Origin of the sequence: Micromonospora sp. NPDC049903 (genome assembly GCF_044460945.1) — a bacterium.
GTDB lineage: Bacteria > Actinomycetota > Actinomycetes > Mycobacteriales > Micromonosporaceae > Micromonospora.
In genome coordinates, this window is record NZ_JBITKL010000037.1 from 1 (window position 1) to 44,186 (window position 44,186).

Here is a 44,186-nt window from a genome sequence, read left to right on the forward strand (position 1 = left end):
ACGGGGGGCCCTTCCTTTCACGGGGTGAGCCGCTGGCGGGCCACCTCGCGCAGGGTGCCGTCGCTGGTGGTGCCCTCGATCACCACTTCCGACCCACGGCCGGCGTTGGTCAGCGTCGACACCGCGTTGCCGAAGTACGGCCCGGCCAGCTTGCGCCACTTGATGAAGGAGCGGCGTACCCCGGCCGTACGGGCCATCGCGCGCGCCGCCCCGGCCGGGCCGCGCGCCCAACCCAGCCGCATCACCGGTCGCATCCCGGCCGGCACCTGGTTGTGGATCGGCGAGCAGGTCAACTGGTGGACGGGCGTGTGGACGTCCGGGTCGGCGAAGCGGACCCGGGCCACGTACGAGTGGTGCACGTCGCCGGAGAGCACGCTGATCGACGCCGGAGGCGGGTACGCCGGCCCGGCGCCCTTGCGCTCGTCGGGCCCGCCCGGTGCGCCGGTGCCGAGGCGGGCGAACAGCTCGGCGAGGCCCTCGAAGGAGCGCCGGAACGCGCCCCAGTGCTCCAGGTCGAGCGCGCGGCGCAACTTCTCGGCCAGCCCGGCGACCCACGGGCGGTTCGAGTCGGCCAGCTTCTCGTTCCACGCCTCGACGTGGTGGATGCCGGGCGGCAGCAGCCAGGGCAGCGAGGTGCCGACGACCAGGTGGTCGTAGCTGCCGTGCGCCTGGTCGACGAACCAGGCCCACTCGGCGGCCGGCAGCATCGTCCGGCGGCCGGGCACCAGCACCCGGCTGCACCGGCTGTCCAGCATCACCAGCCGGGTTCGGCCCAGGTCGAGCGCGTAGCTCCACTGGTACTGCACGGCGCTCCACCGGTCGGTGTCGTGCGACAGGTCGGCCTCGGTGTCGACCCGCGCGCCGAACTCGCGCAGCACCTCGGTGGCGTCCTCGGACGCGCGGACCTTGGCGAAGACCGGGTCGGCGTCGATCTCGTCCGGGGAGAGGTTGCCCAGGTGCTGGTAGACCCAGTACGACGCCAGTCCGCTGGCGATCCGCTCGGCCCACCAGGGCTGCTCGCGCATGTCCGCCCGCCAGGACGCCGAGGTGTTCCAGTCGTCGATGACCTCGTGGTCGTCGAAGATCATCACGCTCGGCACGGTGGAGAAGAGCCAGCGGATCTCCGGGTCGCTCCACGACTCCAGATAGAGCTTGGTGTACTCGTCGAAGCTGACCACCTGGTCGCTGGGGGCGTCCTTGGGACGCCGCCGCCGACGCCGCAGCAGCCGCTTGATGGTGGGCGAGGTCTCGTCGGCATAGACCTGGTCGCCGAGGAGCACCACCAGGTCGGGCAGGGCCGCCGGGTCGGGGTCGTCCAGGATCCGCCGGGTGTACGCGTCCAGCGCGTCCGGCGGGAGTTTACGGGTGGTGGCGTGCTGGGTGGTCTCCCGGCAGGACCCGAAGAGCAGCCGCACCGGCTGGTCCCGGTCGTCCTGGGCGCGGGTGCGGATCACGCTGGGCGGGAAGCGGCTCTCCGGCGCCGGCCAGGCCACCTCGTCGTCGATCAGCACCTCGTAGGTGGTGGCGCTGTCCGGGGTGAGGCCCTCCACGACCACCAACGCGTAGTGGTGCTCGTACGCGGAGAAGGTGGCGGCCGTGCCGGCGGCGCCGCCCGCCGTGCGGACGGTGACCGTCGCGGGGGCCGTGGTCTCGACCCACACGGTGGCCCGGGTGCCGACGACCCGCCGGAGAAGCGGACCGATGAGCAGTCGGGCGGTGGGCATGGCGAACCTCCGAGGTGAGGGGGAAACCTCTTCTTATTACCCCGCCGGCGGCCGTGGCATTGCTGGCTGGGCGAGCCTACCGCTCCTGGGGTGGACGACCGGGGGAGCGGTGGATGAGACGCCGTCGCGAGCATCTGACAGGATTTCGGCATGATGGATTACCTCCTCGTCGCACTCGCCCTGCTCGGCGTGCTGATCCTCGCCGGAGTCGGGCTGGTCGTGCCGCGGCTGCGCCGACGGCCGGAGCCGCCGCTGCCGCGTACGGAGGTCGACACCCGGGCCGAGGAGGACCTGGCCGGACCACCGGTCGAGGCCCCGGAGTCCGATCTGTCCACCGGCGTCCTGGTGGAGCCGCCGGTCATCGAGGCGCCGCCGACCGTCGAGGTGCCCGAGCCGACCGCCGGGCGGCTGGTCCGGCTACGCTCCCGGCTGTCGCGCTCGCAGAACGTCTTCGGCAAGGGCCTGCTCGGCCTGCTCAGCCGTGACCGGCTGGACGAGGACGTCTGGGAGGAGATCGAGGACAGCCTGATCACCGCCGACGTGGGCGTCGACGCCACCCGGGAGATCGTCGACCGGCTGCGGGAGCGGACCCGGGTGCTGGGCACCCGGTCGGTCGCCGAGCTGCGGACCCTGCTCGCCACCGAGCTGGTCAACGCGCTCGACCCGGCGCTGGACCGGTCCCTGCACACCACGCCCGCCGACGGCGTGCCGGCGGTGCTGCTCGTGGTCGGCGTCAACGGCGCGGGCAAGACCACCACCTGCGGCAAGATCGCCCGGGTGCTGATCGCCGACGGGCGTACCGTGCTGCTCGGCGCGGCCGACACGTTCCGGGCCGCCGCCGCCGACCAGCTGGAGACCTGGGCCGGTCGGGTCGGTGCGGAGACCGTACGCGGCCCGGAGGGGGCCGACCCGGCCAGCGTCGCCTTCGACGCCGTCAAGCGCGGCATCGACACCGGCGTGGACACCGTGCTGGTGGACACCGCCGGTCGCCTCCAGAACAAGATCGGCCTGATGGACGAGCTGGGCAAGGTCAAGCGGGTGGTGGAGAAGCACGGGCCGATCGACGAGACACTGCTGGTGCTCGACGCCACCACCGGCCAGAACGGCCTGGAGCAGGCTCGCGTCTTCACCGAGGTGGTCAACGTCACCGGCGTCGTGCTGACCAAGCTCGACGGCACCGCCAAGGGCGGCATCGTGATCGCGGTACAGCGCAAGCTCGGCATCCCGGTCAAGCTGGTCGGGCTCGGCGAGGGACCGGACGATCTCGCGCCGTTCGACCCGGCGCAGTTCGTCGACGCGTTGCTGGGTGCCGAATCCTCCGGTCCGACCGCGTAACCTCGGGTGACCAGAGACGATCGCGCGTACGCGGGCTGGCGCGACCCGAGCCACCCGTCGCAGCGCCTCGGGAGACCGTACGTGACTTCGCAGGAGATCCCGCTGCACGGCGGGAACGTGAGCACCGTGGTGCGGGTGGGCGACACCGTCCGGCGCAACGCCGGGCCGTGGACACCGGCCGTGCACGCCCTGCTGCGTCACCTGGAGTACGTCGGGTTCACCGGCGCACCCCGCGCCCTCGGCATGGACGAGCGCAACCGCGAGGTCCTGTCGTACCTGGAGGGGGAGTGCGGGGAGTACCCGCTGGCCCCGCACTGGGTCACCGACGAGGCACTGGTCACCGTCGCCACCATGCTGCGGATGTTCCACGACGCGCAGTACGGCTTCGCCCCGCCCCCGCAGGCGGTGTGGCGCTCGTTCGGCCCGCCCCCGCCGGACACCGAGGTCATCTGCCACCACGACGCCGCACCGCACAACGTGATCTGGCGGCCGGACGGCACCCTCGGGCTGATCGACTTCGACCTCGCCTCGCCCGGCGCGCGGATCTACGACGTGGCGTACGCGGCCTGGACCTGGGTGCCGATCTTCTCCGACCGGGACTCGATCACGCTCGGCTGGAAGCACCCGGACCGCCCGCGCCGACTGCGGCTGTTCGCCGACGCGTACGGGTTGATCCCGCGTGACCGGCACCGGCTGATCCGGACCATCCGCAAGCGGATCGTGGACCACGTGGAGGGCATCCGCCGGATGGCCGCCGCCGGGGAACCGGCCTTCGTGCGGATCGTGCACAAGGGGCACCTGCGTCGGCCGATGCGGGACCTGCGGCTGCTCGACTACGAACGGCACGCCCTCGAGTACGCCCTGCGCTGATCCATCGGGGGAACGGGGTACGCCGGACGGCTGACCCGCCCCCCGCCGTGTCACCGAGGCGTCCGACGTTCTTCACACGTACGAAACAAGCCGTCACGGTTCGGAAACCACTCGGGGACCCTGGGTGAAACAGCCGACAATCAGGCTTCCGCGCAACCGGCGTACGGGCGATGCTGCGCGATGCCGGGAGGGAGGGAATACAACCCGAGAGGAGGCAGCGTGCCGGAGCTAGATTCTGGTGCCACCGCCTGGATTTTGACTTCTGCCGCGCTGGTGTTGCTCATGACGCCCGGCCTGGCGCTGTTCTACGGCGGCATGACGCGATCCAAGTCCGTGCTCAACATGATGATGATGAGCTTCGGGGCGATCGGCCTGGTCAGCCTGTTGTGGGTGTTCTACGGCTACAGCATCGCATTCGGCGACGACATTGGCGGGATCACCGGTGATCTCTCCTACCTGGGTCTTCGCGGCATGTTGGAGAGCGGCACCGAGGGCGGTATTCCCGACCTTCTGTTCGCCGGTTTCCAGTTGATGTTCGCGGTGATCACCGTCGCCCTGATCAGCGGCGCGATCGCCGACCGGGCCAAGTTCGGCCCGTGGCTGCTCTTCGCCGGCCTGTGGGCCACCCTGGTCTACTTCCCGGTCGCGCACTGGGTGTGGGGCGGCGGCTGGATCGGCGAGCTGGGCGTGCTCGACTTCGCCGGTGGCACCGCGGTGCACATCAACGCCGGTGCCGCGGCCCTGGCCCTGGCGCTCGTGCTCGGCCGACGGGTCGGCTGGCCCAAGGACAAGTTCAAGCCGCACAACCTGCCGATGGTGCTGCTCGGTGCGGCGCTGCTCTGGTTCGGTTGGTTCGGCTTCAACGCCGGCTCGGCGGGTGCCGCCGACGGCGCCGCCGCCGTCTCGCTGATCAACACGCAGGTCGCCACTGCTGCGGCGGTGCTCGGCTGGATCGTGGTGGAGTGGCTCCGCGACGGCAAGCCGACCACGCTCGGCGCGGCCTCCGGTGCGATCGCCGGCCTGGTCGGCATCACCCCCGCCTGCGCGTTCCTGGAGCCGCTGGGCGCGATCGCCCTCGGCCTCATCGCCGGTGCGGTCTGCGCGCTCGCCGTCGGCCTGAAGTACAAGCTCAAGTACGACGACTCGCTCGACGTGGTGGCCGTGCACATGGTCGGCGGCATCATCGGCTCGCTGCTGATCGGCTTCCTGGCCATCGAGGTGCTGGCCGGCGAGGGCAACGCGGGTCTGCTCTACGGCGGCGGCATCAAGCTGCTCGGCCTGCAGACGATCGGTGTGGTCGCGGTGCTGGCGTACTCGTTCGTGGTCGCGTACATCATCGGCTTCGCGATCGAGAAGACCATCGGCTTCCGGCTCAGCCCCGAGGCCGAGGTCGAGGGCATCGACAACGCCGAGCACGCGGAGAGCGCGTACGAGTTCAGCTCCACCGGCGGTGGTGGCGGCGGAGCGTTCGCCGCCGCGGGCCTCACCCCCTCGGCGAAGCCGAAGAGTGAGCCCACCGAAGCGGTAAGCGAAAAGGTCGCCGGCTAACGTTCTCGGAATGGAGGGGTTGGACATGAAGCTGGTGACCGCGGTCATCAAGCCGCACCAGTTGGACGCCGTCAAGGAAGCCCTGCACACGCTGGGCGTGGCCGGGTTGACCGTGAGCGAGGTCCAGGGCTACGGACGGCAGAAGGGCCACACCGAGGTCTACCGGGGTGCCGAGTACACGGTCGAGTTCCTGCCCAAGATCCGGGTCGAGGTGCTGACCGACGAGATCGACGTCGACAAGATCGTCGACGCGGTGGTCGGTGCCGCCCGGACGGGCAAGATCGGTGACGGCAAGGTCTGGGTGACCGGAGTCGAGGAGGTCGTCCGGGTCCGCACCGGTGAGCGCGGCCTGGACGCCCTGTAGGACACCGTCGATGACCTCGTTGACCGGGAGGGCGGCCGTGGAGAGTGACGGCGGAACGACACCTCCGGTCGACGAGGTCGTCGGCGTACCGGCCGGGATCGGCGCCGCCGCGCGCCGGGCCCGGGCCGACGCGTACGACGCCTGGCTGGCCCGGCTGCTGCCGGACCGGCCGGGCGTCGCGCTGCTCGCGGTCGGCGGACTGGGTCGACGGCAGTGTGCCCCGCACGGCGACCTCGACCTGGTGCTGGTGCACGCCGGGGTGCCCGGCGTCGACGAACTGGCCGCCTCGCTCTGGTATCCGATCTGGGACGCCGGGCTGCGGCTGGACCACTCGGTACGCACCGTGGCCGAGGCGCTGTCGGTCGCCCAGGACGACGTGAAGGTGGCCCTGGGCCTGCTCGACGCCCGCCTGGTCGCCGGTGACCCGGAACTCGCCGACACACTGGTCACCAGCGCCGTCGACCACTGGCGGCGCACCGCCGTACGCCAACTGGCTCCGCTGCGGCAGAGCGCGGCGACCCGCTGGCAGGCCCACGGCGAGCTGGCGTTCCTGCTCGAAGGCGACCTCAAGGAGGCGGCCGGCGGCCTGCGGGACGTCGGCATCCTCAAGGCCATTGCGCTCGCCGGCATCACCGACGCGCTACGGCCCGCCGTCCACGCCGCGCACCTGCGTCTGCTGGACACCCGCGACGCCCTGCACCACCAGCTCGGTCGGCGGGTCGACCGGCTGCTCGCCCAGGAACGCGCCGGGGTGGCCGCGCTGCTCGGACTCCGGCAGGGGCCGGCCGAGAGCGAGGCGCGCCCGACTCCGCCCGGAGGTGCGGCGTACCCGGGTCCGCCCGATCGCGGGCCGGACCGGCGGGCGCAGGCCGAGGAGGGCGACGGTGACGCCCTGCTGCGCCGGGTGGCCGGCGACGCGCGCACCGTCAGCCACGCTCTCGACGACGCGTTGCGCGCCGCCGACCGGCTGCGTTCCGGTCGCCGTCGGGGTGCCGACGGTCGCCCGGTACGCCGTCCGGTCGCTCGGGACGTGGTCGAGCACGACGGGGAACTGGTGCTGGCCCGCACTGCCATCGGCGCCCGCCCCGACGCCAGTCTCTCGCTGCGGGTGGCCGCCGCGGCGGCGGTCACCGGGCTGCCGATCGCCCGGGCCACCTGCGAGTGGCTGGCCGCGTACTGCCCGCCGTTGCCGACGCCCTGGCCGGTCGAGGCGCGGGCCGCGCTGACGACGCTGCTGGGTGCGGGCGCGGGCCTGCTGCCGGCCTGGGAGACCTGCGACCGGTACGGCCTGATCGACGGCTGGCTGCCGGAGTGGACCCGGCTGCGCAGCCTGCCCCAGCACAACCCGGTGCACCGGTTCACCCTGGACCGGCACCTGGTGCAGACCGCGTACGAGGCCAGCCGGCACACCCGCGACGTGGACCGGCCGGACCTGCTGCTGCTCGGCGCGTTCCTGCACGACATCGGCAAGGGTCTGCCGGGCGATCACTCGACCGTGGGGGCGCCGATCGCCGAGGCGATGGCCGCCCGGATCGGCCTGCCCGAGGCCGAGGCGGCGCTGATGGGAACGCTGGTCCGGCTGCACCTGGTGCTGCCTGAGGTGGCCACCCGGCGGGACCTCGCCGACCCGGTCACCATCTCCCGGGTGGCCGAGGCGGTCGGCGACGTGGCCACCCTCGACCTGCTGTACGCGCTGGTCCGCGCGGACGCCGCCGCCACCGGACCGGGTGCCTGGTCGGACTGGAAGGGGCGGCTGGTCGCCGAGTTGGTGGCCCGGGTCCGCACCACGCTCGACACCGGCGCCGTGCCGCAGCCACCGGCACCCGATCCGGCGCTGGTGGCGGGGCCGCTGCCGGTCGTACACCTGACCGGGGACCGGGTGGCGGTGGCCGCGGCGGACCGGCGGGGCCTGCTCGCGACGGTGGCCGGTTGCCTCGCGCTGCACCGGCTGGAGGTGCTCGCCGCCGACGCGTCGACGGTGGACGGCCGAGCCCTGGTGGAGTGCCGGGTGCAGCCACGGTACGGGTTGGCGCCGGATCCGGTCGCGCTCACCGCCGACCTGCGCCGGGCGGTCGGCGGCGACGTGTCGGTGACGCAGCGCCTGCGCGCTCGGGCCGGGCGGGGCACCGGGGCCGAGCCCCGGGTGGTCTGGCACCGGGACGCGGCCACCGACGCCGTGCTGCTGGAGTTGCGTGCCGCCGACGCGGCGGGCCTGCTCTATCGGGTGACCACCGCGCTGGACGCAGCCGGTGCGCAGGTCCGGGCGGCCCGGATCGCCACCCTCGGCGGGGACGTGGTGGACGTCTTCTATCTCGTCGGCTCGTGGCCCTCCGACGCCGAGCGTGACCGCCTCGAAGCCGCCGTGCTCGCCGCGGTGTAAGGAAGGGCCCCCTACTAACGCCTCGTGTATAGGAGGGGTCCCCTCCTTACATCCAAGGCGGCGTGGAGCGGGGGTTCCGGCGGCCGGATACGCTAACGGTGGTCGGAGCGCTCATTCGGCCCCACTCGTGCTCGCCGGAACCACTGACAAACGGGATGTTCGTGTGTTTGACACCTTGAGTGACCGCCTCTCCGGGATCTTCACCAAGCTCCGCGGCAAGGGACGCCTCACCGACGCCGACATCGACGCGACCGCGCGCGAGATCCGTCTCGCGATGCTGGAGGCCGACGTCGCCCTGCCGGTGGTCAAGGGCTTCATCGCGAACATCAAGGAGCGGGCCCGGGGGGCGGAGGTCTCCCAGGCACTCAACCCGGCGCAGCAGATCATCAAGATCGTCAACGAGGAGCTGGTCGCGGTCCTCGGCGGCGAGGGGCGTCGGCTCCAGTTTGCCAAGCAGCCGCCGACGGTGATCATGCTCGCCGGTCTCCAGGGTTCCGGCAAGACCACCCTCGCCGGCAAGCTGGCCCGCTGGCTGCGGACCCAGGGGCACCAGCCGCTGCTGGTCGCCGCCGACCTTCAGCGCCCCAACGCCGTCGGGCAGCTCCAGGTGCTCGGTGGCCGGGCCGGTGTCGAGGTGTACGCCCCGGAGCCCGGCAACGGCGTCGGTGACCCGGTGCAGGTGGCGAAGGCCTCCATCGAGCATGCTCGGCGGTCGGCGCGAGACGTGGTCATCGTCGACACCGCCGGTCGGCTCGGTATCGACGCGGAGATGATGCAGCAGGCCGCGGACATCCGGGACGCGGTCGAGCCGGACGAGGTCATCTTCGTCATCGACGCGATGGTCGGTCAGGACGCGGTGCGGACCGCCGAGGCGTTCCGCGACGGCGTCGGCATCACCGGCGTGGTGCTGTCCAAGCTCGACGGCGACGCGCGCGGCGGTGCCGCGCTGTCGGTCCGCGAGGTGACCGGGCAGCCGATCCTCTTCGCCTCCACCGGCGAGAAGCTGGAGGACTTCGACGTCTTCCACCCCGACCGGATGGCCAGCCGGATCCTCGGCATGGGCGACGTCCTCACTCTGATCGAGCAGGCCGAGGCGGCCTTCGACACCGATCAGAAGGAGAAGATGACCGCCAAGCTGATGGGCGGCGAGCAGTTCACCCTGGAGGACTTCCTCGACCAGCTCATCGCGGTACGCCGGATGGGCCCGATCGCCAACGTGCTGGCCATGATGCCGGGCATGGGGCAGGTCAAGGACCAGCTCGCCGAGCTGGACGACAAGCACTTCGACCGGATCACCGCCATCATCCGGTCGATGACCCCGGCCGAGCGCACCAACCCGAAGATCATCAACGGGTCCCGGCGGGCCCGGATCGCCAACGGTTCCGGCGTCACCGTGATGGACGTCAACCAGCTGCTCAACCGCTTCACCGACGCGCAGAAGATGATGAAGCAGATGGGCGGCATGATGGGCCTGCCCGGCGGCGGTCGACGCAAGGCGACCAAGAGCCCGAAGAACAAGCGCAAGGGCACCAAGGGCGGCAACCGGCCGCGCACCGGCGCCGGGATGCCCGGTGGCTTCCCGGGCGGCATGCCGCAGCTCCCGCCGGGGATGAACCCGGACGACCTGGCTGCCGGCCAGGGCCTGCCGCCGGGCTTCAAGCTGCCGAAGATCGACTTCAACAAGCTGGGTAAGCGGGACAAGCCCTAGCGCGGTCCGGCCGGGGCGAGACGCCCGGCCACCGGTCGAAGTAGAACGGCAGCCACCGCAGACAGTGCCGCGCGAACGGCGTGGCGGCGGGGCAGACGCGCCTGCTGAACCCGGACAGCAGCACGGTGTCCGGGGAAGCGGTCCCGTGGAACAGGCCCACCGTGGTGCTGAACACGCCGCGCCGGATCGCCGCCTCGACGCCGCTGGTCAGCACACTCGCGTCCAGGGCGTCCTCGTCGGCCGGTCGGCGCAGGAGTTCGCCCGCCACGGCGGGCAGGACGTTGTGACACAGCACGGTGACCAGCTTCGGGTTGGGCGACAGGTCGATCACCGGGGACCGGTAGCCGGTCCGGTTGACGTACGCCTCGGTGAAGGGCAGCAGGACACGCGTCGTCCCCCAGTCGGCGACCAGCCGGGCCGCTGTCGCCGACGATTCGGCGACCAGACGCAGGTGCGTGGCGAGCAGCGCGTACTGGAGGCGGGGCCGGCGGGCCAGCCGCTGTGCCAGGCGCAGTTCCTCGTCGGAGAAGCAGAGCCGACCGAGCATGCAGAGGCGGGCCAGATCCCGGACCTCGGCCTCGGCGAGGCGGGCGTCGGCGTCGGTGTGGTGGGTGTCGGCGTCGGGGCGGTGGGTGTCGGTCGGCTCGGCAGATGGCGGAGTGTCGGGGACGGGCTGCGGCGGACGCCGTCCGAGGCGGCCGGCGGCGAGCGCCTCGTGGAACGTCGCCAGGACGACGCCGACCTCCGGGCGTACGTCCTCGGGGTGCCCGCCCTCGGCTCCCCTGCACTGGGTGACGAGGCCCCGCCAGTGCGTCGAGAGCAGGTGCAGCACCTGCCGGCACGACTCGGCCGGCGACGTACCCGATGCGGTCAGACGATCGATGCTCCGGAGCAGGGGACCGGCGGGCGAGTCGGCCGCGATCGTGTCGCGGGCCCGCGCCGTCGCAGCGGAGGTGCTGCGCTCGGTGGAGACGGTGAAGTAGTCGTCCAACGCGTCGTGGTCCGCCGCCCCGAAGCGCACCGCCATCGGCTTGGCCCGGGTGACCCGCTGCCAGTAGTGCTCCCGCAGCGCCGCCGGGTCGTCCAGGAGCGGGCCGAGATGATCCGGAGCCGGGTCACCGTGCGCCAGAGCACTGCGGACGAGCGACCGTACGAAGCGGTCGTTCTCGGCGACGACCTGAGCCGGGGCGCTGCGCAGCCACACCTCGGAGGCCAGTTTGGCGGTCTGCATCTCCTCGTTGACGTGCCGTAGGTAGCCGTCGAGCCGCCGCCGGTCAGGCCGCATCGGCGTCCCGGCCGCCCGGTCCGGCGTCGGCGCGTTGATCCAGGAACTCCGGTGCCACCAGCGCGGCGTACCGCGCGAACAGCCGTGCCGTGACCTGACGCGTGTCGTCGTCGAGCACGAGCAGGTCAGTGGCGAGCGCGGCGCCGAGCGCACCGAATCCGCTGGCGGTGACCAGCGAGTCCGGGTCGTCGACCCGCCGCGCGGTGCGTTCGAGGTCCAGCACGAAGCGGTGCAGCGAGTCGGTCACCCGGCGGCCGTCGGTCGGCCCCCAGGCCGGATGGACGCGCCCGGACGGCGCGGCCCGCGGTATCGCCGTCTCGAGGACGCCGAGACAGCGGCACAGCTCCGCCACCGCCTCGTCGTGCGATCCCGGGTCGGGTACGGGTGAACCCTGCCGCACCCAGTCGGCCCGCGACCGGGTCAGACAGTCGAGGATCTGCTCCGGTGCCATCTCCCGGATGACGATCCGGGTGCGCTTGCGGACCTCCTCGCTCATGTCCGCGTACAACGGCATGTTCAGGGGGCCCTGGAGGTCGTACCGCATCCGCCGGACCAGGCGCTCGGCGGCGGGTTCGGCGGCGTCGCCGGCCAGGTCGGCCTCGCGGAGCCGGTTCAGCGTGACTCCCGCGCTCTGGCGGTCGTACCAGGTACGCAGTGCCTCACCGGCCAGGAGATGACGGTCGGTGTCGACCACCAGGCCGGGGCGGGCGAGCGACTGCCGCAGCGCGTCGACGATGCGGGTGACCTCGCCCCGGAGCAGGTCCAGGAAGCTCGACCCGGCGGCTCCCGCCAGCAGGAACCGGTCGAGGTCCGAGCCGGCCAGGTCCGGTACGCCGAGCTGGTCGGTGCCGTCGTCCACCCGGTGGAAGGACGCCATGATCGCGCTGCGCGGCGCGCCGGTCGAGGTCCGGTAGCGGTGATGGACCACCCGACTCGCGGCGAAGATCGTGTGACAGGGGGCGGTCAGGTCTTCGAGGTGGACGACGCGTGGCTGCCGGTCGTCGAAGAAACGGGCCTGGGCGGCCAGCGCCTCGTCGACCCGGGCCCGAGTCGGGAAGATGCAACTGTCCTCGTCACTGGAGGCCTCGCCGTCCGCGTCGACGAAGCACTGCCGGAAGAGCCGGTTCGTCCGGGGCAGGTAGGTGAGTCCCTGCCCGGCGGGGCCACGATCCGTGCCCAACGTCCAGGTCACGATCACCTTGAACTCGTCCATGAACGGGTTGTTGTCGATGTGCAGGGTGTTGTCCCGGGCGACCACGTCGACCGGCTGGGTGTCCTTGGCCCGCAGGTCCACGATCTTCACCGGCCCACCGAGGGCGTGGGCGACGAGCGCGACCAGGAGCGGGTGGGCGAACGTCTCCCGGAAGTGCGGATCGCCGAGCAGCAGCGGCGAGTGACTCGCGTTCAGGTAGTTGTGCAGGGTGCCCCGGCTGCCCTTGGCGCTCATCTCCGCGTCGTACGCGGTGCGGGCCGCCTCGAAGCGGGACGTGGGCAGCAGACCGGCGAAGCTGAGCGCGCCCTCACCGCGCAGGTCGCGACTCAGGGCGACGAACGCCGCGGCGAGCCGTACGCCGTCCTCCTCGCTCCGACACGCCTGCCCGACGAGCGCCTCGACGTCGCGACGGAAGTCCTCGGCGGCCTCCGGCCGGCGCAACTGGCGGTACGCCTGCGGGCTCGTCAGCTCGTCGGCCGACACGAGCGGCGAATACCTGGCGCTCACGGCGCGGTCGTCCCGACCGTGAGCGTCGACCGGGTCAGATCGGGATGGCGTTCCAGACGTGTCAGGGCACGGCGGACCTCGTCGCCGGCGCCCTCGTCACCCAGCTCGGTGTAGGCGTTCTCCAACTGTCCGAGGATCGTCTGCACCGACCGCACGTTGCCGAGCGAGTCCTCCACCCGCCACGCCCGCTCCCACCAGGTGCACGCCTGCTCCAGGTCACCGGAGCGCAGACTGACGTCGCCGAGCAGACGCAGCGCCAGGGCCCGACCGTAGGCGTTCTGCGCGTCCTCGCAGATCGACAGGCTGCGTACCCCGAGGGCGTGTGCCCACCAGTGGTGACCCGTCTCGGTGAGCGCGCGGGCAGCGTCGTACAGACCGCGCGCCTCGCGTACCGGCTTGCCCGTCCGGCGAGACTCCCGGGCCGCTCGCAGGCCCCACCGCAACGCCTCGACGTACTCGCCGGAGCGCAGCGCGAGTTCGGCCATGGCGTGCTGGGCGGAGGCCACCCCGCTGTCGTCGTGCTGTGCGGCGTCCAGCGCCATCGAGGCACGCAACTCCGCCTTCGCGGCGTCCAGCCGCCCGACGTCGGCGAGGGCCCGGCCGAGAGCCCGGCGGGACAACGCCTCCATCGCCGGGTCCCCGGCGACCGCCGCGGCGACCGCCGCCTCCTGGACGGCCAGTGTCCTGGTCACGTCCTGCCGCCAGTACAGGAACGTGTTCACCGAGCGGGCGAAGCGGGTGACGAACGTGAAGTCCCCGGCGGCCGTCGCCTCCTCGACGAGGAAGGTCAGCGACGGCGTCAGCGACTCGAACCAGGCCAGGGCCTCGGCCACGTCGAAGGGGGCGGCGTCGGCCAGGTCGGCCGTCTCCCGGTCCAGCGGCGACGGGTGCCGGTTGGGGTCGATGGCCCGGTCGGCGGCGTGGCTGAGCGCCAGGTGGACGACGCGGACGCGGCGGGCGTACGCCTGCTGCTCCTCGTCGTTCATCACCAAGGCGCGCGTCTCGGTCAGGTACGCCTTGATGATGTCGTGCATGCGGTACCGCCCCACCCCGATCTCGTCGACCAGGGAGGCCAGGCAGAGGGACTGGAGCAGACGGTCGCAGTCGCGCCGGGGCAGGTCGAGGACCAACGAGAGGACCGACAGCGAGCAGTCGGTGCTCGGCAGCATCGACGCGACGTACAGGACGCGCTTGGCCGGCGCGTCCAGGTCCTCGACCGACCAGGAGATCACCCGTCCCACCTCGATGCCCAGCCCGGCCCCGTCGAGGAAGCGCAGCGGATTGCGGTCCGACTCGATGCCCAGCAACGCGTCGCGTACCGTCCAACTGCTGTGGATGGCGAGCTTGGCCGAGACGATGGCGAGCGCCAACGGGTGTCCCTCTAGGAGTTCGACGATGCGTCGGGCGCTGCGGTCGCCCCGCTCGACCCGGACGAACCCGACCCGCTCGGCGAGGAGCTCGACCCCCTCGTCCGTGGTCAGCAGCGGAAGCTTGAGCACCCTGGCCTCGTGCCGGACGCTCATCTCCGGGATGGCGCGGCGGCTGGTGACCACCAGCCCCGACCCGTACCCGGGCACCAGGTCGCGCACCTGGTCGTAGGAGCCCACGTTGTCGACGATGACGAGGCACCGCCGACCGGCGGTGGCGGACCGGAACACGCTGCCCCACTCGTCCTCGTCGTCCGGCAGGTCGCCTCGGGTGATCCCGAGCGTGGCCAGGAACGTGCGGACCGCGTCCCGGGCCTCGACCCGTGGCGTGCCGGAGTAGGCCCGCATGTCGACGAAGAACTGACCGTCGGGATAGTTGTCGATGCGCGAGCTCGCCCAGGCCAGGGCGAGGGTGGTCTTTCCCGAGCCGGCCAGCCCCCAGAGCATGCAGGACCGGGATCCGGGTTCGCCCATCGCCTCGTCCATCGCCTGGAGGAGATGGTGCCGACCGACGATTCTTCCGATTCCACCGGGAAGCATGCGTGGAATTTCCGCCGACCACATCGTCGACCGCGATTGCTGGACGTAGATCGCCCCGGACGTCCCCACCTGGAGTACCTGGTTGGCGGTGAGTTCCTTGGCGACGTTGCGCGGCGTGTTCTCGTCAGCGGGGACCATACCTGCGCCCTTTCCGGCAACGGATTCCTGGCGTCGATCGGAGGTTTCCGGCTCGGGTCCGCTGATCACATGGTGACGTCGCCGACGTGCTGGGCCTGGATCAGCTTGCCCACCGTGCTGGAGGTGACCGAGTTGACCGCGCCGGTCGACACCGACACCTGCCGGAGCGCCTCCAGGAGCCGGGGATCCTCGGCCGCGTACGCCGAGAGCACCTCGACCAGTCGCGCGGTGTCCTCGTCGGACGGAACCCGGTGCGCGGTCCGCTCCAGGGCCCCGATGACCTCGTCCGGCTCGTTCCGGCGGAGGAATCGTTGTCGAATGGCGTCGACGATCGCTGCTCCGGAACCTTCGGCGATCTTGAGTAGTGCGGCGGAAACAATTGCCTCGATCATTTCGCGGCTCCTACGGTCGAGGAACGGCCCACCCGTTTGACGCGAGGAAAAGATTACCGACCGACGTGACCACAAGAAAGCCTCGTTCGTGCCGATCCTCGATCGGAGAAACAATTTCCCGGGCTCTCCACCTGCCCTGACAGCCGCGAGCACGGCGTGATCGGGTAGGACTGTCACATGGCTCTGCACGTGCGTGGTGTGCTCCTGCCCGACGACGAGGTACGCGACCTGTGGCTGGTCGGCGACCGGGTCACCTTCGATCCGGTGCCCGGCGCCGAGACGGTGGTCGACGGCGGTTTCGTACTGCCCGGGCTGGTCGACGCACACTGCCACATCGGCATCGCCCGGGGCGGTACGCCGATCGCCTCGCTTGACCACGCCCGCACGTTGGCCCGTACCGACCGGGACGCCGGTGTCCTCGCGATCCGCGACGCCGGTTCGCCCTTCCCGTACCCGGAGCTGGAGGACGAGCCCGACCTGCCGCGACTGGCCCGCGCCGGTCGGCACGTCGCGCCGCCCAAGCGGTACCTGCGGGACATCGGGATGGAGGTCGACGCGGCCGAGGTCACCGCCGCCGTGACGGCGCAGGCCGCCGCCGGCAACGGCTGGGTCAAGCTGGTCGGCGACTGGATCGACCGGGGCGTCGGCGACCTGGCCCCGGCCTGGGACGCGGCGACGATGACCGCCGCGGTGGCCGCCGCGCACGCCGCCGGGGCACGCGCCGCCGTGCACACCTTCAGCGAGTCGGCCGTGGAGATCATGGTGCGGGCCGGGGTGGACTCGGTGGAGCACGGCACCGGGCTGAGCCTGGACCTGATCGACCTGATGGCCCGGCAGGGCACCGCGCTGATCCCCACCATGATCAACATTCGGACCTTCGGCGGCATCGCCGACCAGGCCCGACCCAAGTTCCCCGGGTACGCCGACCACATGATCGCGCTGCGTGACCGCTTCCCGCAGGTGGTGCGCGCCGCGTACGAGGCCGGAGTGCCGATCTACGTGGGCACCGACGCGGGCGGCGGCATCGACCACGGCCTCGCCGTCGAGGAGATGCTGCTGCTGCACGAGCAGGCCGGCATGTCCCGCACGGACGTGCTCGCCGCCGCCTCCTGGGGCGCCCGCGCCTGGCTGGGCTTCCCCGGCCTGGTCGAGGGCGGCCTGGCCGACCTCTCCGTCTATCCGGAAGACCCCCGCCGAGACCTGAACGCCCTCCGCACCCCCACCCGCCTCATCCTGCGCGGCCACATCCTCCGCTGACCCCACCCCACCCACCCCACCCACCCCACCCCCACCCACCCACCCCACCCACCCCACCCGCCCCACCCGGTGGGGGTCGCGGTTGATCAAGAAGTTCGGGTCGGGTTCCGCGCCTGACGGCGACCCGAACCTCTTGATCAACTCGGGATGGTGGGGTGGGAGCGGGGGAGGGGACGAGAGAGGCGCATAGGATGTGCGGTCATGGCGCGTGTGCTGACTCCCCGGGCGGAGGACTTTCCCCGCTGGTACCAGGACCTCATCGCAAAGGCGAAGCTGGCCGACAACGGGCCGGTGCGGGGGACCATGGTGATCCGACCGGCCGGCTATGCCATCTGGGAGCGGATGCAGGCCGAGATGGACGACCGGATCAAGGCGGCCGGGGCGGAGAACGCGTACTTCCCGCTGTTCATCCCGGAGAGCTACCTCAAGCGTGAGGCCGAGCACGTCGAGGGCTTCTCGCCGGAGCTGGCGGTGGTCACCCACGGTGGCGGCAAGCAGTTGGCCGAGCCGGTCGTGGTGCGCCCCACCAGCGAGACGGTGATCGGCGAGTTCATGGCCAAGTGGATCGACTCGTACCGGGACCTGCCGCTGCTGCTCAACCAGTGGGCCAACGTGGTCCGGTGGGAGTTGCGGCCCCGGGTCTTCCTGCGCACCAGCGAGTTCCTCTGGCAGGAGGGACACACCGCGCACGCCACCCGCGCCGACGCCCGCGCGTACGCCCGCCAGATCCTGCACGAGGCGTACGAGGACCTGATGGTGAACGTCCTCGGCATCCCGGTGGTGGTCGGGCTCAAGACGGCCCGCGAGCGCTTCGCCGGGGCCACCGCCACGTACACCTGCGAAGGCATGATGGGCGACGGCAAGGCGCTCCAGCTCGGCACCAGCCACGAGCTCGGGCAGAACTTCGCCAAGGCGTTCGACATCAGCTACTCCTCCGCCGAGGGCGGCCGGGAACACGCCTGGACCACCTCCTGGGGCACCTCCACCCGGATGCTCGGCGGCCTGATCATGTGCCACGGCGACGACAACGGACTGCGGGTGCCGCCGAAGCTGGCGCCGGTGCAGGCGTACGTGATGGTGGTCAAGGACGGCGACGGCGTCGGCGCGGCGGCGACCAAGCTCCGCGACGCGCTGCGCGACGCCGGTGTCCGGGTCACGCTCGACGACCGCACCGACACCCCGTTCGGCCGCCGGGCCGTCGACGCCGAGCTACGCGGCTACCCGGTACGCGTCGAGGTCGGCCCGCGCGACCTGGCCGCCGGGAACGCGGTCGTGGTGCGGCGTACCGACGGTTCGAAGGCGCCGACGCCCGTCGCCGACGTGGTCGGTGCGGTACTCGCCGCCCTGGAGGCCGACCAGCAGTCCCTGCACGACCAGGCGCTGGCCTTCCGCCAGTCGCGCACGGTCGAGGTGGCAACCCTGGACGAGGCGCTGGAGGCGGCGGGCACCGGCTGGGCCCGGGTGCCGTGGTCGGCGGTCGGCGTGGCGGGCGAGGCGAGGGCCAACGGGCAGGGCGTGACCGTCCGCTGCCTGGTCCGCGCCGACGGCTCGGTGCCGGACACCGAGGACGAGCCCGACCTGGTCGCCATCCTGGCCCGCGCGTACTGAGGCGCCGGTCGCGACGGTGAGATTCCAACCGGGCCGCCTGATCGTGCACCGCAACGTCCGGCGAGGCCGGATCGGGTGGGTGCGCCCGATGCGCGTGGTCAGTGACGACGAGCGCGGGCTGCTCCTCTGGCTGGCCCGGGACACGGCGGTGGCCAGCGAGGTCACCGAGGCCGGCGTGGGCATGCGGGGCGTCCCGTTCGCCGAGTGGATCGTGTCGACGTACCAGCTGTCGACCGGTCGGTGGATGGGACCACCGCTGCTGAAGTTCCTACCGACGGGCGCCGCCCACTCGGTCTGGTGGTTCCAGGACGCGCAGGGGTGCTTCGCCCACTGGTACGTGAACCTGGAGGAGCCCGGGGTCCGCTGGGACGACGGCGACCTGGCCGGCGTCGACATCGTGGACCAGGACCTCGACGTGGTGGTGCGTCCCGACCTGAGCTGGGAGTGGAAGGACGAGGACGAGTTCACCGAGCGGCTCGCCTTCCCGGAGCACTACTGGGTGTCGGACGAGGCGGCGGTCCGGGCCGAGGGCAAGCGGGCCATCCGGACCGCCGAGGCGGGCGGATTCCCGTTCGACGGCACCTGGTGCGACTTCGTCCCACCGGCGGAGTGGACCATCCCGCCGGAGCTGCCGTCCGGTTGGGACCGCCCGCCGGCCCGCTGACCGCACGGTCCGGTGTGATCCGGATCACGTTCGAGTGGTGGTCGGTGTCGGAGGCAGGTCCGGTGTGAGGGATCCGGGACCTATCTGGCAGAATGGCTGGCTGGTATCCGGCGCGTGTCCGGCGCCCTCTAACCCGGGCGCGTCGCCAGTCCACCCGAGCGGTCTCCGGCCCAACCCCACTGTGCCGGTCGGCGTTCACCCATGCACACCGCCCATACCGGGCCGGTGATATCGCAACAGGAGCGAAACAACCGTGGCCGTAAAGATCCGGCTCCTGCGGATGGGCAAGATCCGCAACCCGCAGTACCGCATCGTCGTCGCCGACTCGCGCACCAAGCGCGACGGCCGGGCGATCGAGTTCGTCGGGATCTACCAGCCGAAGGAAGACCCTTCGGTGATCGAGGTCAAGTCGGAGCGGGTCCAGTACTGGCTGTCCGTCGGCGCTCAGCCGAGCGAGGCGGTGCAGCGGCTGCTGGAGCTGACCGGTGACTGGCAGAAGTACAAGGGCCTGCCGGCCCCGCCGCCGCTGAAGGTCGCCCCCGAGCGGGCCGACCGCAAGGCGGCGTACGAGGCCGAGGCGAAGGCCGCCGCCGGCCTGGCCGAGGCGCCGGCCAAGCCGGCGAAGAAGGCCGCCAAGGCCGCCGAGGCCGAGGCCCCGAAGGCCGACGCGCCGAAGGCCGAGGAGCCCGCCGCCGCCGAGTCCGGCGAGCAGGCCTGACATGGCACTGCGGCCGGCGTTGGAGCACCTGGTCAAGGGCATCGTCGACCACCCCGAGGACGTGCGCGTCCGGATGGTCGACTCCCGTCGGGGCAAGCGGCTCGAAGTCCGCGTGCACCCCGAGGACCTGGGCACCGTGATCGGGCGGTCCGGCCGGACCGCCAAGGCGCTGCGCCAGGTGATCGGCTCCATCGGTGGGCGCGGCGTGCGCGTCGACATCGTCGACTCGTACTGATGCTGCTCATCGTCGGCAGGATCGGCAAGCCGCACGGCATCCGTGGTGAGGTCACCGTGGAGGTGCGGACGGACGAGCCCGAGACGCGGTTCGCCCCCGGCATGGTGTTGACCACCATGGCGGGGGCGAAGGCCGCGAACGGACGAGGCGCTGCGCCTGCCGCTCCCGGAGTGCCCTTCGAGGTGCCCGACGAGTTGACCGTGGAGTCGGCCCGTTGGCACCAGGGGCGGATGCTCGTCGCCTTCGAAGGGGTGCTGGACCGCGACGTCGCGGAGGTGTTGCGCGGCACGCTGGTCGCGGTGGACAGCGCCGGCGTCGCCCCGCCGGAGGACCCGGAGGAGTTCCTCGACCACCAGCTCGTGGGCCTGGCCGTGGTCACCCCCGACGGCGAGCGCCTCGGCGAGGTGGCCCGGATCGACCACGCTCCCGCCTCCGACCTGCTGGTGCTGCGCCGCCCCGAGGGGGGCACCGCGCTGATCCCGTTCGTCAAGGAGATCGTCCCCGAGGTCGATCTCGCCGGTGGTCGTGTCGTGGTCGACCCGCCCGGCGGCCTGCTCGACCTGTAGACCCGGGAGCACCCCTGATGCGCGTCGACATCGTGTCGATCTTCCCGGAGTACTTCGCCCCGCTGGACCTGTCGCTGGTCGGCCGGGCCCGGTCCAACGGCACGCTGCGGCTGGCCGTACACGACCTGCGGACGTGGACGCACGACGTGCACCGCACCGTCGACGACACCCCGTACGGCGGCGGGCCCGGCATGGTGATGCGGCCCGAGCCCTGGGGCGCGGCGCTGGACGCGCTGGCCCCGCCGGAGGCACCCCCGCCCCGCCTGCTGGTGCCGTCCCCGGCCGGTGTGCCGTTCACCCAGGCGTTGGCGCACGAGCTGGCCGCCGAGCCGCGCCTGCTGTTCGCCTGTGGCCGGTACGAGGGCATCGACCAGCGGGTACTCGACCACGCCGCGACCCGGATGCCGGTCACCGAGGTCAGCCTCGGCGACTACGTGCTCTTCGGTGGCGAGGTCGCGGTGCTGGTGATCCTGGAGGCGGTGACCCGCCTGCTGCCCGGCGTGCTCGGCAACGCCGGCTCGCTGGACGACGAGTCGCACGCGCACGGGCTGCTGGAGGCGCCGATGTACACCAAACCGGCGACCTGGCGGGAGCTGGAGGTGCCGGCGGTCCTCCGCTCCGGCGACCACGGCCGGATCGCCCGCTGGCGTCGGGACGAGGCGCTGGCGCGGACCGGTCGACGTCGTCCGGACATGCTCGCCGCGATCGACCCGGACAGCCTCGACAAGCGGGACGTCGCGGCGCTGGACCGGGCCGGATTTCAGGTGCCCGGGGCGGATGTGGCAAAGTAGGGGGGTTGCCGCAGACGCCTACGCCGTGGGCGGCTGCGAGGATCCCCGACCGGGGTCGGTTCCGGCCGGCCACCACCCGGAGATCAGTATCACCCATCCGCGCGCCGAGTGACGGTGCGCCGTGAGCCTCACGAGGACACCACGATGAACATCCTGGACGCCCTTGACGCCCAGTCGAAGCGCACCGACCTCCCCGACTTCCGTGCCGGTGACACCGTCAAGGTGCACGCCCGCGTCGTCGAGGGCAACCGGTCCCGGGTCCAGATCTTCCAGGGCGTCGTCATCCGCCGCCAGGGCGACGGGCTGCGCGAGACGTTCACCGTCCGCAAGCTCAGCTTCGGTGTGGGTGTCGAGCGGACCTACCCGATCAACAGCCCGGCGATCGACCGGATCGAGGTCATGGTCCGTGGTGACGTCCGCCGGGCCAAGCTCTACTACCTGCGTGAGCTGCGGGGCAAGAAGGCCAAGATCAAGGAGCTGCGCGAGAAGCAGCCGAGCTGACATCGCGCTCCGCCACGCCGCCCGAGCTGCGCGTATGCCGTACCGGCCAGACCGCACTACCCTGGTCGGTACGGGCGCAGCGGGGCGGTGATCCGCCGGACAGGCGGATGGACCCCACTGCCGCCCGGGAGGTCTCGACGAGACTTCCGGGCGGTAGTCGTTTCTGCGGACCGGGGAGTGGGCGTGGTGCAGGCGCTTGACGACAGCGGCGCGGTCGATCCGTGGCGGCGACGCACCCGTCGCACCAAACCGCAGATGCCGCTCTGGCAGGAGCTGCCGCTGCTGCTCGTCGTCGCGTTCTGCCTCGCGGTGCTGATCCGCACCTTCCTGCTCCAGGCGTTCTTCATCCCCTCCGGGTCGATGGAGGACACGCTGCTGGTCAATGACCGGGTGCTGGTCAACAAGGTCGTCTACACCATGCGCGACCCGGAACGCGGCGAGGTGGTCGTCTTCCGCGGCACCGAGGAGTGGGTGCCACAGGTCGACACGCAGCCGCCCACCGGCTTCGCCGACAAGCTCGGCCGCACCATCGGTGACCTGGTCGGCGTCGGCCGGCCCGGCGAGAAGGACTTCATCAAGCGCGTCATCGGGCTGCCCGGCGACCGGGTGAGCTGCTGCGACGACCAGGGTCGGGTGCTGGTCAACGGCACCCCGCTGGATGAGTCGGCCTACGTGCTGCGGGACTCTCCGCTGGACCTGCCGCCGAATCCTGAGGAGTGCCGTTCCCGCCGGTTCGAGGAGATCGTCGTACCGCCCGGGCAGATCTTCGTGCTGGGTGACCATCGCCTGGTCTCGCAGGACGCCCGCTGCCAGGGCCCGGTGCCGATCGACAACGTGGTGGGCCGGGCGTTCGCGGTGGTCTGGCCGTCGGACCGCTGGCACTCGCTGCCGATCCCGGAGACGTTCGCCAGCGTCGCCCCACCCGACGGTGTCGACGGTGCCGCGCCGCCGGTCCGACCCACGCCGGTGGGGGACGTCGTCCTGATCCTCCCGATCGCGGCCACGCTGACCGTTCTCGCGCGTTCCGGACGGTGGTCCTCGACCCGGCAACGTAGGCTCCTTCCGTGATTGACGAGCAGACCGACAAGTCGCGCCACTCGTTCTGGAAGGAACTGCCCATCCTTCTGGGGGTGGCGATCGTGGTCGCGGTACTGGTGCGAGCCTTCGTGCTGCAGACCTTCTTCATCCCCTCGCCGTCGATGGAGAACACTCTCAAGATCGACGATCGGGTGCTGGTCAACAAGCTGGTGTACAACTTCCGGTCACCGCACCGGGGCGAGGTCATCGTCTTCAAGGCGCCGGTGGAGTGGAGCGGCAACCCGGCGGGGGAGGACTTCATCAAGCGCGTGATCGGCGTCGGCGGCGACCGGATCGTCTGCTGCGACGACCAGGACCGGCTGACGATCAACGGCACGCCGCTGGACGAGCCGTACATCTTCTCCTTCGACGGACGGCGCGACAAGCCGGCGGACCAGGAGTTCGACGTGCAGGTGCCGCCGGGCCGGCTCTGGGTGATGGGCGACCACCGGTCCGCCTCCGGCGACTCGCTGGAGCACTACCAGCAGTCCGGGCAGAACATCGACACGGCCACCATCCCCGAGCAGGACGTGGTGGGTCGGGCCTTCACGATCTTCTGGCCGGTCGACCGGGCCACCCTGCTGACCGTGCCCGAGCAGTTCGAGTCGATCCCGCAACCCTGACCCCGGGCGCCCGGCAACGGGTGGCGTGGGAGTTGTCGGCGGGGTCTGGCAGGCTATTGCCGTGACGGTCTATACCCCGAGGCGCGCTGCCCGCGTGCTCCTGGTCGACGCGGCGGGCAGGTTGCTGCTCTTCCGTGGCGTCGACCCGGCCCGACCGGAGCACGGCCGCTGGTGGTTCACCGTCGGCGGTGGCCTCGACCCCGGGGAGACGTACGTCGAGGGCGCCGCCCGTGAGCTGGCCGAGGAGACCGGATTGCGGCTGTCCGTGGCCGAGATCGGCGAGCCGGTGCACGCCGACCTGATCGAGTTCCCCTTCGACGGGGTGTGGTATCGGCAGGAGCAGCAGTTCTTCCTCGTGCGGGTGGCGGCGCACGAGGTCGACACCGCGGGGTTCAACGAGATCGAGCGGGGCAGCGTGGACGGCCACCGATGGTGGTCGGCGGCGGAGCTGGCCGGCACCGACGAGCGGTACTACCCGCAGGACCTGCCGCAGTTGCTGGCCCGGGTGCTCGCCGACGGCCCGGCCCGGACCTCGGGTGCGGCATGCTGACCCCGCCCCGCACCGTGGTACGCCGCGACGCCGGTCTCTATGCGTTGGAACGCGCCCTGCAACGACGGGGCTTCCGACACGTCGCCGGTGCCGACGAGGCCGGTCGGGGCGCCTGTGCCGGGCCGCTGGTGGCCGCCGCCGCGATCCTGCCCGAGGGGCGACGCGGCGAGATCGACGGGCTGGCCGACTCCAAGCTGCTCACCCCGGCCAGTCGGGAGCGGGTGTACGACGAGGTCGTCGCGCGTGCCCTGGCGTACGCGGTGGTGGTCGTGCCGGCCGAGGAGGTCGACGCCCGAGGGCTGCACGTGTGCAACCTGGCCGCCATGCGTCGGGCGCTCGCCTCGCTCACGGTGCGCCCGGAGTACGTGCTGACCGACGGGTTCGGCGTGGACGGACTGGGCGTGCCCGGTCTGGCGGTCTGGAAGGGCGACCGGGTGGCCGCCTGCGTGGCGGCGGCGAGCGTGCTGGCCAAGGTCACCCGGGACCGGATCATGGTGGAGCTGGACGGGGTGCATCCCGGCTACGGCTTCGCCGAGCACAAGGGGTACGTCACCGCGGAGCACAGCGCGGCGTTGCGCGACCGTGGGCCGTGCCCGCAACACCGGTTCTCGTACGTCAACGTGGCCGCCGTCTCGGGGCGGGACGGTAGGCCGCCACGCTCCCGGCGGCCGCTGGGTGCAAGCCCGGACGAGCCGATGGAGCGCTCAGCCGCCGTAGGGGGTACCGTCGGCGTGGCGTTGGGCGAGCAGCCTCGGCCTCCGGCGTCGGTGGGGGAAGATGTGGTCATGGAAGGCGGAGTGCGATGAGCGCGGAAGATCTCGAGAAGTACGAGACCGAGATGGAGCTCCAGCTCTACCGGGAGTACCGCGACATCGTCCGTCAGTTCTCCTACGTGGTGGAGACCGAGCGCCGGTTCTACCTGGCGAACCAGGTCGACCTGCACGTGCGTAACTCCGACGGCGAGGTCTACTTCGAGGTCGAGATGCACGACGCGTGGGTGTGGGACATGTATCGCCCCGCCCGGTTCGTGAAGAACGTTCGAGTGATGACGTTCAAGGACGTCAACGTCGAGGAGCTGGAGAAGCCGGACATCTCCCTCCCCGCCGACTCCGGCTTCGGCGGCTGACCCGCACGTCCCGCCCGGACGGGCATCGCCGGTGACCCCCACCGCCGCGATCCGTCCACCGTGTCCGGTCAGCGGTCGACCTCGTCGGTCGGCCGCCCGGTGAACTCGAACATCGTCACCCCGCTCGGCAGCGGTCGAGGCGTACCGAGAAACCGGTGCACGCCCACCCCCACCCCGTCTGCCGGAGAGCTGACCGCCACCGGGGCGAAGCCTTCCTCGGCGAACCAGTCGCAGATCGCTGGCACCAGGTCCGGTGCCCCTCGGTGCCGGGTCCAGAAGACCGTGCCGTCGGTGGCGCAGAGCGACGCGCAGTGGCCCACCGTGGCCCGGATGTCCGCCTCGGTGATGTTGCCGAAGACGCCGCAGACCAGCACCAGGTCGGCCGGGACCAGTCCGGCGTACGCGTCGGTGCGGGCCGCGTCACCGGGCACCACCTCGACCCCGGACAACCCGGCCCGCGCCACCGCCGCCCGTGCCACCTCGACGTTGCGCGGATCGAGCTCCACCAGCCGGGCGGTCACGTCACCGCCACGCGGGTGCGTCGCCAGCACCGGAATCAGGTCACGTCCCTGACCGGCACAGAGACTGACCGCCCGCAGAGGCCCGGGCCGTGCCGCGTCCAGCGCCGCGCCGACGTGGGTACGCACCGCCGCCAGCCGCCGGGACAGCGGCGAGGCGGGGTCGGTGTACTGGTCGTGCCAGGCGTACCAATCGCGCGTCATCCCGTCGAGCCTAGGCCCGCTGAGCCATAGCAGATCAGCTCCTCCGGCGCGGGTTGTCCACAGGACGTCCCGCTGTCCACAGGCGAGGCGCGCGGGGCAGCCGGCCGGCGTCCGTCCGGTCAGGATCGCCGACATGCCCATCCGGTCACTGATCAGACTCGGTCCTTCCGCTTCGGCGTCGCCTGTCCCGGCGCGGTCTGCCCTGGTGTGGTCCGCCTTGGTGCCGCGTGCCTCGGCGTGGCTCGCCTCGGTGCGGTCCGGCTCGGTGGCTGGTTCGAGCGGGCGGGTGTCGGCGTGGGGTGGCGAGGTTGTGCCATCTCTTGCCGCGCGTGTGCGGCCGACGGTCACCCCGCGTCCCACTGCGTGGCGGTGTGCCGTCGTTTCACCGGCCGGTGCGGCACGCCCGCGTTCGGCGGCCCGGCGCGGCGGCAGGCGGGGTGTCGTGCTCTCCGGTGTCGTCGCGCTGCTGCCGGTACTGGCATCGCCGGCGGTCGCGGTCATGCCGCATGCCGCTCCGGTGCGGACCGGGCTCGCGGCCGTCTCGCCTGGTGGCGCGCCAGTTCCGGGCCTGCCGTCTGCGGCTGCCGCATCGCCCGCGCCAGCCGTTTCGCCTCCGGTCGTGCCGTTCCGGGCTGCTCGGGAACGGCCGGTCGAGACCGGGCGGTTCAGGTGGCCGGTCGACGGTCGGCCGCACCCGGTGCGTCGGTTCGATCCGCCGCCCCGCCCGTGGTTGCCCGGTCATCGCGGGGTCGACCTGCTCGCTCCGGCCGGTGCGACGATCCGGGCTGCCGGCACCGGCACGGTCCTGTTCGCCGGCATGGTCGCCGGCCGCCCGGTGCTCTCCGTGACGCACCCGGACGGCCTGCGTACCACCTACGAGCCGGTCCGGGCGGACGTCACGGTCGGCACGTCGGTGTCGGCGGGAACCGCGCTGGGCACCCTGCTGCCCGGCCATGCCGGCTGCCCCGAGGCGGCGTGCCTGCACTGGGGGCTACGCCGGGGAGACGACTACCTCGATCCGCTGGCGCTGCTTGGTCTCGGTCGATCCCGCCTGCTGCCGCTCGACCCGGACCCGGCCGCCGTCATGTTCCGTGGCGGGCGGATGATCCCCGCGCGACCACCCGGACGGCGGAACGACGGTCAGCGTTGGGCGAGCAGGGTGGGCAGCCGGACGGCGAGCCGCTCGTACTCGTCCGGCGAGTTGTACACCTGCCCGCACAGCCGCAGCAGCCCCCGTCCACCGAAGGTCATGACGGCCACCTGGGTGGCGAGCCGATCGGCGATCCGGGCCTGCAACGCCCGCGCCGCGTCGAGGGTCGTGGCGAGGCCCGCCGGCAACGGGACGATCCGCATGGCGACCGTCGGCCCGCCGGGGTCGAGCAGTTCGGCGGGCGGCACCGCGAGCGCATCCCCGACCACCCGCTGCCCGTACGCGGCCAGTGCGGCGTTGTGCGCGCGTACCCGGTCCACGCCCAGGTTGCGCAGCGTGTAGAGCCCGGCCGGTGCGCTGAGCCAGGCGGTGTAGTCCGCCGTCCCCTGCCACTCCAACCGGCCGGGGAAGCCCGACTCCTGTTCCCAGGAGACCACCAGCGGCTCGATCCGCTCCCGCCACGCCGGTGACACCACGAGCACGGCGGTGCCGCGTGGGGCGTACCCCCACTTGTGCAGGTTGCCGACCCAGAAGTCGGCGCCGATGCTCTGCACCGACGCGGCCAGCATGCCCGGCGCGTGCGCGGCGTCGACCAGCACCGGCACACCCTGCTCCCGGGCGATCCCGACGATCGCGGCGACCGGGAACAGCCGGGCCGTGGCCGAGGTGACCTGGTCCACCACCAGCAGCCGGGTACGCCCCGGACGCAGCCCGGACCGGACGACCTGCAGGATCTCCTCGTCGGTGGCGGCCAGCGGCACCCGCAGCACGCGGTGGGTCACCCCGCTCCGGCGACATTCCCGCTGCACCGACAGGGTGACCGCGCCATAGCCGTGGTCGGTGGTGAGCACCTCGTCGCCTTCGCGCAGCCCGAGCGACTGGAGCACCACCGCCACGCCGGTGGTGGCGTTCGGGGTCAGCGCGGTGCCGTCCGGGTCCGCGCCCAGAAAACCGGCGAGGTGTCGGCGGGTGTGCGCGATCCGGTCGGCCAGTCCCTGCACGAAGAAGCGCAGCGGATCCGACTCCATCTCGTCGCGCAACCGTTGCTGGGTCCGTTGCGCGACGATCGGCACCGCCCCGAACGAACCGTGGTTGAGGTGACTGGTCGCCGGATCGAGGGAGAAGAGCAGACGGGCACCCGCGATCGGCTCGGGCGGCGGCGGGACGCTCACCCGATGATCGTAACCGCTGACCGGCCTCGCCCGGCCCGCTCCGGTCAGGCGCGGGGATGGGCCTGCCGGTACGCGGCGCGCAGCCGCTCCACGGAGACGTGGGTGTAGACCTGGGTGCTGGCCAGCGACGAGTGCCCCAGCAACTCCTGCACCGCTCGCAGGTCCGCGCCACCTTCGAGCAGGTGGGTGGCGGCCGAGTGGCGCAGCGCGTGCGGGCTCGTCCGGGGCAGGTCGGCGGCCTCGGCGTACCCGGCGACGATCCGGCGGGCGGTCGTCGGGTTGAGACGACCACCCCGAGCGCCGAGCAGGAGCGCGTCGCGCGAACCCGGGACCGCCAGCACCGGCCGCCCCCGCCGCAGCCAGTCGTCGAGGGCACGCTGAGCAGGCAGCCCGTACGGCACGCTCCGTTCCCGACCACCCTTGCCGTGGACCCGCACCACGCGTCGGGCGTGGTCGACGTCGGCCACGTCGAGCCCGCACGCCTCGCTGATCCGTACCCCCGTGCCGTAGAGCAGCTCCAACAGCACCCGGTCCCGCAGTAGCACCGCCTCGGCGGCCCGATCCGGCTTCCCGGGGCCGTCACCGGGTGCGCGGTGTCCCCGATCAGTCCGCCCGACGTCCGTGTCGGCGGCCCCCGGCACGGCATCGGTGTCGGTGGCCCTTGGCGCGGCATAGGTGTCGGCGGTCTCCGGCGCGGTGCCGGGGCTGGCGGCCTTCGGCGTGGCGTCGGTGTCGGTGGCCTTCGGCGCGGTGTCGGGGCCGGTGCTGTGGTCGGTGACGCGGGCGGGGGCGGTGACGCGGGTCGGTGCCTCGACGAGCTGGGCGGCCTGGTCGGCACGGAGCACCGTGGGTAGGGTCCGCTGCGCGCGGGGACTGGCCAGGGTGGCGGCCACGTCGGTGGGCAGCAGCCCCTCCCGGTGGGCCCAGGCGCTGAAGGTCCGCGCCGCCGCCGCCCGCCGGGCCATGGAGGTGCGGGCCGCGCCCGTCGTGCGTTGCCGGGCCAGCCAGCTACGGACCGTGTCGAGGGTCAACTCGGCGACCCGGGTACAGCCCATCCGTCGCGCATGCTCCATCAGGGACACCAGATCCGCGACGTAGGCGCGTACGGTGTGGGCCGACCGGTTGCGGACCGAGGCGAGGTGGCGGGCGAAGTCGTCCACCGCGTCGCGCAGCGGCTCCGGCAGCGCCGCGTGCACCGCCCGGGTGCCGCGGACGTCCCGGCCCTGTCCGTCCGTACCCCGCACGGCTGCCAGCCTACGGCCGGTCGGCGCCACCCGCGACCACGCGGCCCGGCCGGGCGCGCTTGCCGGGTGCGGACGCCCGTGTGTCGGGTGCGGACGCCCGTGTCGGGTTCACGGGGACCGGGGCGGATGACCTGCCGGGTCGGCCAGGGCGTACCCGTCCTCGCGTCGCACCACGAGGGACAGTTCCTCGAGCATCGGCAGCGTGCGCAGCACCGTGCGGACGACCAGGCCGGCCCTTGCCGCGATGTCGTCCACGCCGAGGGTGCCGCGCCGGGGCAGCGACTCCAGGATCGACCTCGCGTCGTCGTCGAGCAGGTCGGCGGGGTGCTCCGGACCGCGCGGCACCGGCGCCAGCTCACCGATCGGGCCCACCTCCTCCAACACCTGGGCCAACCCGGTCACCAGCCGTGCCGCCGAATCTGCCCGCAGGATCTCGTGCGCCCCGACCGACATCGCCGAGGTGACCGGACCGGGCACCACCATCGCGCGCTTGTTCAGGGCGAGCGCGCGTCGGGTGGTCTGGGTCGCGCCGCTGCGCGCCGCCGCCTCCACCAGCACGGTGCCCCTGGTGGCCGCCGCGATCACCCGGTTCCGGATGAGGAAGCGTGGACGCAACGGCTCGGCGCCCGGCGGCCACTCGCTCACCAACAGACCGGTCTCGGCGATCCGGTCGAACAGCGCGGTGTTGCCCAGCGGATATGGCCGGTCCACTCCACACGCGAGCACCGCGACGGTCAACCCACCGGCGTTCAGGGCGCCTCGGTGTGCGGCGGCGTCGATGCCGAACGCGCCGCCGGAGACGACCGTCCACTCCCGGTCGGCCAGCCCGTAGGCCAGGTCGGTGGCGACGTGCATGCCGTACGGTGTGGCCGCCCGCGCCCCCACCACCGCTACCGACCGCTCCAACGTCTCGTCCAACCGCCACGAGCCGCGTACCCAGAAGCAGAGCGGGGGATCGGTCTCGATGTCGACCCGACGCTGCTTGCCGGGCAGGTCGAGCCGGAGGTGGCGCAACTGCTCGACCGTCGTCGGCCACTCGTCGTCGTCGGGCGTGACGAGGCGGGCACCGAGCCGGTCGGTGCGGCGTAGCGCCTCGGCGGCGACCGCCCGGGGATCACCGGCCCGGGTGCGCGCGGCCACGGTGTTGCGCAGGTCCTCCTGCGGCGCCCCGCCGTCGAGCAGCAGGTCCAGTGCGGCCACCGGCCCGATCTCGGCGACCAACCGGTAGACCGAGCGGGTGCCCGGCTCGGCCAGCCAGGTCAGCGCCACCCGCGCCAGCCGCGACTCCTCGTGCGTGCTCACGTACCCTCTCCCGTCCTGAGTGTGATGGCCTCGGCGATGTCCTTCTTGTCCGGCTGGGTCCGTCCGTCCAGGTCGGCGATCGTCCAGGCCAGCCGGATGACCCGGTCGAAGCCCCGGGCGGACAGCGACCCGGAGTCCAGCCGGGCCCGCAGGTCGGCGGTGACCGGGTTGGGCAGCCGCCACGGTGCCCGGCGCAGATTCGGCCCGGGTATCTCGGAGTTGAGCCGGCGTCCCAGCGCCGCCCACCGCTCGGCGGCGGCCTCCCGTGCGGCGGCGACCCGCACGGCGACGACCGCCGAGGACTCGTGGGCCGCCGGTTCCATCAGCTCGGCCGCCCGCATCGGTTGCAGGCGGACCTGGAGGTCGATCCGGTCGAGCAGCGGACCGGAGAGCCGGGCGAGGTAGCGGCGGCGGGCCGCCGGAGCGCACTCGCACCGGTCGTCGCCCGCCGGGTTCGCACACGGGCACGGATTGGCGGCCAGCACCAGTTGGGCCCGGGCCGGGTATTCGGCGCCGCCCCGGCTGCGGGTCAGCAGCACCCGACCGTGCTCCAACGGCTGGCGTAGCGCCTCCAGCGCCGGCTTGCTGAACTCGGGGGCCTCGTCGAGAAAGAGCACTCCACGGTGTGCGAGGGAGATCGCGCCCGGCCGGGCCAGCCCCGCGCCGCCGCCGACGATGGAGGGCACGGTGGCGGTGTGGTGCGGGGCCTGGAACGGTGGCCGCCGGATCAGCCGACCGCCGGCCGGCAGCAGACCCGCGACCGAGTGCAGTGCGGTCACCTCCAGCGCCGCGGCGTCGTCCAGCGTCGGCAGGATCGACGGCAGACGTTCGGCCAGCATGGTCTTGCCGGCGCCGGGCGGCCCGATCAACGCCAGATGGTGTCCACCGGCGGCGGCGACCTCCAGCGCCCGTCGGCCGAGCCCCTGCCCGGCGACGTCGGCGAGATCCGGTCCGGTGACCGCCTCCGGCGCGTCGTCGACCGGCGGTTCGATCAGCGGTCGGCCGTCGCGGACGAAGCAGACCAGCCGATGCAGGCTGTCCACGCCCCGCACCCGCAGGCCGGGCACGACGGCGGCCTCGGCGGCGTTGCCCACCGGCACGATCACCCGGTCGATGCCGGCCCGAGCCGCCGCGGCCACCATCGGCAGGACGCCCCGGACCGGGCGTACCGCGCCGTCGAGACCCAGCTCGCCGAGGATCGCCACGCCGTCCAGCGGGAGCAGCGGCAGCTCACCCGAGCCGCCGAGCAACGCCACCGCGATCGCCAGGTCGAACGTCGACCCGAACTTGGGCAGGGTGGCCGGCAGCAGGTTGAGGGTGATCCGCCGGTTGGGCCAGCGCTGGCCGGAGTTCACCACGGCGGCGCGGACCCGGTCGCGGGCCTCGTGCAGCGCCGTGTCGGGCAACCCGGAGATGACCACTCCGGGCAGGCCCGGTGCGAGATCCGCCTCCACCTCCACCAGGTGTCCCTCCACCCCGACCAGGCCGACGCAGAGCACCCGGGCATAGCTCATCGCGGACCCACCGGACACTCGTACGGCGACACGACCCCGCCGGTCGACGGGCGCACCTCGATGCCGCGTGACGGGCGTGCTCGACCGCCGGTCGACGGGTGTGTCCCACCGCCGGTCGGTGGCGGCGCGCTTCGTCCGGCGTCGCGGGGCATCAGAAGGCACCCTTGAGGTGTTCGACCCGGGCCCGGCCGGCTGCGGGCAGCAGGACCGAGAGGACGTCGAAGCGGATCTCGTCGGCAGTGGTGCCGGTGCTCGCGAGCCAGGCGGCGGCGAGCCGGCGCAGGCGGCGCGCCTTCCGGGCCACCACGGCCTCGGCGGGACTGCCGAAGCGGGTGGTGCGACGCGTCTTCACCTCGCAGAAGGCGAGCACCGGCCCGTCCCAGGCGATGATGTCGATCTCTCCGGAGGGGCAGCGCCAGTTCCGCTCCACCGGCCGCAGGCCCGTCTCGATCAGGTGTCGGACGGCGCACCGTTCCCCGTAGCCGCCGACCGCCTGGTTCCGCTTGGTCATGCCGGCACCCTGCGCCCGTACGTGGTGCCGGGGCGACCCCGCCGACGCGACCTGTGGACAACGGCAGGGGCTGTGGACGAACAGACGATCATGCCTTTCGTGTGCTAGGCGTGCGCTAATCCACGAATCCGGCCGTTACTCTGCGTACCTGGTCGAAAGGGAACCGGGCCTCTGGCCAGGCGCGGGACGGGAATGGCGTACGCCCTGCCCGTCGCATACGGTGCCGACGTGGACGGAAGACGCAGCTTTGCCGATGACCAGGAGTCGCGCTGGTACCCGGGTGAACGCGACCGCGGCTACGGCGACCCGGATTGGCGCAGTGCCTCGGAGGCGCGGTACCGCGACGAGGATCCCCTGACCGCTCCCGAGCAGCGGGCGGACGACGACGACCGGTACGGCTCGCCTCGGCGCTTCGGCACCCCTGATCCGCTCGGTGACGCCCCGGCCGAGACCGAGCGCTACCGGGCGTCGCGCTTCCGGCGGCCGGACGCTGCCATCGATCCGGAGATCTCCGGTGAACTGCCCACCGATCGTCCCGGTCGTCGGGCCGCCCGGGAAGCGGCGCCTACCTCCGGCGGAGCGCTGCCGGTGACCGATCCGACCCGGCCGGCCCCGCTGGGCGGGTACCCGATCGTCGAGGCCAAGCGGTCGACGGAGACGCCGAACCCGTTGGAGATGCCGACCGGCCCGATGCCGCCGGTGGCGCCTCGAACGGACCTGCCGACCGCCGACCACTCGTATCCGGCCGGCGGCGACACCGGGTACCAGGCCGGCAGCGACCCCGAGCCGTCGGCGGCGGGCGCCGTACACCAGTCCGGTGTTGCCGGTACCGGCTTGCCGGCCAGCGGTGCGGGATCCGCGTATCCGGTCGACGCCGCGACCGCCGGCTACCAGGCGCTGGCGACGCAGCCGGGGCTGCCGGCGGGTGACGGTGTCTACCGGTCGCGTCGTCCGGTGCTCGCGGTGCTGTTCGCCGTGCTGGTCGCGATCTTCGAGGTGCCCGCGCTGCTGGTGCTGCTGCACGGCGTCACCGCGGATCCGGTCTCCGCCGCCGACGTGCTGACCGGCATGCTCCTGATGATCGGTCTGCCGATCTTCGCGGCCGGCCTGTACGGGCTGCGGACCACCGGCTTCTCGCTCACCGACGGGGCACGAGGCTGGCTGCGGCCGCCCACCGCGTACCTGACCGTCGGCCTGGCGCTCTTCCTCACTGCCGCGCTGGCCGCCGGCTGAACCACCGGCGGCACCCGCCCGCGTCGTAGCGGCGTCGGGCGGACGTCGGCGTCCCGAGGATGTTAGGAGGGGACCCCTCCTATACCGCAGGCGTTAGTAGGGGGCCCTTCCTTACACCCGGGCGTGGCGGGGTGGGGAGGGCGCGTACACTGGGCGACTGGCGACCGCCTCGCGCGGTCGACCTCGCGTGCCCTCTCCACGAATCGTCGTGGGGCGACGGCCTCCCTGGTCCCGACCCTGTCGGGCCCGTCATGGCCGGCGACCGGGCGCCAGGACGCCCGACCGCCGGTCGGGCGGCACAACCAGGGACCGCAAGGAGTAATCAACCATGGCCGTCGTGACCATGCGTCAGCTGCTGGAGAGTGGTGTTCACTTCGGGCACCAGACCCGGCGCTGGAACCCGAAGATGAAGCGCTTCATCTTCACCGAGCGTAACGGCATCTACATCATCGACCTCCGCCAGACTCTCGACTACATCGAGAAGGCGTACGAGTTCGTGCGCAACACGGTGGCGGAGGGAGGCAGCATCCTCTTCGTCGGCACCAAGAAGCAGGCCCAGGAGGCGATCTCCGAGCAGGCGACGCGGGTCGGTCAGCCGTACGTCAACCACCGCTGGCTCGGTGGCATGCTGACCAACTTCCAGACGGTGTACAAGCGGCTGCAGCGGATGAAGGAGCTGGAGGCCCTCGGTGACCTCAGCGGCACCGCCGCCGGGTACACCAAGAAGGAGACCCTGCAGCTCTCCCGCGAGAAGATCAAGCTGTCCCGCACCCTGGGTGGTCTGCGGGACATGCAGAAGCTTCCGGCCGCGGTCTGGGTGGTCGACACCAAGAAGGAGCACATCGCCGTCGACGAGGCCCGCAAGCTGGGCATCCCGGTGATCGCCGTGCTCGACACCAACTGCGACCCGGACGAGGTCGACTTCCCGATCCCGGGCAACGACGACGCGATCCGCTCGGCTGAGCTGCTGACCAGGGTCGTCGCCGCCGCCGTCGCCGACGGTCTGATCGCCCGCTCCGGCCGTCGCCGGGGCGGCGACGAGAAGCCGGAGGCCGGCGTGGCCACCGACGAGCCGCTGGCCGAGTGGGAGCGCGAGCTGCTCGAGGAGCCGAAGAAGGCCGACGAGCCGCAGCAGCCCGCCGAGCCGCAGGCAGCTGCCGAGCCGCAGAAGGTCGACGAGCCGCAGCAGCCCGCCGAGCAGCCGGCCGCCGTCGCCGGTCAGTGACCGCACCGCCGCCGGCCACCGTCCGTCCCTGACGGCGGTGGCCGGCGGCGGGCAGACCGGGCACGAACCTCTCGGAACCGGGTAATCGTCACCTCAGTCCATTTCACCCGCAGTCCCAACACCGAAGAGAGAGCCATGTCCCAGATCACCGCGGCGGACGTCAAGAAGCTCCGCGACCTGACCGGCGCCGGCATGATGGACAGCAAGAAGGCCCTGACCGAGGCCGAGGGCGACTTCGACAAGGCCGTCGAGATCCTGCGCGTCAAGGGCGCCAAGGACGTCGGCAAGCGGGCCGGTCGGACGGCCGCGAACGGCCTCGTCGCCCACTCCGGTCAGGCGCTGCTGGAGCTCAACTGCGAGACCGACTTCGTCGCCAAGAACGACGCCTTCATCGCGCTCGCCCAGCAGCTGGTCGAGCACGGTGAGCGCTCGGGTGCGAGCAACGCCGAGGAACTGCTGGCCAGCGAGATCGACGGCCGTCCGGTCGCCGACGTGGTCCAGGAGCAGTCCGCCAAGATCGGCGAGAAGCTGGTGCTGAACCGCTTCGCCAAGCTGGACGGCACGGTCGCGGTCTACCTGCACCGCAAGGCCCAGGACCTGCCCCCGGCGGTGGGCGTGCTGGTGCAGTACGCCGGCAAGGCCGACGAGGCCGGCGACGCCGACGCCCGTGGCGCTGCCATGCAGATCGCCGCGATGCGTCCGAAGTACCTCACCCGGGACGAGGTGCCGGCGGAGATCGTCGAGTCCGAGCGGCGGATCGCCGAGCAGACCGCCCGCGAGGAGAACAAGCCCGAGGCCGCTCTGCCGAAGATCGTCGAGGGCCGGGTCAACTCCTTCTTCAAGGACTTCGTGCTGCTGGAGCAGTCGTCGGTCACCGACAACAAGAAGTCGGTGAAGCAGGTGCTGGCCGAGGCCGGCATCGAGATCACCCGCTTCGTGCGGTTCGAGGTCGGCCAGTCCTGACCTTCGGCCGGGCGTACGCGCCCGCGCTGGGCAACGACACGACGAGGAGGCCGCCGGTGTACGCGACACACACCGCGGTCTCCTCGTCCCATAAGGTCGGCAACGGCAGATGTGCGCACCCGGGCGCGGCAGTGGGGGAAGGACGGGCGGATGACGCAGGTTGTGAGTGACCCGACGCTGGCGGTGGACGACCCGACGGCACCACCGCCCGGCCGGGCCCGCCGGGTGGTGCTGAAGCTCTCCGGCGAGGTGTTCGGCGGCGGCGAGATCGGCGTGGACCCGGACGTTGTCCAGGCCATCGCCCGGCAGATCGCCACCGTGGTCCGCCGCGGTGTGCAGGTCTCGGTGGTGGTCGGCGGCGGCAACTTCTTCCGCGGCGCGGAGTTGCAGAAGCGCGGCATGGACCGGGCCCGGGCCGACTACATGGGCATGCTCGGCACCGTGATGAACTGCCTCGCCCTGCAGGACTTCCTGGAGAAGGAGGGCATCGAGACCCGCGTGCAGAGCGCGATCACGATGGCCCAGGTGGCGGAGCCGTACATCCCGTTGCGGGCGATCCGGCACCTGGAGAAGGGCCGGGTCGTCATCTTCGGCGCCGGCGCGGGTATGCCGTACTTCTCCACCGACACCACGGCCGCCCAGCGTGCGCTGGAGATCCACGCGGACGTGGTGCTGATGAGCAAGAACGGCGTGGACGGCGTCTACAGCGCCGACCCCCGGATCGACCCGACCGCCAGCAAGTTCGACTCGATCACCTTCTCCGAGGTGCTGCGCCGCAACCTGCGGGTCGCCGACGCGGCCGCCTTCAGCCTCTGCATGGAGAACGGACTACCGATGCTGGTCTTCGGCGCGCAGGGCGACGACACCATCGTCCGCGCGGTGGGCGGCGACAAGATCGGCACGCTGATCACCACCTGAGCTGACCGTCGACGGTGACCTCGGCGGTCCGTCCCGGTGACCCGACAAGCCCACGACGAGCACAAGAAGGAGGCGAGGAGAGCGGTGATCGATGACACCCTCCTCGAGGCCGAGGAGAAGATGGAGCGTGCGGTCGAGCACGCCAAGGAGGAGTTCGGTGCCATCCGCACCGGTCGCGCCACTCCGGCCATGTTCTCCAAGATCATCATTGACTACTACGGCAGCCCCACGCCGCTGACCCAGATGGCGTCCGTGGGCGTCCCCGAGCCGCGCATGGCCATCATCAAGCCGTACGACAACTCGCAGATCAACGCCATGGAGAAGGCGATCCGCGACTCGGACCTCGGGGTGAACCCGAACAACGAGGGTAACCAGCTGCGCATCCTGCTCCCGCAGATGACCGAGGAGCGCCGCCGCGACATGATCAAGGTCGCCCGGAACAAGGGCGAGGAGGCGAAGATCGCCATCCGCAACATCCGTCGCAAGGGCAAGGAAGAGCTGGACCGGCTCGTCAAGGACGGCGAGGTCGGCGAGGACGACGGCCGTCGCGCGGAGAAGGAACTGGACGACGTGACCCAGCGCTACGTGGCGCACGTCGACGAGTTGGTCAAGCACAAGGAAGCCGAGCTGCTGGAGGTCTGATCCGCCGCCACCCTCGCCACGTACGCCCGCCTCGTCGATCATGACGTTGTCGTCCTCCGGCTCTCCGGCCGGTACGGCAAGCTCATGATCGACGAGGCGGGCGGTGGGTACTGGTGCGTCCTGCGGAGCCTCCGGGTGCAGTAGGCTCGGCACGATTCCCGGCGACCCGGGGGTGAACGGTGGAGATCAACCGGCTTACCGGCCGGCGAATCAGACGGAGCGCCTCGCGCGGGTAGGGGATGGTAGTGGCTGTGCGTCAAGTGGTTGATCTCGTACCGCTGTCGTCCGGTGCGTGATGTCCCACCTCGACCCCTACGGTGGCGCCGAGGCCCGCGGCTGGGACCGCCCGGATCGGCCGACCTCGTTGCCCTGGCCAGACCCGGACCTCGAACCCGGCCCGTGGTCGCGCGGCCCGCACCCCGGCGCTGAACTCTCCGCCGAGCCGCGTACCCGCCCGCGTCCGCCGGCCGACAACCCGTACGCCCGGCCCGTCGAGGACCGGGGCGACCCGGCGGGACCCGGATTCGGCTCCCGACCCGACCCGTTCGACGACCGTGACGTCCCCGGGCGGTACGACGACTCGGCCGGTCCGTACGACGACCGGAACCAGCCGCGTGACGCCCCCGACGCTGCTCCGCGACGCACCGAGGGCAACGGACATCGCGACCTGGAGCACGAGGACGCGCCGACGGCGCAGTTCGCACCGGTACGCCCCGACGACGGCCGGGACCACGACGACGCGCCGACCACGCAGCTCGCTCCGGTGCCGGCGGACGACGCCCCCGAGCCCGAGCCCGACGCCGACCCGGCCCAGGCCCGACGCCACCGTGGGCGACGGCGGGCCGGTGCCGGTCGTCCGGCGAGTCAGCCGACGCCGAGCCGCGCCGGCCGGAACCTGCCGGCCGCCATCGCCGTCGGGGCCTGCCTCGGCGCCGCCGTCCTGTTGCCGCTGTTCCTGTACACCCCGGCGTTCCTGTTGCTGATCGCGGCGGCCTACGGCGTGGGCATCTGGGAGATGTCCCGGGCGGTACGCCGTGGCGGTGCCCGGGTCCCGCTGGTCCCGCTGATCTCCGGTGGCGTGCTCACCGTGACCCTGGGCTGGTTCGCCGGCCTGGACGCGCTCCTGCTCGGCCTGCTGGTCACCCTCGCGGGCACCCTGGTCTGGCAGCTCGGTGACGGCGTCGCCGGCCTCCGGCGGGACATGACCGCGGCCACCCTCATCGCGGTGTACGTGCCCTTCCTCGGCGGCTTCGCCGCACTGCTCGCCTCCTCGCCCGGTGACGGCCCGCTGCGGGTGCTGGTGACCCTGGTCGCGGTGGTGCTCTCCGACACCGGCGGGTACGCGGCCGGTGCCAACTTCGGCAAGCACCCGATGGCGCCGACGATCAGCCCGAAGAAGTCCTGGGAGGGGCTGGTCGGCTCGCTGGGTGCCGCGGCGCTGGGCAGCGCCGTGCTGCTCTGGCTGCTGTTCGACGTAGCCCCCTGGTGGGGTGCCGTGTTCGGGATGGCGATCTCGGCGGCGGCGGTCATCGGTGACCTCGCCGAGTCCATGATCAAGCGGGATCTGGGCGTGAAGGACATGAGCAACCTGCTGCCCGGGCACGGCGGTCTGATGGACCGGCTCGACTCGGTCCTGTTCGCGGTGCCGACCGCGTACCTGCTGCTGGTGGTCTTCGTGCCGGCGGTGAACTGAGGCATGGACCACGCCGGCGTGCCCGGGTCACGCAGGGGGTCGGAGGGGATGCGCCGCCTCCGGACGGGTGCGTTCCTCGGCGGGCGTGCCAGACTGGACGGGCCATGACGAGTCTGCCCCTGATCCCGGTCGACCCGGACGCGCCCGGCGCGCGTCGGGCGGCGATGCCACCGCAACACCTCGCCGACCTCGACCTGAACGGTCGCAAGGAGTTGGTGACGGAGCTGGGCGAGCCGGCTTTCCGAGCCCGCCAGATCTCCACCCACTACTTCGGTCGCCTGGTGCGTGACCCGGCGCTGATGACCGACCTGCCGGCGGCGTCCCGTGACCGGCTGGCCGACCGGCTACTGCCCCGGCTGCTCAACCCGGTACGCGAGCTGGCCTGCGACGACGGGGCGACCCGGAAGGCGCTCTGGCGGCTGCACGACGGCTCGATGGTGGAGAGCGTGCTGATGGGGTACCCGGACCGGGTCACCGTCTGCATCTCCAGCCAGGCCGGATGTGGCATGGCCTGCCCGTTCTGCGCCACCGGCCAGGCCGGGCTGACCCGCAACCTGTCGACCGCCGAGATCGTCGACCAGGCGGTCTACCTGGCCGGGGTGGCCGCCTCCGGCGCGGTCGCCGGGTCACCGCCGAGGCTCTCGCACGTGGTCTTCATGGGCATGGGGGAGCCGCTGGCGAACTACAACCGGGTGGTCGCGGCGATCCGTCGGCTGGTCACGCCGGCCCCCGAGGGTCTGGGTCTGTCGCAGCGCCACATCACCGTCTCCACGGTCGGCCTGGTGCCCGCCATCAACCGGCTGGCCAGCGAAGACCTGTCGGTGACTCTTGCGTTGTCGCTGCACGCGCCCGATGATGAGCTGCGCGACGAACTCGTGCCGGTCAACCAGCGCTGGAAGGTGTCCGAGGTGCTGGCGGCGGCCTGGGCCTACGCGGCCCGGACAGGGCGTCGCGTGTCGATCGAATACGCGATGATCAAGGACGTGAACGACCAGCCGTGGCGAGCGGACCTGCTCGGGCGGCTGCTGGCCGGCAAGCTGGCCCACGTGAACCTGATTCCGCTCAACCCGACTCCGGGCAGCCGCTGGGACGCCAGCCCGAAGCCGGTCGAGCGGGAGTTCGTCCGGCGGTTGCGCGACGCCGGGGTGTCCACCACGGTGCGGGACACCCGAGGTCGCGAGATCGACGGGGCGTGTGGGCAGCTGGCCGCCGCGGAGGACAGGGGCACCGACCCGGCCGGGGAGATGTCAGCGTGACCGGGCGTGGCGAACGAGACCAGGAGACATAGTGGCGAGTCAGGGTCAGCGTTTCCGGCGTAAGGCGCTCCGCCGGGGCTACAAGGTTGACGAGGTGGACGCTTTCCTGGACCGGGTCGAGGCGACTCTCGCGGGTCAGCCCGTCGGCGCCCCGGTGGTCTCGCAGGAGGTCCACGACGTCGTCTTCCGGGTCCGCTTCAACGGCTACGACGAGTGGCAGGTCGACCTGCACCTCGACCGGGTCGAGCGGCAGCTGGCCGAGGTGGAGGAACGCGGCGGTACGGGTGGCGTCCGGGGCAGCGACTCCGGGATGGGCTCGTCGGACCGGATGGCGCCCCCGGACCGGATGGGTCCGCCCGATCGCATGGGTCCGCCGGACCGGATGGGACCCCCGGACCGCATGGGTCCGCCGGGGCGCGATGAGCGGGGCATGGCCCCGGTGCCGCAGCCGCCGATGCCGCCCCGGTCGATGCCGGCACAGGCCGGCCCCTACGGCCGCTATGACGAACCGACGGGAGCCTTCGCCGGCGGGTACGACTCCCCGCGCGGCGGGTACGACGGACCGCGCGGTGGCGGTCCGATGGGGCCCGGTGGCCAGATGGGGCCGCCCGGCGCACAGATGGGTCACGGCGGCCCGCCGCCGCGCGGCCTGCCCGCCGGTCCCGGCGGCTACGGCCCGCCGGACGGGCCGGGCGGGTACGGCCCGCCGGAGGGTCGGGGTGGCTACGGCTCGCAGGACGGCCCGGGCGGGTACGGCCCGCCGGAAGGCCGAGGTGGCTACGGTCCGCAGGACGGCCCCGGTGGGTACGGCTCGCCGGACTACGGTCCGCCGGACGGGCCGGGCGGGTACGGCCCGCCGGAGGGTCGGGGCGGCTACGGTCCGCCGGACGAGCAGCGGTTCGACGGCTTCGAGGCGGGACGCCACGGCCGGACCGACATGACCGCGGAGATCCGGATGCCGGACCGTGAGCAGCGGCGTGGCCCGCAGGGGAGCCCGCCCGGGCTGCCGCAACAGGCGATCGGCGGTCCGTCGATGGGCGTGCCCTCGCTGGGTGGCCCGCCGGCCATGGCCGGCCCGCCGATGGCCGGGCCGCCCGGCAGCGACCTCTACCGGGTGGACGAGATCCGGCGCAGCTTTCAGGTGCGTCGCTTCGGCAGCGGGTACGACCCCGACCAGGTGGACCGGTTCTTCGACACCCTGCTCGGTGGGATGGCTGGCCGGAACCCGATGCCGGTCAACCCGAAGGACCTGGACACGCTCCGGTTCGGGCTGGTGCAGGGCGGCTACTTCGAGGCCGAGGTCGACGCCGCGCTGAAGAACGTGCAGGACATCCTCTTCGGCCGCTGAGCCACCACGACGAGAGCCGCCCCGCCCGGCGGCGCGACGAGGGCCCGCCCCTTCCGGGACGGGCCCTCGTCGTACGTAGTGTCGTCTGCTCGGCTCAGGAACGCAGGCCGTTGCGCCGCAGCACCGTGTCGCCGATCACGATGAGCAGCAGGAGCGCGGCGACCCCGACCAGCCAGAGGTCCTCGACCCTGCCCTCGTGGTTGCCACAGAGCATGGCCAGCATCGCGAACGCGGTGAGGACCGCGCCGATCCGCCCGGCCTTGCGGTGCCCGGGCTTGTGCTGGTCTGGCGACGTTACCGGCTCGCTTCCCGCCACTGTCGGTCCTTCCTCGCGTTCGGATCTCCGGTTAGTCTGGCACGCCACCCGGGAGGGGACCTGCGGTGGGGCGGATACGCGGGGCCGACGCCTGCTGCGCCGACCTCGGGACCTTCGGCCCGGCCGGGTGGGCCGGGCGACTATGGCGGCGTCGCGGGGCGCAGACCAGACTGCCTCCGGTAGCGTTCTGACGTACACCTTGATTGTCTTTTTTGAGGGGGAACTGCGGTGCGAGTGACCGGTACCGGGCACGCCAGCATGCGGATCGACACGGCTGCGGGCAGCATCCTGTGCGACCCGTGGGTCAACCCGGCCTACTTCGCCTCCTGGTTCCCGTTCCCGGACAACTCGTTGCTCGACTGGGAGACCCTCGGCGACGTCGACTACCTGTACGTCTCGCATCTGCACCGGGACCACTTCGACGCGGCCCACCTCAAGCGGTACGTGTCGAAGAAGGCCACCGTGCTGCTGCCGGAGTTCCCCACCTCCGAGATGGAGGACGAGTTCCGGGCGCTGGGCTTCACGAAGTTCCTGAAGACCCGCAACGAGGAGGTGTACGAGCTGGACGGTGGCCTGAAGATCATGATCCAGGCGCTGACCAGCCCGACCGACGGTCCGATCGGTGACTCCTCGCTCTGGGTGGAGTACGACGGTGTCCGGCTGCTGAACCAGAACGACGCCCGCCCCACCGACCTGACCACCTTCGCCGAACTGGGTCACGTGCACGCGCACCTGCTCCAGTTCTCCGGCGCGATCTGGTACCCGATGGTGTACGAGCTGCCGCAGTCGGCGAAGACCGCGTTCGGCAAGCAGAAGCGGGACCGGCAGTTCGACCGCACCTGGCGCTACATCGACGACCTCAAGGCCGACCACGTCTTCCCGATCGCCGGCCCGCCGTGCTTCCTCGACGACGAGCTGTGGCAGTTCAACGACATCTTCGGTGACGAGGGCAACATCTTCCCCGACCAGTCGGTCTTCCTGAGCGAGTACGCCAAGGTCGGCGGCACCAACGGCATCGTGCTGCTGCCCGGCAGCGTCTCCGAGGTGACCACCGAGGGGGCGACCACCACCCACCCGGTGCCAATCGAGGAGTTCTTCGCCAACAAGGCCGCTCACCTGGAGGAGATGCGCGAACGCAAGCGGCCGGTGATCGAGGCGGAGAAGGCGTCCTGGCGGCACCCCGAGGTGGACGTGCTCAAGGAGATGAAGCGGCGGATCGAGCCGTTGCTGGACGAGTCGATCTATCTCGCCAAGGGCGTCGGCGGCCCGGTCCGCTTCGACCTGGTGGGCTACGACGGCGAGAGCATCGAGTCGATCGTGGTCGACTTCCCCGGCAAGCAGGTCCGGCCGTACGCGGACGAAAAGGTGCGCTACCGGTTCCGCACCGAGCGGGCGCTGGTCGAGCACCTGCTGCACATCGGTGAGGTGGACTGGGTCAACTCGCTCTTCCTCTCCTGCCGCTTCTCGGCCGCCCGGATCGGCCAGTACAACGAGTTCGTGTACGCCTTCTTCAAGTGCCTCTCCACCGAGCGCCTCCAGTACGCCGAGGGCTGGTACGACGAGCACGAGCGGGCGGTGGACGCCGAGGACATCACCCTGGGCGACTGGGTGGTGCAGCGGCGCTGCCCGCACCTGAAGGCGGACCTGAGCCGGTTCGGCATCGTCGAGGGCGACCAGCTCACCTGCCAACTGCACGGGTGGCGTTTCGACCTGCCCAGCGGCCGCTGTCTGACCAGTGTCGGGCACAAGGTCCGCGCCCACCGGGTCGGCGAGGAGGCCCCGGAGAGCCCGCAGCCCGCGAGCTGACTGTTGTAAGGAGGGGTCCCCTGC

The 44,186-nt window shown here is 72.1% G+C and carries 39 protein-coding genes and 2 pseudogenes; 29 read left to right on the forward strand and 12 right to left on the reverse strand.

Features of this window, described 5'->3' with window-relative positions; translation table 11 throughout:
* Positions 1-17: 17 nt before the first annotated feature.
* Positions 18-1,724, reverse strand: coding sequence for an alkaline phosphatase D family protein (locus ACIBO1_RS30080; RefSeq protein WP_396752369.1), 1,707 nt, complete (start codon positions 1,722-1,724; stop codon positions 18-20).
* A 150-nt stretch (positions 1,725-1,874) separates the two neighbouring features.
* On the opposite strand from ACIBO1_RS30080, the gene ftsY reads away from it, so the two are divergent.
* From ftsY to ffh, 6 genes are all read left to right on the forward strand, one after another.
* Positions 1,875-3,059, forward strand: coding sequence for a signal recognition particle-docking protein FtsY (ftsY, locus tag ACIBO1_RS30085; RefSeq protein WP_396752371.1), 1,185 nt, complete (start codon positions 1,875-1,877; stop codon positions 3,057-3,059).
* Positions 3,060-3,065: 6 nt separating this feature from the next.
* Positions 3,066-3,929 (forward strand): aminoglycoside phosphotransferase family protein, encoded by an 864-nt coding sequence (locus ACIBO1_RS30090; RefSeq protein ID WP_176092960.1) that lies wholly within the window; start codon positions 3,066-3,068, stop codon positions 3,927-3,929.
* A gap of 180 nt (positions 3,930-4,109) precedes the next feature.
* A complete protein-coding gene (locus ACIBO1_RS30095) occupies positions 4,110-5,477 on the forward strand; it encodes an ammonium transporter (RefSeq protein ID WP_396752373.1) in 1,368 nt (455 codons plus the stop codon).
* A 25-nt stretch (positions 5,478-5,502) separates the two neighbouring features.
* Entirely contained in the window at positions 5,503-5,841 is a 339-nt protein-coding gene (locus ACIBO1_RS30100; protein WP_176092961.1) for a P-II family nitrogen regulator, read from the forward strand.
* Positions 5,842-5,878: 37 nt separating this feature from the next.
* A complete protein-coding gene (locus tag ACIBO1_RS30105; protein ID WP_396752375.1) occupies positions 5,879-8,221 on the forward strand; it encodes a [protein-PII] uridylyltransferase in 2,343 nt (780 codons plus the stop codon).
* A gap of 163 nt (positions 8,222-8,384) precedes the next feature.
* On the forward strand, positions 8,385-9,929 hold the full coding sequence (ffh, locus tag ACIBO1_RS30110; RefSeq protein WP_350693655.1) for a signal recognition particle protein: 1,545 nt from the start codon (positions 8,385-8,387) through the stop codon (positions 9,927-9,929).
* On the opposite strand, the gene ACIBO1_RS30115 is transcribed toward ffh, so the two are convergent.
* The 4 genes from ACIBO1_RS30115 to ACIBO1_RS30130 all read right to left on the reverse strand — a co-directional run bounded on the left by ACIBO1_RS30115 (position 9,898) and on the right by ACIBO1_RS30130 (position 15,431).
* Complete coding sequence (locus ACIBO1_RS30115; RefSeq protein ID WP_396752378.1) at positions 9,898-11,214, reverse strand: hypothetical protein; 1,317 nt, start codon at positions 11,212-11,214, stop codon at positions 9,898-9,900. The genes ffh and ACIBO1_RS30115 overlap by 32 nt on opposite strands.
* A complete protein-coding gene (locus tag ACIBO1_RS30120; RefSeq protein ID WP_396752380.1) occupies positions 11,204-12,934 on the reverse strand; it encodes a hypothetical protein in 1,731 nt (576 codons plus the stop codon). Before ACIBO1_RS30120 ends, ACIBO1_RS30115 begins: the two co-directional genes overlap by 11 nt.
* Positions 12,931-15,039 (reverse strand): NB-ARC domain-containing protein, encoded by a 2,109-nt coding sequence (locus ACIBO1_RS30125; protein ID WP_396752382.1) that lies wholly within the window; start codon positions 15,037-15,039, stop codon positions 12,931-12,933. Before ACIBO1_RS30125 ends, ACIBO1_RS30120 begins: the two co-directional genes overlap by 4 nt.
* Before the next feature lie 65 nt (positions 15,040-15,104).
* Positions 15,105-15,431, reverse strand: a complete 327-nt coding sequence (locus ACIBO1_RS30130; protein ID WP_350693663.1) for a hypothetical protein — start codon at positions 15,429-15,431, stop codon at positions 15,105-15,107.
* Between the two features lie 177 nt (positions 15,432-15,608).
* Between ACIBO1_RS30130 and ACIBO1_RS30135 the strand changes: the two genes are divergently transcribed.
* The 13 genes and pseudogenes from ACIBO1_RS30135 (at position 15,609) to ACIBO1_RS30195 (ending at position 25,147) form a co-directional block, all read left to right on the forward strand.
* The gene (locus ACIBO1_RS30135) at positions 15,609-16,688 is read left to right on the forward strand and encodes an amidohydrolase family protein (RefSeq protein ID WP_396752384.1); all 1,080 of its coding nucleotides are present in this window, start codon (positions 15,609-15,611) and stop codon (positions 16,686-16,688) included.
* A gap of 201 nt (positions 16,689-16,889) precedes the next feature.
* Complete coding sequence (proS, locus tag ACIBO1_RS30140; protein WP_396752386.1) at positions 16,890-18,296, forward strand: proline--tRNA ligase; 1,407 nt, start codon at positions 16,890-16,892, stop codon at positions 18,294-18,296.
* 16 nt (positions 18,297-18,312) lie between these two features.
* Positions 18,313-18,960 carry a DUF402 domain-containing protein gene (locus ACIBO1_RS30145; protein ID WP_396752388.1) on the forward strand — a complete coding sequence of 216 codons (648 nt, stop codon included), beginning with the start codon at positions 18,313-18,315 and terminating at the stop codon, positions 18,958-18,960.
* 253 nt (positions 18,961-19,213) lie between these two features.
* The gene (gene rpsP, locus ACIBO1_RS30150) at positions 19,214-19,678 is read left to right on the forward strand and encodes a 30S ribosomal protein S16 (protein ID WP_396752390.1); all 465 of its coding nucleotides are present in this window, start codon (positions 19,214-19,216) and stop codon (positions 19,676-19,678) included.
* Position 19,679: 1 nt separating this feature from the next.
* Entirely contained in the window at positions 19,680-19,913 is a 234-nt protein-coding gene (locus ACIBO1_RS30155) for an RNA-binding protein (RefSeq protein WP_117226727.1), read from the forward strand.
* Between the two features lie 2 nt (positions 19,914-19,915).
* Entirely contained in the window at positions 19,916-20,479 is a 564-nt protein-coding gene (gene rimM, locus ACIBO1_RS30160) for a ribosome maturation factor RimM (protein ID WP_396752424.1), read from the forward strand.
* 17 nt (positions 20,480-20,496) lie between these two features.
* On the forward strand, positions 20,497-21,270 hold the full coding sequence (gene trmD / locus ACIBO1_RS30165; RefSeq protein ID WP_396752392.1) for a tRNA (guanosine(37)-N1)-methyltransferase TrmD: 774 nt from the start codon (positions 20,497-20,499) through the stop codon (positions 21,268-21,270).
* Positions 21,271-21,414: 144 nt separating this feature from the next.
* Positions 21,415-21,771, forward strand: coding sequence for a 50S ribosomal protein L19 (gene rplS / locus ACIBO1_RS30170; protein ID WP_396752394.1), 357 nt, complete (start codon positions 21,415-21,417; stop codon positions 21,769-21,771).
* A 183-nt stretch (positions 21,772-21,954) separates the two neighbouring features.
* Positions 21,955-22,826, forward strand: a pseudogene (gene lepB / locus ACIBO1_RS30175) (signal peptidase I).
* 9 nt (positions 22,827-22,835) lie between these two features.
* Positions 22,836-23,471 carry a signal peptidase I gene (gene lepB / locus ACIBO1_RS30180; RefSeq protein ID WP_131052215.1) on the forward strand — a complete coding sequence of 212 codons (636 nt, stop codon included), beginning with the start codon at positions 22,836-22,838 and terminating at the stop codon, positions 23,469-23,471.
* A gap of 61 nt (positions 23,472-23,532) precedes the next feature.
* On the forward strand, positions 23,533-24,021 hold the full coding sequence (locus ACIBO1_RS30185) for an NUDIX hydrolase (protein ID WP_396752396.1): 489 nt from the start codon (positions 23,533-23,535) through the stop codon (positions 24,019-24,021).
* The gene (locus tag ACIBO1_RS30190; RefSeq protein WP_396752398.1) at positions 24,015-24,827 is read left to right on the forward strand and encodes a ribonuclease HII; all 813 of its coding nucleotides are present in this window, start codon (positions 24,015-24,017) and stop codon (positions 24,825-24,827) included. Before ACIBO1_RS30185 ends, ACIBO1_RS30190 begins: the two co-directional genes overlap by 7 nt.
* Positions 24,824-25,147: a DUF2469 domain-containing protein gene (locus ACIBO1_RS30195; RefSeq protein WP_007075222.1), complete on the forward strand. Its 324-nt coding sequence runs from the start codon at positions 24,824-24,826 to the stop codon at positions 25,145-25,147. Before ACIBO1_RS30190 ends, ACIBO1_RS30195 begins: the two co-directional genes overlap by 4 nt.
* A 68-nt stretch (positions 25,148-25,215) precedes the next feature.
* On the opposite strand, the gene ACIBO1_RS30200 is transcribed toward ACIBO1_RS30195, so the two are convergent.
* Entirely contained in the window at positions 25,216-25,869 is a 654-nt protein-coding gene (locus tag ACIBO1_RS30200; RefSeq protein WP_396752400.1) for an SAM-dependent methyltransferase, read from the reverse strand.
* A gap of 499 nt (positions 25,870-26,368) precedes the next feature.
* Between ACIBO1_RS30200 and ACIBO1_RS30205 the strand changes: the two are divergent.
* A pseudogene (locus tag ACIBO1_RS30205) lies at positions 26,369-26,944 on the forward strand (murein hydrolase activator EnvC family protein); the annotation flags it as partial.
* A 65-nt stretch (positions 26,945-27,009) separates the two neighbouring features.
* Here the strand turns inward: ACIBO1_RS30205 and ACIBO1_RS30210 are convergent.
* The 5 genes from ACIBO1_RS30210 to ACIBO1_RS30230 form a co-directional block, all read right to left on the reverse strand.
* Positions 27,010-28,191 carry an aminotransferase class V-fold PLP-dependent enzyme gene (locus ACIBO1_RS30210; protein ID WP_396752402.1) on the reverse strand — a complete coding sequence of 394 codons (1,182 nt, stop codon included), beginning with the start codon at positions 28,189-28,191 and terminating at the stop codon, positions 27,010-27,012.
* Positions 28,192-28,235: 44 nt separating this feature from the next.
* Positions 28,236-29,435, reverse strand: a complete 1,200-nt coding sequence (locus ACIBO1_RS30215) for a tyrosine recombinase XerC (RefSeq protein ID WP_396752404.1) — start codon at positions 29,433-29,435, stop codon at positions 28,236-28,238.
* A gap of 108 nt (positions 29,436-29,543) precedes the next feature.
* On the reverse strand, positions 29,544-30,737 hold the full coding sequence (dprA, locus tag ACIBO1_RS30220; RefSeq protein WP_396752406.1) for a DNA-processing protein DprA: 1,194 nt from the start codon (positions 30,735-30,737) through the stop codon (positions 29,544-29,546).
* A complete protein-coding gene (locus tag ACIBO1_RS30225) occupies positions 30,734-32,251 on the reverse strand; it encodes a YifB family Mg chelatase-like AAA ATPase (protein WP_396752408.1) in 1,518 nt (505 codons plus the stop codon). Before ACIBO1_RS30225 ends, dprA begins: the two co-directional genes overlap by 4 nt.
* Positions 32,252-32,402: 151 nt before the next feature.
* A complete protein-coding gene (locus ACIBO1_RS30230) occupies positions 32,403-32,762 on the reverse strand; it encodes a YraN family protein (RefSeq protein ID WP_350693687.1) in 360 nt (119 codons plus the stop codon).
* Positions 32,763-32,954: 192 nt separating this feature from the next.
* On the opposite strand from ACIBO1_RS30230, the gene ACIBO1_RS30235 reads away from it, so the two are divergent.
* The 8 genes from ACIBO1_RS30235 (at position 32,955) to ACIBO1_RS30270 (ending at position 42,040) form a co-directional block, all read left to right on the forward strand.
* A complete protein-coding gene (locus ACIBO1_RS30235) occupies positions 32,955-33,995 on the forward strand; it encodes a hypothetical protein (protein ID WP_396752410.1) in 1,041 nt (346 codons plus the stop codon).
* 328 nt (positions 33,996-34,323) lie between these two features.
* Entirely contained in the window at positions 34,324-35,220 is an 897-nt protein-coding gene (gene rpsB / locus ACIBO1_RS30240) for a 30S ribosomal protein S2 (RefSeq protein ID WP_396752412.1), read from the forward strand.
* A gap of 135 nt (positions 35,221-35,355) precedes the next feature.
* Positions 35,356-36,183, forward strand: a complete 828-nt coding sequence (gene tsf / locus ACIBO1_RS30245; protein ID WP_350693691.1) for a translation elongation factor Ts — start codon at positions 35,356-35,358, stop codon at positions 36,181-36,183.
* Between the two features lie 150 nt (positions 36,184-36,333).
* On the forward strand, positions 36,334-37,101 hold the full coding sequence (gene pyrH, locus ACIBO1_RS30250; RefSeq protein ID WP_350693692.1) for a UMP kinase: 768 nt from the start codon (positions 36,334-36,336) through the stop codon (positions 37,099-37,101).
* Between the two features lie 84 nt (positions 37,102-37,185).
* Positions 37,186-37,743, forward strand: a complete 558-nt coding sequence (gene frr, locus ACIBO1_RS30255; RefSeq protein ID WP_131057263.1) for a ribosome recycling factor — start codon at positions 37,186-37,188, stop codon at positions 37,741-37,743.
* Between the two features lie 295 nt (positions 37,744-38,038).
* The gene (locus ACIBO1_RS30260; protein ID WP_396752415.1) at positions 38,039-39,436 is read left to right on the forward strand and encodes a phosphatidate cytidylyltransferase; all 1,398 of its coding nucleotides are present in this window, start codon (positions 38,039-38,041) and stop codon (positions 39,434-39,436) included.
* A gap of 104 nt (positions 39,437-39,540) precedes the next feature.
* Positions 39,541-40,692 (forward strand): 23S rRNA (adenine(2503)-C(2))-methyltransferase RlmN, encoded by a 1,152-nt coding sequence (gene rlmN, locus ACIBO1_RS30265; protein WP_350693695.1) that lies wholly within the window; start codon positions 39,541-39,543, stop codon positions 40,690-40,692.
* A 31-nt stretch (positions 40,693-40,723) separates the two neighbouring features.
* Positions 40,724-42,040, forward strand: coding sequence for a DivIVA domain-containing protein (locus ACIBO1_RS30270; protein ID WP_396752418.1), 1,317 nt, complete (start codon positions 40,724-40,726; stop codon positions 42,038-42,040).
* Positions 42,041-42,134: 94 nt separating this feature from the next.
* Here ACIBO1_RS30270 and ACIBO1_RS30275 read toward each other — a convergent pair whose 3' ends face one another.
* Positions 42,135-42,356: a DUF2631 domain-containing protein gene (locus tag ACIBO1_RS30275; protein WP_396752420.1), complete on the reverse strand. Its 222-nt coding sequence runs from the start codon at positions 42,354-42,356 to the stop codon at positions 42,135-42,137.
* A gap of 228 nt (positions 42,357-42,584) precedes the next feature.
* Between ACIBO1_RS30275 and ACIBO1_RS30280 the strand changes: the two genes are divergently transcribed.
* Positions 42,585-44,162: a Rieske 2Fe-2S domain-containing protein gene (locus tag ACIBO1_RS30280; RefSeq protein ID WP_396752422.1), complete on the forward strand. Its 1,578-nt coding sequence runs from the start codon at positions 42,585-42,587 to the stop codon at positions 44,160-44,162.
* Positions 44,163-44,186 lie beyond the last annotated feature (24 nt).

What these genes read in the sequence shown, in the direction of transcription:
- ACIBO1_RS30080 (WP_396752369.1), bottom strand. Translation starts at nt 1,724, where the DNA reads ATGCCCACCGCCCGACTGCTCATCGGTCCGCTTCTCCGGCGGGTCGTC.
- tsf (WP_350693691.1), top strand. Translation starts at nt 35,356, where the DNA reads ATGTCCCAGATCACCGCGGCGGACGTCAAGAAGCTCCGCGACCTGACC.
- ACIBO1_RS30095 (WP_396752373.1), top strand. Translation starts at nt 4,110, where the DNA reads ATGCCGGGAGGGAGGGAATACAACCCGAGAGGAGGCAGCGTGCCGGAG.
- ACIBO1_RS30190 (WP_396752398.1), top strand. Translation starts at nt 24,015, where the DNA reads ATGCTGACCCCGCCCCGCACCGTGGTACGCCGCGACGCCGGTCTCTAT.
- proS (WP_396752386.1), top strand. Translation starts at nt 16,890, where the DNA reads ATGGCGCGTGTGCTGACTCCCCGGGCGGAGGACTTTCCCCGCTGGTAC.
- ACIBO1_RS30125 (WP_396752382.1), bottom strand. Translation starts at nt 15,039, where the DNA reads ATGGTCCCCGCTGACGAGAACACGCCGCGCAACGTCGCCAAGGAACTC.
- ftsY (WP_396752371.1), top strand. Translation starts at nt 1,875, where the DNA reads ATGATGGATTACCTCCTCGTCGCACTCGCCCTGCTCGGCGTGCTGATC.
- ACIBO1_RS30260 (WP_396752415.1), top strand. Translation starts at nt 38,039, where the DNA reads ATGTCCCACCTCGACCCCTACGGTGGCGCCGAGGCCCGCGGCTGGGAC.
- ACIBO1_RS30195 (WP_007075222.1), top strand. Translation starts at nt 24,824, where the DNA reads ATGAGCGCGGAAGATCTCGAGAAGTACGAGACCGAGATGGAGCTCCAG.
- ACIBO1_RS30130 (WP_350693663.1), bottom strand. Translation starts at nt 15,431, where the DNA reads ATGATCGAGGCAATTGTTTCCGCCGCACTACTCAAGATCGCCGAAGGT.
- ACIBO1_RS30230 (WP_350693687.1), bottom strand. Translation starts at nt 32,762, where the DNA reads ATGACCAAGCGGAACCAGGCGGTCGGCGGCTACGGGGAACGGTGCGCC.
- trmD (WP_396752392.1), top strand. Translation starts at nt 20,497, where the DNA reads ATGCGCGTCGACATCGTGTCGATCTTCCCGGAGTACTTCGCCCCGCTG.
- ACIBO1_RS30100 (WP_176092961.1), top strand. Translation starts at nt 5,503, where the DNA reads ATGAAGCTGGTGACCGCGGTCATCAAGCCGCACCAGTTGGACGCCGTC.
- pyrH (WP_350693692.1), top strand. Translation starts at nt 36,334, where the DNA reads ATGACGCAGGTTGTGAGTGACCCGACGCTGGCGGTGGACGACCCGACG.
- rpsB (WP_396752412.1), top strand. Translation starts at nt 34,324, where the DNA reads ATGGCCGTCGTGACCATGCGTCAGCTGCTGGAGAGTGGTGTTCACTTC.
- rlmN (WP_350693695.1), top strand. Translation starts at nt 39,541, where the DNA reads ATGACGAGTCTGCCCCTGATCCCGGTCGACCCGGACGCGCCCGGCGCG.
- ACIBO1_RS30235 (WP_396752410.1), top strand. Translation starts at nt 32,955, where the DNA reads ATGGCGTACGCCCTGCCCGTCGCATACGGTGCCGACGTGGACGGAAGA.
- ACIBO1_RS30200 (WP_396752400.1), bottom strand. Translation starts at nt 25,869, where the DNA reads ATGACGCGCGATTGGTACGCCTGGCACGACCAGTACACCGACCCCGCC.
- rplS (WP_396752394.1), top strand. Translation starts at nt 21,415, where the DNA reads ATGAACATCCTGGACGCCCTTGACGCCCAGTCGAAGCGCACCGACCTC.
- ACIBO1_RS30135 (WP_396752384.1), top strand. Translation starts at nt 15,609, where the DNA reads ATGGCTCTGCACGTGCGTGGTGTGCTCCTGCCCGACGACGAGGTACGC.
- ACIBO1_RS30115 (WP_396752378.1), bottom strand. Translation starts at nt 11,214, where the DNA reads ATGCGGCCTGACCGGCGGCGGCTCGACGGCTACCTACGGCACGTCAAC.
- ACIBO1_RS30225 (WP_396752408.1), bottom strand. Translation starts at nt 32,251, where the DNA reads ATGAGCTATGCCCGGGTGCTCTGCGTCGGCCTGGTCGGGGTGGAGGGA.
- ACIBO1_RS30155 (WP_117226727.1), top strand. Translation starts at nt 19,680, where the DNA reads ATGGCACTGCGGCCGGCGTTGGAGCACCTGGTCAAGGGCATCGTCGAC.